Genomic DNA, 57,671 nt, shown 5'->3' with positions numbered 1-57,671 from the left:
GTTTTAATCTTCTTGAAGTTAAAAAAGAAACTTCAAAATCAAATATTTCTAAAAAATTGATTGATTAAGCGATTATTTTTTATCAATAACCCTGAAAATAATTATCATTTTCAAAAAACCAACCTATTTTTTATCAAGTAATAAATTACCCCAATTCTTTATTGTCCAAAAATTGGGTCTAATTTTAAGGTAAGATTAAAAACAGAAATGCCCAAAAGACTTTTAAAAATTCAGGATACCAAATGGGTCCAACGCGTAACAGTTTGGAGACAGGTCAAAGATGTGATCTTTATTGGAATCGGAGTAGTCATGGCCGCCATCGGTTTAAAAGGATTTTTGCTGCCTAATGGTTTTTTTGACGGTGGAGCCATGGGAGTTGCCTTGCTTCTTCAAATTTTAACTCCATTAAACCTATCAATTTTGATCCTATTGGTCAATCTCCCATTTATTTACCTCGGGTATCGTCAGGTTTCTTTAAGGTTTGCCTTAAAAAGCACTTTGGCAATTTTCGCCCTTGCACTTTTGGTTCATTATATCGAACTGCCGACCATCACTGCAGATAAATTATTGATTGCCGTTTTTGGAGGTTTTTTCTTGGGAAGTGGAATAGGTTTCGCGATCCGCGGCGGAGCGGTGATCGATGGCACAGAAGTTTTGGCGATCCAAGTTTCCAGAAAGTCAAGTTTGACCGTCGGCGATTTTATCACAGTATTCAATGTCTGCCTCTTTTTAGTAGCCGCATTGATGGTGGATCTAGAAACCGCCATGTATTCTATGCTGACTTATTTCTCAGCATCCCGAACAGTTGATTTCTTAATCAATGGAGTGGAAGAATATCTTGGCGTAATGATCATTTCTGAGTACAACGAAGAGATCAAATCAAAAATCACTTACGACTTGGGCCGTGGAGTGACCGCATTTAAGGCAGATGGAGGCTTTGGGGAAAAAGCCAAAAACCCAGACAGAAATGTGCTCTTCTGCGTGGTGACCCGCCTGGAAGTGACAAGAGTTTTAACTGAAATCGAAAAAATCGACCCCAAAGCTTTTGTGATTCAATATCCGATCAAGGACACCAAGGGAGGGATGATCAAGAAGAGGCCGTTGCATTGATTGGAAGACGCAAGAGACAAGACATAAGACTCAAGACAATAGCCAAAAAAGTAATGCAAGGTCTTTTGTCTCTAGCATTTTGAAATTTTGAATTAGTATCGAAAGGTATTTGGTAACCTACTCCATCAGCCTAAACGTGGATGATACCTTTTTGAATAAATCCAAATTCGATTGGAAATGCGAATTAGCATTGCCGATCAACATGTAATACTTTTCATCATCAAAAAGCATCACCACGAAAACCAATTCCTCTGGTTTATTGGAACCCTTTGAACCGATAAAGTCAAATTCAAATCCTGATAATCCAGCTATTTGAACTTCTCGCAATTGATCTTCCTCCACTTGAATTCCTGAATACGGCAATTGCTTGATCCGATTCACGGCGTATTCACGAGTATTTTCCACCTCCACAGGATAAATAGAAGAACCTATAAGAAATGATGTTTTATCCGGAGATTCAGTTGGAAGCTTCCCATCAACGGAAAAAAACAACATCCCTGAGCGCTCCCCTGCTTCCTTCAATTTGGTGGTTTCGATTTGAATGGAAAATGGTTTTTGAGTTTGCTCAACCGCTTCAGGATCATAAACAATGGAGAAAATAGACTCTTTCATTGACTCAATAATTCCAGGATGATCTGAAGGGCAAACACCCATAACCATGTATACAAAGTCCTCATTCCCAAAAAACATAGTTTGATTAGTATAGGGATCCCCATTCCTAATTTCTTCTGTGGTAAAAAACTTACCTTGAATTTCATTTATCTGCACCTCTTGGACTTGACCAATCAATCTATTTTGCCCAATAATCCCCTCAAGCTCCGACTCTAAACTTGAAAATTTCCCCTCTGGAATCTTAGATACAAAAATTGCCGCATGAGCAGTGGGAAAAAGAAACCCTGGCATTCCCATAGCCAAAAAACTAGGGGGAGGCACCATAAAAACTTCAGTACCAGGAATTAATTGATGATTTTCTGACTTTTGGTTTTTTAGCTCAATTTGACTGTATGAGGGAAAACTTAGAAAAATGGCCAATAGGGCGACAAGGACTCTTCTTTTGAACATGGTGGATAATTATAAACTTCAAGAATTAATTAGGTGAATCGCAAAATAAATAGAAGTACGAACCAACCAAACTCCTAGGGAGTATTTGTTTTACCTAACAAAAAACCTGTCAAGAAACACTCCTGACAGGTCTTTTCGAATCCAACTTCGACTCCTAGATACTTGGTACTTGATACTTGCTACTTAAGAAATCGTCGATCCACTCGCAGTCCCCTCATGAGGCACGAGCAACTTCAGCTTTCCATCTTTGTCTTCTGCCATCAAAATCATCCCTTCAGAATCGATTCCCATCATTTTTCTTGGAGCTAAATTGATCAGCATAGTCACTTGCTTACCTACCAAAAACTCAGGCTCAAAATGCTCTGCCACTCCACTCAAAACGGTGCGATGTCCCAATCCGATATCCACTTTTAACTTCAGCAACTTCTTAGACTTAGGCATTCGCTCTGCTTCAAGAACAGTCACCACGCGCATATCCAGCTTGGCAAAGTCATCATAGGTAATAATCTCCTTCATCGGAGTCACAGGTGTATTTGCAGCTTCATTCATTTTCTTAGAATCTAGAAGTTTTTGTACTTGTTTTTCTACGGTTTCATCTTCGATTTTTTCAAAAAGAAGACCCATTGGACCCAGAGCCCGGTTGGCTCGGATCAATTCTCCATTACCTGAATCGGCCCAATTTGGATTTTCCATTCCAAAAAGATCAAACAACTTTTTAGCGGTATGAGGAAGGAACGGCTCAGAAACGATTGCCAAATTTGCAGCGATATTCAGCGCAATGTTTAGGATAGTTTTGGTACGAGCTTCGTCTGTTTTAATTTCTTTCCAAGGCTCAGTATCGGCTAGATATTTATTGCCCATTCGAGCTAAATCCATCACCAATCCCAAGGCTTCTCTGAATCGATATCGCTCAATGGAAGCAGATATTTTTTCCGGGAAACCAGCTAATTCTTCCAAAACTTCCTTGTCAATACCTCTCAATTCTCCTCGATCAGGAACAATCCCATTAAAGAATTTATGAGTCAAAACAACCGCTCTATTGACAAAATTGCCATAAATGGCTACCAACTCTGAGTTATTTCTGCCCTGAAAATCTTTCCAGGTAAAGTCATTATCCTTGGTTTCTGGGGCATTCGCAGTCAGTACATAGCGCAAGACATCCTCTTTTCCCGGAAACTCCTGCAAGTACTCGTGCAACCAAACCGCCCAGTTTCGGGAAGTAGAAATCTTATCCCCTTCCAAGTTCAAAAACTCGTTCGCAGGAACATTTTCAGGAAGAACGTAGCCTCCATGAGTTTTTAGAATTGCCGGGAAAATGATGCAATGGAAAACGATATTATCCTTACCAATGAAATGAACCAGCTTGGTGTCCTCATCTTTCCAATAAGGCTTCCAGTCAATTCCTTTTTCAGCTGCCCATTCTTTGGTGGAAGAGATATAGCCAATCGGCGCATCAAACCAGACATAAAGAACTTTGCCTTCTGCATCCTGCAAAGGAACCTTGATTCCCCAGTCCAAATCTCGGGTCATGGATCTTGCCTGCAGTCCATCCCCTGCTTCTAACCAAGAGCGGCATTGCCCCAAAACGTTATTTTTCCAGTCATCTGCATGATCCACCAAGATCCACTGCTTCAAAAACTCTTGGTATCTCGCCAAATCCAAAAACCAATGCTTGGTTTCTTTCAAAACTGGAGTTCTTCCACTCAATTTTGACTTTGGATTGATCAGTTCGGTAGGACTCAAAGAAGTCCCGCAACGCTCGCACTGATCCCCATAAGCATGTTCATTTCCGCATTTCGGGCAAGTTCCTTCAATGTATCGGTCAGCCAAAAACTGAACAGCCTCCTCATCGAAATATTGCTCAGTGGTTTGCTCTAAAAACTCTCCTTTTTCATACAAGTCCTTGAAAAATCCCTGAGCCGTTTCGTGGTGGATTTGGGCAGAAGTCCTAGAATAATGATCAAAGCTAATTCCGAATTCTTGGAAGCTTTTTTTCATCATTTCATGGTAATGATCTACCACTTGCTGAGGAGTTTTTCCTTCTTTCTGGGCTTTGATGGTAATCGCAACTCCATGCTCATCCGACCCGCAAATAAAGGCTACATCTCTGCCTTGGGATCGTAGGTAACGAACATAAATATCCGCTGGAACATAACATCCGGCTAGGTGACCGATATGCAGAGGACCATTCGCATAGGGCAATGCGGAAGTAACGGTATATCGCTTAAAATTCTTTTTGCTCATAAATAAACTAGATGGAAGACAGGAGACGGAAGACCGAAGTAGCCTTTGCTCAGCCTTCTAAAATCGATGCCAAAGATAGGAAAATCGTCCGAAGGTAGCCTTAGGCGTTTTGAAATTCATTTCGGGCCTCTTCGGTCAAAATCCCATGATAGATAATACTTATTGCCTGGTCAAATGCATCCGAAGGAGCCATTTTCAGGCCTTTTTGAATACTCTCTGGAAATTGGGCGATAAACTTCGGATCCCAAAGTGACTGAACAGCAGCAGCATACAGCATCACCACCAGATTGACGTTGATTCGAGGATTGACCAATCCCTTGGAAGCTCCCTCCTCGACCAGTTTTGCAAATCTCAAGTGCGCCGACTCATTGATATAGGCTTTGAGATCCAGCCAGATTTCTGGAGCATGCTCTCTCAAATCCTCAAAAATCTCGGGATTTATCGGAGCCAAATAAGTGGCTACTACGGATAAAAATGACCTCAACTTCAGAGGAAATGGTAAATATCTATTGTCTAAAATTGCCTCCACCTTAGCTGTCATTCGGGTTCGAAGGAGGTCAAAGCAGGCTACTGCCAAGTCCAACTTTCCCGGATAATGCTTGTAAAGCGTTTTCTTACTCATTTGCAACTCTTGGGCAATATCATCCATGGTCGTATGTCTGTAACCTTTTTCCAAAAAAAGGGCATAGGACACATCCAGGATTTTTGCTTCAGGGCTATTTCGTTTGGCCATTTGTCTTAAATCGAACCCAAAGATAAGTAAGGAAGCCAGAACCTCCCTCCTAAAAATCCTCTTACCAATTACCTTGGTTGCATTGCGGGCAAACCCTATTTTTACCTTCCAGAATTTTTCACCCCATGACTCACGCAGAAGCCGCTCATCGCATAGCCCAACTTTCCAAGGAAATCAATTACCATAACCAATTGTATTACCAGGAAAGCAGAACTGAGATTTCGGATTATGAATTCGATCAGCTTTTAGAAGAATTAGTCAAGCTGGAAAAGCAATTCCCTGATCTGCTTAAATCTGACAGTCCAAGTCAGCGAGTGGGTGGGACCATTACCAAGGAATTTCAAACCGTAGAGCATGAATACCGCATGCTTTCCCTAGGGAATACTTACACCATAGAAGATCTGAAGGCATTTGATGAGCGAGTGATCAAAGGCCTTGGGCATACCAATTACGAGTATTTCTGCGAAATGAAATTTGACGGAGTGGCGATTTCATTGGTGTATGAAAATGGGCATTTAGTTCGTGCGGTCACCCGGGGAGACGGAACCAAAGGCGATGACGTGACGGCCAATGTAAAAACCATCCGAAACATCCCTCTCACGATCAAAGCAGCCAATGTCCCAGCCAAATTTGAAGTCCGCGGTGAGATTTTTTTACCGCTCAAGGAATTTGAAAAAATCAATGCAGAACGTGAGCTAAATGGAGAAGCGCTTCTCGCCAATCCGAGAAATGCAGCCTCAGGAACTTTGAAAATGCAGGACAGTTCGGTTGTGGCCAAGCGAAGACTGAATTGTTATTTCTACCAACTTTTGGGTGATACTATCGGAGTAACTAAACATGATGAAGCCATCCACCTGATTGAGAGTTGGGGATTCAATGTCTCCCCTACTTACCAAAAAGCCAAGAACATCGATGAGGTTCTAGACTACATCGAAAAATGGAGAGAAATGCGTTTCTCGCTTCCACTTGATACAGATGGGGTTGTCTTAAAAATCAACGATTACGATCAGCGTGAGGAACTAGGTTTCACTGCCAAAATCCCGCGTTGGGCGATTGCCTACAAATACAAAGCTGAAAGTGCAGAGACCGAACTTTTGTCCATCACCTACCAAGTGGGAAGAACAGGGGCAATTACCCCGGTGGCAAATTTGGCACCCGTACACTTGGCCGGAACTACAGTAAAAAGAGCTTCCCTCCACAATGCCAACGAAATAGAACGTCTGGATATTCATGAGCGGGATTTTGTTTTTGTGGAAAAGGGAGGAGAAATCATTCCAAAAATCACAGCCGTCAATCCTTCGCGCAGAAAACCTGGAGCAAAGCCAATTCAATACATTGATACCTGTCCGGAATGCGGTTCCAAACTGATCCGAAAAGAAGGAGAAGCCAAGCATTATTGCCCTAATGCTTCAGGCTGTCCTCCACAGGTTTTAGGACGGATAGAACATTTCGTGAGCAAAAGAGCTATGGATATTGATTCCTTGGGAACTGAGCGAATCCGGGCTTTAATTGATCAGGGATTTATCCGAAACTACGCCGATATCTACGATCTGGAAACCAAGCAAACAGAGCTTCTTGGTCTGGAAATGAGCCAAGACCAGTACGAAAGGGAGGCAACTGGTTTGTTATACATCTCGCTTGAAAAGGCACTTTTTTCATTAACAGAAAGCATTTCTTTCAAGCAGATTCAGGACTTTTTGAGCGAAACAGCCCACCTGACTCTGAAGGAACAGCTAAGAGCATTTCAGGCTCAGGTGAGAGCTTGGAAAAAGAAAGTCCCTGCCAATGTAGGCATGATCGATTACCTGCTTCAAAACCTCAGCCAGCATGAGGAATTGATGAAGGTAGAAGACTATGTACCCGTGGCCGTGGTTTTGGAAATTTTCCTTGGAAGAAGAGTGTCTTTTGAAAAAATACTGGAGGCTAGTAAAAAACATGGAACCGTCCACATGATTCTTCTGGAGTTGGATTTGGATTTACCTTCGGAAATCACCGAGCGAATCAAAAAACTCAAAGCCAACACCTTCCAAGAAGGGGTAATTTCCAACATGATGGAAGGGATTTTCAAATCAAAAGAACAGCCTTTCGAGAAAGTGCTTTTTGCCTTGGGAATTCGAAACATCGGAGAAAATACCGCTCAACTTTTGGCCAGACATTTTGGGTCCATAGAAAATCTTCAAGCGGCCTCCCCAGAGCAATTGCTCGAAATCAATGGCGTGGGAGAAACTTTGGTTCACAGCATTCATGAGTTTTTCGCACAGCCAGAAAATCTGGATCATATAGCCAGACTCAAAGCTCATGGTTTGAAATTCGAAATCGAACAAAGAGAATCAACCCAATTGGGAAATGCCTTGGCTGGTAAAAAGATTTTGGCATCCGGTAAGCTCCAAAACTTCAAGCGAGATGAGATTGTGGACTTTGTTCAAGCCCATGGAGGGCAGTATCTTTCTTCAGTTTCCAAGAACTTGGACTTCATCATCGAAGGAGAAGAAATGGGGCCAAGCAAAAAAGAAAAAGCCCAGAAACTTGGAGTTCCTTTGATTTCCGAGGAGGAATTTATGAAGATGGTGAATGGTTGAATTAAAGAAAATAGATAAAAGACATTAGACTATAGAAAACCAAAAGTTTGATAATTAGAATTTGATTTATGGATGTTGGGATTAGTCATCCTCGTTATTTATAGAGGTGGCGGAATTTCAAAAAACGAGCAAGACTTACTTTTTCTTCCCTCACACTAAAAGTCTATTTTATAGTTTGTAAAATTTCCATTACTTGTAGATAACAATGATATTCAAGTAATTTTTGAAAATCAAAACAAGTAAGAAAGCATCTAAGTAGTAATTCTTTTTTATGACCTTTTCAAACTTTTCCTTTCTAGAAACTGAATTCCCCATACTTTTTAATATTGGGCAAGCTGCAGAATTTAACTTTCACCAAGATCCTGTTACCTGTCTTTTTAAACTCAGACAGTTTGGTGAGCGACTGACGGAATACCTTTTTGAGGAGCATCATTTGGACTTTCCGTATGACAATACGTTCCATAATCGGATTAAAAATCTAGAGTTGGAAGGGGTAATTCCATCTCAAGTCAAAGACCTTTTGAACTCCATCAAGCACAAGGGCAACATTGCGGTGCATCAAAATAAGGCAAGTCAGAAGGATGCTGAAGAATTGCTTTTTACCAGCTTTAAAATTGCCCGATGGTTTTACCAATCCTATTCTGAAGAAAATCAAAGCTTATCCACTGTCCAATTTCAGCTCCCAGCTAAACTCGATGCACGACATGCCCTAAATGAACTGGAAAAGGAGCATGCTGAATTGCAAAAACAATTTGAAAAGCTGCTTCAAGAGCGTGATAAATCAGCTCTGCCTGCTGAAAAGCAAGAAGAAATCAGGGTGCGTTCTGAAAAGGCTGCCAGTAAAATCGAAATGTCTGAGGCTGAGACTCGAACGCTGATTGACGAACAACTCAAACTAGCTGGATGGGAAGTAGATACCAATACGCTCAATTTCAAAAAATGTAAAACCCTACCCCAAAGAGGCAGAAATTTAGCGATTGCCGAGTGGCCTTGTGGAGAGAAGTGGGCAGATTATGCCTTATTTATTGGGTTTGAATTGTACGGGATAGTGGAGGCAAAACGCTATGCTTCTGATATCTCAACAGACCTTCATCAATCCAAAATCTATGCTGAAAAGGTAGAGGTCAAGCATGAGGCTGCTTTGTTGGGGAAGTGGGAAAAGTATCAGGTCCCCTTTCTTTTTTCTACCAATGGGAGACCTTTTCTCGAGCAAATCAAGACCAAGTCAGGTGTCTGGTTTTTGGATGTACGAAATCCCTTCAATCGATCAAGAGTCCTGCAAGGTTGGTATAGTCCCGAAGGTTTGGTCAAATTATTCGAAAAAGACCGAAAGGAGTCTGAACTCAAGCTTCAAAGCGAACCCATTGATTTTTTAGAAGCAGAAACAGGCCTAGGCCTTAGGAAATATCAGATTGAAGCGATTAGAGCTGTAGAAAGGAAGTTGATAGCTAAACCGGAAGATCGGAGAACGCTGATCACGATGGCAACGGGGACAGGGAAAACCCGAACGATCATCGGACTTGCTTATCGCCTGATTCAATCCAATCGATTTCAGCGAATACTCTTTTTGGTCGATAGGAGATTATTGGCTCGGCAGGCCATCAATGCATTCAAGGATAACAAGATTATCGGACTCAATACTTTCGCTGAAATCTATGATGTCAAGGAATTAAAGCATTTGACACCTGAATTGGATACGCGTCTCCATTTTGCCACGGTGCAGGGCATGGTCAAAAGACTTTTTTACAATGAAGGAGAGGATATACCCGCGATCGATCAGTACGATTGCATTATCGTAGACGAAGCCCACCGAGGATACCTTCTAGACAGAGAACTGGATGAGGATGATTTGGAGTTCAGGGATCAGCGGGACTATGTGAGCAAGTACAGGATGGTTCTGGATTATTTTGATACTCATGCCATCGGACTGACTGCTACTCCTGCCTTGCATACTACAGAGATCTTTGGAAATGCCGTGTACACTTATTCCTATAGGGAGGCAGTGATTGATGGGTATTTGATCGATCATGAACCGCCCATTTTAATCAAAACCCAACTTGGGGAAGAAGGAATCAAGTGGGAAAAGGGTGAAAAGCCCAAGATTTACGATAAAGAAAGCAACTCCATTGTGGAACTGGAGCAATTGGAGGATGAATTAAAGATTGACATTTCCGGATTCAATAAGCAGGTCATTACAGAAAGTTTTAACCGGACAGTTATTAAGGAATTGGTCAAAAGCTTAGACCCAGACGGAGATGATAAGACACTGATTTTTGCTGCAACAGACGAGCATGCAGATCGGGTGGTGCAATACCTAAAAGAGGAATTTGAATCAATTGGAGTGGACGTCCCTGATAATGCCATTCAGAAAATCACTGGAAAATCCTACGATCCCGAAGAGCAAGTGGCCCGATTTAAAAATGAAAAATACCCCAATATTGTCGTCACGGTAGATCTTTTGACCACCGGAGTAGACGTGCCGGCAATTTGTAACCTGGTCTTCTTGAGAAGAATCAAATCCAGAATTCTCTACGAACAGATGCTAGGTAGAGCTACCCGTAGATGCGATGAAATCGGCAAGGAGGTCTTTCAGATCTATGATGCGGTGAAGATCTATGAAACTTTGGAGGATTTTACTCAAATGAAACCTGTGGTCTCCAATCCCAAGGCCAGTTTTCAGCAATTGGTAGAGGAGCTGGATCAGATCGAAAAGGAGGAGCGAACTAAGCGTCAGATTGAAGCCTTAATTGCCAAACTCCAGCGAAAAAGAAAATACCTGGAAAATGATCAAGAGGATGCCTTTCTCTACAATTCCAAAGGAGAAAGTGCCGATAGTTTTCTGGAAGATTTAAAATCCAGAAAACCTGCAGACGCGGTAGCAAAGGTGAAATCCGTCCCAACTTTATGGAAATATTTGGATGAGCTAAAACCTTCGCCTGTAGGAACTTTGGTTTCAGAACATGAAGACAGGCTTCTGGGAGTAGAGCGTGGCTATGGGAAAGGTCAAAAACCAGCCGATTATTTGGATAACTTCGCAAAGTTCATTCAGGAAAATCAAAACCGTATCGAGGCGCTGAAGATTGTGACCAGTCGTCCTGCCGAATTGGATAGGAAATCACTAAAGGAATTGCTTTTGGCTTTGGATCATGAGGGTTATAGCCTTTCCAAGTTGAAATCTGCATGGAAGGAAGCCAAAAATGAGGATATCGCAGCAGACATCATTTCCTTTATCCGAACGCTATCCTTGGGAAGTTCTTTGGTCAGTCATGAAGACAGGATAAAACGGGCAGTGGACTCTATCCGTGCTATGAAACCTTGGAATAAAATCCAATTGAAATGGATAGACCGTTTTGAACTGCAATTGCTGAAAGAGACTATCCTGAGAAAAGAAGATTTGGATCAACCACCTTTTAGCGAGAATGGTGGGTTTGATCGATTAAATAAATTATTTGAGGAGCAGTTGGAGCAGGTGATTGCCCAACTGAATCAAAATCTATATGCCTAACCTACTATGAGTGCGGAACAGATTGCGAAGAAGCTATGGGAACTGTGTAATGTCCTAAGAGATGATGGGGTAACCTATCACCAGTATCTGAATGAGTTGACTTATATCTTATTTTTAAGATTGTCGGAAGTCAAAAAGTTTGATCAGGATATTCCCGAGCAGTACCGATGGACCAAGCTAAAAGAAATCAAAGACAACAAAGAACTCTTTGATACCTACCGGGATTTGCTGGCCAATCTGGGTACGATGTCTACCAATGAATCCATCACGGAGATCTACACAAATGCCTCCACTACCCTACGCAAGCCTGTAAACCTGCGAACGCTGATCACCAATATCGATCAGATCGACTGGTTTGAAGACGAGGAACAGGACAAGATCGCGAGCATCTACGAGGAACTTCTGGAGAAAAACGCCGGAGAGAAAAAGAGTGGTGCCGGGCAATATTTCACGCCCCGACCGCTGATTAATGTAATGGTAGAACTTCTAGCACCCAAAGTAGGGGAGAGATGGAATGATCCTGCGGCAGGAACTTTTGGTTTTATGATCGCCGCAGATGAATACCTCAAGCGGAAAACCGATGACTATTATACCTTAAGTCAAAAGGAGCGAGATTTTCAGGTGAATGAAGCCTTTTCCGGTTGCGAGCTGGTCCAGGATGCCCATCGGTTGGCCTTGATGAATGCCAAACTGCATGGCTTGGAAAGTAGAATCGCAATGGGAGATACCCTGACCGACTTGGGAAAGAGTTTTAAAAATTTCGATGGAGTATTGGCCAATCCACCTTTTGGAACCAAACAGGGAGGGGAGCGACCCACTCGGGATGATTTTACCATCAAGACTTCCAATAAGCAGCTGAACTTCCTGATGCATATCTATCGATCGCTGAGAAAAGATACCGGTACGGCCAGGGCGGCTGTAGTACTTCCAGATAATGTGCTCTTTGAAGATGGAGATGGACAAAAGATCCGTCGGGACTTGATGGATAAATGCGATCTGCATACCATTCTTAGACTTCCTACGGGGATCTTTTATGCTGCGGGAGTGAAGACCAATGTGCTCTTCTTTACCCGAGGGAAAAAGGAAACCGAGAATACCAAGCGTGTATGGTTTTACGACATGCGGACCAATGCCCCAAGCTATGGGAAGCGAACACCTTTTATACGGGAAGCCTTTGCCGACTTTGTCAAAGCCTATACCGGAGGCATAGCACTCGATCAGGTAAAGGATGCCTATGAAGGAGAAATCAATGAGGAAAAGCGGAAAGCCGTCCAAGATCCAAGATGGCAGGTTTTCACTAGAGAGCAGATCGCAGCCAAAAACGATTCCTTGGATATTGGACTCATCGAGGATGAGAGTATTTCCAAAAATGCAGACTTGGGAGATCCCATCGATATTGCCAAAGCCGCAGCTCAGGAATTGGAAGAGATTAAAAAGGAATTGGATCAGATAATTGGGCTTTTGGGATGAAAGAGGAAAGATTACCGAAGGGGTGGAAAGAATTACCTTTAATTGATCTTCTTGAGGTTCTTGAAACAGGCTCTCGTCCTAAAGGTGGCGTTCAAGGGATTTTAAATGGGATACCTAGTTTAGGAGGAGAACACCTTGATTATAATGGAAACTTCAAGTTTGATAAGTTAAAATATATTCCTGATGAATTCGCGCAAAAAATGAAGCGAGGAAAGATTCAAGAGGATGATGTTTTGATTGTGAAGGACGGAGCCACTACGGGTAAGACATCCTATGTAAGTAATGATTTTCCTTTTGAAAATGCTTACGTAAATGAGCATGTGTTTATTTGCCGACCAACGAAGCTGAATTCAGGAAAATTCATTTCTTATTTTTTGAGAAGTAGGGAAGGGCAAATAAGGATTTTGGAAAACTTTACAGGTTCGGCACAAGGAGGAATTAACCAAAAGTTTGCAAAAAATACAATCATCCCAATTCCTCCCCTCCCCGAACAAAAGCGCATTGTATCCCGATTGGATGCGATTTTTGGGCATTTGGATGTGTTGAGGGAGAAGCTGGATCGGATTCCGGAATTACTCAAAAACTTCCGTCAGCAGGTGCTTACCCAAGCAGTGACGGGGGACTTGACGAGGGAGTGGAGAATAGACCAAAGCATTAACCAAGATTTATCATTAGAAGAGGGGCAGAAAATTATTAACCTTAAAAAAGAAATCTATAAAAATGAATCGGCTAATTTCTTAGATAAATTAGACGATTCTACAAAAATAGATACTTCGGGTGATCTGTTTTCGGAAGATTGGATTAGTGTAAATCCAAGTTTCATATCTGCACCCGAACGATATTCGATTGGCATAGGTCCGTTCGGCAGCAATTTAAAAGTAAGTGACTACACAACAGAAGGGCATCCATTAATCTTTGTAAGGAATGTTATTGCCAATAACTTTAAGGACTTAGATCCTAAATTTGTAAGTAAGGCAAAGTTTGTTGAATTAATCCCTCACTCTGTTAAGTCTGGAGACTTATTGATTACAAAAATGGGTACCCCTCCGGGAGACTGCGAAATTTATCCGGAAAACTCAAAAGACGGAATAATCACAAGTGATGTCCTAAAGGTACGTGTCTGGAAAGAATACTTTGTTCCAAAGTTTTACAAGTTTGCAATATCCTCTAAGCTAGTTAAAGAACAAATTGAAGGAATTACTAAGGGAGTTGCGCATCAAAAAATAAGTCTCAAAAGATTCAAAGAAATACAACTCCCATTTCCAACAAAAAACGAGCAGCAAGAAATCGTGAAAAGAGTCGATGCCCTTTTTGGTATCGCTGAAAAAATCGAATTCCAATATCAAAGCCTAAAAGCAAAGATTGATCAAATGCCACAGGCAGTATTGGCAAAGGCATTTCGTGGGGAGTTGGTTGGGCAGGAAGGGAAGGAGTATGTGAGGGAGGTTGGCGAGGTGCTGATGGCGGCTGAATCTAACTCTATCAATAATGAAAACTCATAATTATTTAAATATGAATGAATTAAAAGAAAAATGGGATAAGTTTTTGTCTCCCGACCGTATAAAGAAATCTAAAAGAACAGTTGGACTTGATCCAAGAAATGAGTTTGAAAGTGATACAGGAAGAATCACATTTAGTCCTGCTATCAGAAGAATGCATGATAAGACTCAAGTTTTTCCATTAACTACAGACGACAACATACATTCAAGACTTACGCATTCTTTGGAGGTTTCGGAAATCGGCTTTTCGCTAGGACTTAGGCTATGCACAAATACAGACTTTCTTGAAAAGATTGGAAAAACCGAATATGAAGCATTCCGCTCAATCCCTGTTATTTTAAGGAATTCTTGTCTTGTACACGATATTGGGAATCCACCTTTTGGACATTTTGGAGAAAGAGTTATCGCAACATTCTTCAAAAATTTATTTAAAGACAAAAAATGGGAAAGTGAATTAAATGAAGAGGAAAGGAAAGATTTCATCCATTTTGACGGAAATTCTCAAGGGTTAAGAGTTTTGACCAAATTGCAAACTCTTAATGAAAAAGCAGGATTAAATCTGACCTTTGGAACTTTAGGGGCGTTTTTAAAATATCCCAATTTTGGGGATCCAGATGAAAGTAAAATATCAACGAGTAAGAGAGGTGTATTCCAATCTGAAATCGATTATTTTAAGAGAATAGCAGAAAATTGTGGGCTAGAAAAAGATGGTATTTATTTCAGACACCCCTTATCCTTCATAATGGAGGCCGCTGATACAATTTGCTACAGAATTATGGATGTAGAGGATGGATTCAATAAAGATTGGTTCAGTTACCCGAAAATTAAAGAATATCTGGAGGATGTTCCGGGCTTAGAAATGTTATTAGAGTCAATTGATGAAATTGATGGTGAAGGAGCAGAAATAACTAAAATGGTCCGTCTTAGAATTGGGGTTATAGCAAATCTCGTTGAAGCTTCTTTGAAGGAATTTTTAGATAACTTGGATAGTATTAGCAATGGTGATTATCACAAAGAATTACTCTCAGATAATTTGTTATCTATTAAACTTAAAGCAATTTGTGATGAATTAATATTTCCTAAGAGGGAAATTTTACAATTAGAAGTTACAGGCCATTCAGCAATTTCAGGACTCCTCAATCATTACATTGATTTTGTTTTTAATAAAGATAAGCATTATAGAAAAAGAGCTAAAGGAATGATTTCTGGCGGAGTAATAAGGTCCATGAAGATTGACACTTCAATTGATGACTTTGATAAATTTTCGACTTATTCCAAAATGCAGATAATAGTTGATTTTATTTCAGGAATGACCGATCAGTTTGCCTTGGATCAATATCAAAGAATCAGTGGTCAGAAAATATAGGAAAATATCCGAAGAGGTAGACTCTAAGGCTTTTAAGTTCTATCGTTATCTTGAGGATGCTTTAGAGGGTGAAGCTTTTGATTTTATCAAAAGCCTCACTCTTGAAACTAATGTTTATTTGTTTAGCGGCATAATAAGAAACTATTTTCTTCATAATTATCTCATTAGGGATGTCGATTTAGTTGTAGGAAACTCTGTGGATCTTTCTAAGATTCTAAAGGAAAATACATATAGTGTTAATTCTTTTGGGGGATATAAATTTAACCTTGGTGCTAAAAAGTTTGATTTATGGCTTGTTGAAAATACTTGGGCTTTAAATATAGAGAAGAGAATTGAATGGAAACTATTTTCATACTTACCTAAAAGTGTTTTTTTTAATTTTTCATCAATTATCTATTCAATAAACGATAAAAAGTTTTATTACACAGAAGATTTTCTTAAATTCTTGAAAACCAGAGAGATTGATTATGTTTTTAGAGAGAATTTGAAAAAGGATTTGTGTATTGTAAATTCAATTTACTATTCCGAAAAATATAATTTAAAAATATCACCAAGGCTTTATAGACTAATCAACACATGGCAAAAAAAATATAAATTTGATTTAGAAGAAACCCAAATTAAACATTTTGAAAAAGTTCTTTACAGTAAAAAATACATAGAAACCAAACTTGAAATGGGGAATAATTGACCATCTGTCAAGCATAATAAAATAGAAATACAGAATTAAATTCTAATCTTTTAAAGCGCACATAAAAATTAAGAAAGAAATTTCAGAAAATGAATATATTTCCCTGTAACCCTCCAAGACACTAACACCTCCATCTAACCCTAAATCTCTGGCACTTTTTTTAAATTCCTTCATCTCTCGTTCCATTAAACCAATAGATAAAAAGCTGTTAATGGTTCTTTTCTTTAAATTTTGTAAACCGTCTGAATTATAGTAATGTAATCCAATATATTGGAATACATATGTTTCTAGCCAATCGGTATTTCTTTCTGTGACTAATTCATTTTTTCTTTCATTGATTGCTTGGTAAAATACATTTTTGAGTAAAATCAAGTCACCAGGCATAGAATTTTGAATAGCAAAAACGGATAATTCAAATTGATGCATTGAAATTTTATTTCTTGCTAATCCAATAGCCATTTTTCCAATCCAAATAGCTTTTTGTTTGTCTTGAAGAGATTCTAGGTAAAAGAGTATTTTTTCTGTAAAATCCTCATACTCTTCCTCTGTTTGAAGACGATATGAAAATTCCATTCTCTCTTCCCAATTAAGAGAATCAAAGTTTTCAAAAAAGTGGGCAATCATTTTTAGTATCCTATATTCCCTAATGGCAATTATACCATCTGAGATGGAAGAAACCATATCAAATATTGGAACTGAGGTAATAGAATCCATCGCTTTCCCAAGCAAGGTCCAACCCTCGGAAATTATTTTCCTTGAATCTGTGGTCAATTCTTTTGATTTAAGGCTTTCGGATAGATACCAATTATTCATGTTAAAAAACTAATTATATGCAATATTGTACAAATACTTTATCGAATCCTCCACCCTAGTCTTCAATTTCAGAAGCTGATCATAGGAATATCTTCCGGCGGAGCCATGGGTCCCATTATTGAAGTCTCGGAACAGAATCATGATATCCTCAATGTTGGATTCAGTGAAATCTGCTAAGGCTTCTCGCTGATTTTGGTGAAGGAGGTATTCAATTTTAGATCTTCTAGAAGGTTTTCCATTCTCAGTAAATTTTACCGACGGATAATTAACCCTAACCTCTTCATCCGGTGCTCTCATTTCAATTAGCTGAATGATCACTTCCCTAGAACTAGTGCAAAAATGTCGTGCAGCATCCGGATTATGAGGATTAAGTGAGAATATGGCTCCCTTCCATCGATTATCAAGATCCTCAGATATTCCCTTTAACTCATAGGAGATAGTTGAGGTGATCACAGGTCCAATAAATTGACTTGACTCTGCTGGGGCTTGAAGGGAATTTGAAAGCTCAGCACTATTGGCGGCTTCTCTTTCTGCCAAGTCAATCCAATCCCCATAACTGTCATTCAAATACCCTGACTCATAGCGATTATCCAATTGCTGGTAACTTTGATAGAGTCTGATCGAAGAGGAGCTGGTAACTGAGTACCGCATTGATGCCTGTGAATTCAACCTTGCTATGGCTGAATTCAATCTTTGCCGATTTGCTTTCACTCTGGCATTGTGTTGCCTTACAGCTTGGTTGTATTTATTGATGGCTTGATCAACTTTCCTATTGTACTCTCGGACTTGCTGGTTATATCGATTGATTGACTGGTTTAGCTGACTCCTGAACTGAGCAGCGTTGAATTTTTTGGCCATTTTAATTTCAGTTAGTGGTTGTTTAAAAAGAATTAAAGAAGGGGCTTTTACCCCTTCGGTGGAAATGGATCATTTCCAAATGAATCCCGTTCCCGAATCTGTCCATTCCTTCCATGGATCAATAATTCGGATTGTTGATTCTGAGCGATTTCTCGGGCTATCTGAATAGCCTCCCGTTGGGTCTCGGTAACTCTGGTTACTTTTCCATTACCTTCACCTCTTACCCCCCAACCGCCCGGGTGAGGTACTACATGTTGATTTTTGCCTTTTGACATGATATAATTGTTTTATGGTAGTTGACAATAATTAAATAAACATCAAAGTTTGTCAATTGAGTTCCAAACTTGATAAATTTCGTGAAAGCAGATATTTCAAGGCCATTTTGTCAGAATTACAGGTATTTACTGACAATACCATCTATCATACTTAAGTGACAGTTAACATATTTTTACTTTAATATGTAAATTATGGCAGTACATTTGTCAACGTAAACTGACACACAAAAACCCAAATCATGAACTACTTTGCCGAACGCCTCAAATCAGCCCGTCTGATGAATGGACTTTCCCTTCAGGGCTTGGCTGACAAAATCAACAATCGGATCACCAAGCAGTCCCTAAGTAAGTACGAGTTGGGACAGGTCGTTCCCGACAGTGAAATGATAGGAATCTTATCCGAGGCTTTGGGAGTACGACCAGATTATTTTTTCTCCGATCAAGTCTTGGAGTTTGGAACTATCGAATTCCGCAAGCTGGAAAGCTATCCTGCTAAGGAACGAACCCGAATCGTGGAAATCGCCAAAGACGAATTGGGGAGGTATCTGGAATTGGAACAGATTCTGGGTATTGAGACTCGGTTTGAGAATCCGGTAAGCAATATTTCTATTCATTCTTTTTTGGACATTGAGAAAGCAGCCCTCAAGCTACGAGAACATTGGGGTTTGGGCACTGGTGCGCTTTCCAATGTCATCGAACTTTTGGAGGACCATCATGTAAAGGTTTTGGAAATAGAATCCACTGAGGAATTTGATGGCTTTTGTACTTGGGTAAATGGAAAAAATATTCCTCTGATCGTCCTCAACAAGGCAAAGCTGAATGATGCCCCTGACCGAAAGCGATTTACCGCCTTGCACGAGTTGGCGCATTTGATCTTGGAGGTGAATCACCTTCCTGAAAACCAAAAGGAGAAATTCTGCCATGCTTTTGCCACTGCGATGCTGATTCCCGAAGAACGACTTCGGATCGAGTTGGGAGGCAAGCGCACCAAGCTTTCTTTCCATGAATTGGCCGCAATTAAGCAGCAGTATGGAATTTCCATGCAGGCCTTGGTTTATCGTGCAAAGAATCTCGGCTTGATCTCAGACAACTACTTTAGACAGTTTTATGCGATGTTTAATCAATTGGGCTATCGGAAAAATGAACCTGTAGCCTATGAAGGGTCAGAGCATTCCAACCGCTTTTCACAATTGCTTTTCAGGGCATTGGCAGAGGACTTCATCTCTATGAGTAAAGCAGCGTCGCTTAAGAATCAGAAACTGGCGGAATTTAGAAAGGAAAATATGGTGATCTGATGCGAGTAGCGGTTACGGATGCTTGTATTTTTATAGACCTGATCGAGCTGGAAATGATCACTTCGTTTTTCCAGTTAGATCTTGAACTCCATACATCCGTAGCCGTAATCAATGAACTCTATCCAGAACAAAAGCAAATTCTGGAAGCCTACAAATCCGTTGGCAAACTGCATATACATAATCTCCAGGAGGATGATTTTCTGGAAATGAAACAGATTGCTTTTCCCCGAGGACTTTCACAGGAAGACCGTTCTGTAATCTATTTGGCAAAGAAACTTGGCGGCGCGATCGTCATCAGCAGTGATAAGCTGGTGCGTGACTTTGCAGGGAAACTGAACCTCCCCTATCATGGGATTTTCTGGATATTGGATCAACTGGTCTCGGAGGGATTGATTGAAAAATCTAAAGCCATTCAAATCCTATCCGAGATGCCTAAAATCAATTCCATGTATCAAGCAGCAGGATTGAAAAGAGAGATTGAGAAAAGGTTGGCACTTTGGAATTGATTTCTTCTAAAAGAATCTACAAATTAGAACCAAGAAACCATTCTTGTTTTTTTAATAATACTTCCTAAACCCCAAATCGATTCACTTTTTCATAGGGTCGAATTCCTTCCTGCTAATTAAATTGTTTCTGATTGATCCTCTGGACGGAAAAATTAATTCCAAAAGCTCTAAAAGTTCATAATTATATGAGGGGAAATTCGTCCACGTTCATAGCGTTTCCTCGTCAATTCTCCGAAATTTCTGAAAACTTTAATTTGGTGGTCTTTTTATCAAAAACACCTTCCTGGCAGATTTTGTAAACAATATCCCCCTTTTAAAAAAATTAACACACCAAACTTGACTTCTTCCTCGTTTTTCTTCGTAAATACGTGGTAATGAAACGACAAGTAACATCGGTTTTACTTTTGACCAACTGGATACTTGGCCTGTTTTTGATTTTCCTTGCGCCTTCTCAGGCCAATGCAGAACAGGAAAATCTTCAAAAAACCTCTATTTCATCGAGCATTCCTCATTTCGAGGAGTCTATCCAACTCCCTGAAGTTCCAGATTTTGAACTTGACCTTAAAATCCTTGTTGGAGCCAATACCAATTGGATCGAATTAAATCCAACAGCAGAAATACTTCCAGACTTCCATCAATCGGAGTATGGATCCACTCCACTTTTTGATGTAAAAACTACCTTTTTCTACTTTTTCCACACTTGGTAATTGAGTCGATTTAATCCCGCTATTAAATCATTTAACAACTCAATTCATCTTAAAAATCATGGAAACAATCACTTCCGAGGTGCTTATTGCATCATTGGGATTGCTACTTATAAGCTTTCCCTACCTATTACATATTTACCAGTCCACTAAAAAAGAACAAGCTGTCTGTCCAAGTTTTCAGGAATTTGTGGAAACCCAAAACCTTCACCTGGACAAAATTCAGAGCTGGAGAAATCACTATACCTTGGGAATTGACCAGGAGAAAAATATTCTGGTGTATTGCCGTCATGGACATTTCCCTGCCCAAACTCTAGTTCGTCTTGATGAAGTAGATCATATCAGTTTGGATACCCATTTTAGGGAAATAAAACATCACAGAGAACGCCAGCAAAAATTGGAATACCTGGATTTGGTGCTTCATTTCAAGGATAGTTCAAAAGCTTCCAAAAGCCTTCCAATCTACGATGAGACCGAAGTCAACCATTTGGCTGATGAATACTCTATCGCGAGAAAATGGGCCAGCTACATCAAGCAGAGGATTCAACCTAATCAGGTTCCAAGCTTAAAATGGGCCTAAGAAAATCCTTTTAGGCAGCTTTTATTTCCTTAAAAAAGCATTTGGGGTTTGTTCTTTGGGCAAACCCCATTTTTTTGAAAAAGAAATCCTATCATTCTTTATTTTAGGATTATCCGCTTTGCTACCAGGTACTAAATGAGAATAGATATGAAGTCTGATTTGAGGTGCTGTGGACTGTCGTCTGTGGTCAGTCGACGAATATCCGCAATCTATAGAACCAATGACCTGCCTAGTTTTAAGATTGCGGATATTCATATTTTATTTTAGCTAAAAACAGAGTTTAAATCGATTAAACCCCATTTTTTACGTAAACGGGACTCAAAAACCATCCAAGGATGTATCTTTGCAGCCCTAAGCTAATTTTCCCATGAACGCATTCAAAGGCACCGGAGTAGCACTGGTTACTCCCTTTCATGACGATCAATCCATAGACTTTCAAAGTCTGAAAAACTTGATCGATCATGTGATTTCTGGAGGGGTAGACTATTTGGTGGTTTTAGGAACTACCGGAGAGGCTGCCACATTGACTTCGGAAGAAAAGAAACAGGTGCTAAAAGCATGTTTAGAATACAATGCAGGTAGAGTTCCTTTGGTTTTAGGAATCGGTGGAAACAATACCCAAGCGGTCATTCAGGAAATTCAGAACACCGACTTTTACGGAGTCGCAGCCATCCTTTCTGTAAGTCCATATTACAACAAGCCAAGTCAGGATGGAATCGTAGCACATTACACTGCAATTGCTGACGTTTCGCCCGCTCCGGTGATTCTCTATAATATTCCGGGCAGAACAATGTCCAACATGACAGCTGCAACTACCTTGAAACTTTCCCATCATCCCAATATTGTGGGAATGAAAGAAGCGAGTGGAAACATGGAACAATGCATGCAAATCGCTGCTGGAATGCCGAAAGATTTTCTTTTGATCTCGGGAGACGACTTACTGACCAAGGCCATGATGAGCATTGGTGGAGCAGGAATTATTTCTGTTTTGGCAAATGCACTTCCAGAGACCTTCAAAGAAATCACTCAAGGAGATCAGGCCACTTCCCTGGGAGCCACTTTCTCACTTCTTCCCCTTAATTCACTGATGTATCAGGAAGGAAATCCTGTTGGAATCAAAAACCTTCTTTTCCACATGGGTATCATCAAAAGTGATCAGGTGAGACTTCCCATGCTACGGGCTAGCCTTGAGCTTAGCAACCAAATCAAAGCAGCTTACCAAAAGTAAATTGAATGAATCCCATTTCCGTTTCCCAACTGACCGAGCAAATCCGAGTGGTACTCGAGACCGAATTGGAGCCGGTTTATTGGGTGGTGGGCGAATTGGCAGATTTTAGACAAGTGCCTCAAGGGCATGTTTATTTTGAGTTGGTTGAAAAAGAGGGGAATCAGGTTTTGGCAAAAATTCGGGCCAATCTCTGGCAATTCACATATAGATCAGTTTCTTCAAAATTTGAGTCCGTTACCGGAACTAGCCTGAAAAACGGGATGAAGGTTTTGGCCCAGGTGGCAGTAAATTACCATCCTGTCTATGGGCTGAGCATTAATGTAAAAGATATTGACCCCTCCTATTCTTTGGGTGAGCGGGCCAGGATTAGACAGGAAACCATCGACCGATTGACCCAGGAGGGTTTAATCCGGTTGAATGGACGATTTGAACTCCCAAAAGTCATTCAAAAAATCGCAGTGATTTCCAGCGCAACTGCTGCTGGTTATGGGGATTTTGTGAATCAATTGGAAAACAATTCCTACGGCTATAAAATTTACCACAAGCTTTTTCCCTCCCTGATGCAAGGCAATGAGGCGGTGAACAGCCTCATCTCAGCTTTAGAAAAAGTAGAAAAGGAGCAAGAGCTTCTAAATCTTGATGCGGTGATTCTGATCCGGGGCGGAGGAGCACAATTGGATTTGGATTGCTTTGATGATTACCGCTTGGCAGCCAAGATGGCTAATTTCCCGCTTCCGATTTTTACTGGAATCGGTCATGAACGGGATGAAACTGTAGCTGATTTGGTCGCACATACCCGATTAAAAACTCCTACAGCGGTGGCGGAATTCTTACTTTCTGGATTTAGGGAATTTGAGGAAACCATTGGACTTACTTTACAGAGACTCGATCGGGCTACCCGCTCCAAATTGAAGGAAGAAGGGAATAAAATTCATCAATATGCGCTGAAAGCAAGGTTTCTTGGGGGAAATAGAATTTCCATGGAAAAGGAAAAAGCCAAAACCCTGGCCAATCGAATTATTTCTTCCTCCAGGAATTTGATCAAAATGGAGGATATAGCTTTGGATAATTTCGAAAAGGGATTGAAAAAAGCAGCCCATACTTTTTTAAAGAAACAAGAGGAAAAGATATCCAATCAAGAATCTCTTATACGACAACTCAATCCACAGACTATTTTGGAAAGAGGCTATACTCGAACAGAACTTGAAGGAAAGCCAATCCATCTTGCAAAGGTGAAGGTTGGGGATGCGATCCAAACTATTTCCAAATACCAAAAGCTGACTAGTACCGTTACAGAAATAAAAGAAAATGAGTGAAATGAGCTATACCCAAGCCATGCAAAGGCTGGAATTGATATTATCCCAACTCGAAGAGGGCAATAAATCTGTTGATGAACTTTCTGACCTTGTGAAGGAAGCTTCTGAGTTGGTTAAATTCTGTAGAACCAAATTAAGAAGCACTGAGGAGGAAATCCAAAAGGCTTTCGACGGGGAATAAATTCGAAAAACAAAAAGAGTTAAAACCCAAAGGAGAACTTCTTGGCATGTTTGTTGGGAATGCGGTAAATACTCTTGCTGCACGTTATCAGTAGATTACCATATGAAAACTAGTAAACCACTTTTATTATCCATTCTTTTCTCTGCGCTTTTGGGAAATGCCTTTTCTCAGAGTTTTTACAGGGAAAGAATATCCAGAGACAATATCTTAACCGTTGGTGTAGGACCTTCTTTTGCCTATCTGGATAATGGTGGACAATACAGAGCCATGAATTTTGCAATCAAACCTGCCTTTTCATTGGCGCTTACTAAAAAGATGAGCCCTATGGTCGAGTTAAGAGCAACTACCGGAGTTCAATGGATCAGCAGCGGAGGAAATCCGAGTACTACTATCCGTGATAGATGGTTTTTTGAAAATGCATCCTTTACAGCCAAAGGACCTGCTTATTATTTCGATTTGATTCCGAGCTTTTATCTAGTTCCATTTTCTAACCACATGCACCGCTCCAAAGTGAATCTTTACGGAGGCGCTGGATTGGGTGTAATGCATGTGGTCACTCAACAAACGAAATCTTTCAACCCTGAGGAAAATCCTACCAAGCAGAACATTACTACTGGATATGTTCCAGTCAGAGCTGGACTTAGCCTGAGAGTTGGACCGTATTCAGATATCGCGGGGGAAGGCACGATGCTTTGGACCTTTACTGATAATCTAGATGGAAATGTAGGTTTCAATCGATTTGGAGATCATTTATTCCAGGCACAGATCGTATTTAGGAGATATTTTATTCCTAAGTCATATGGAGAATAAAAAAGCAAAATCCCGCAAGAGCGGGATTTTTTTATGCCTTATGTGTTTCTATTACTTGAAGGAATTTCCTTTCAATGGTTATCAGCATGTTTTGGTAAATTCCAGGAATTCGGATTAAAAAATAGTCCTTATTTCCTCGCTCGATTACTTCTCCGGTCATATTCTGAAGTGGACCACCCATGACTTGGACTTTTTCTCCGGGCTCAATATCAGATCCATCTGTTTCCACAGCTACACCGGTGGTAATGACCCTCTTGATAATTTCCAATTCTTCCTCCCGAATTGTGGCATGCTGCCCAGAAAAATGAACAAATTTTACAGCTCCGGGTACCTGAAGACATTCCCAAAGTTGGTTTCGATTGGTCTTGACGAAAACATACCCATTGAATAAGGCCCGCTGTACTTTTTTCTTTCGGTCCGACCACTGTCTAAGCTCCTCTACTATAGGCAAGTACACTTCCCAACCTCTTTCTCTCAGTCTGTCAGCTACTTTTTTCTCAGCCCTGGAGGTGGTGTACATGACGTACCATTTCATTTCCTGCATCTCTTCAAGTTCTTTTTTGGGAGCACGAATTTACAAAATGCAGGCTGGAATATCTCCTTAAAAAATTAAAAACCCCCGGGACAGTGTCCCGGAGGTTTTGTCAAAAAAAACCACCAACCTTAAATCAATCATGCTTTGATCTTTCGAATTCTCATTGCGAGCTTATCTGCCAACAAATACATGACTGGTACGATCACTAACGTAATGAGTGTAGCAAAGGTTAACCCAAAAATCACGGTCCAAGCCATAGGTCCCCAGAATGCTGCATTATCTCCTCCAACATAGAATTGAGGATCAAATTCACTCAAAAGCGTACTGAAATTTATGTTCATCCCGATAGCCAAAGGAATCAATCCAAGTACCGTAGTAATGGCTGTCAGCAACACTGGACGAAGACGGGTTTTTCCTGACTCGATAATACTTCCAAGAAGTTCTTCATACTCCAAGTATTGACCTTTCACCAAGCCTTTTTCTTCCCGCTTTCTTGCCCTAACCAAATCGGTGTAGTCAATTAATACGATGGCATTGTTTACTACTACCCCGGCAAGGGAAATGATCCCAATACCTGTCATGATCACTACGAAATCCATATTGAAAATCACCAGACCCAGGAATACTCCAATGGTACTGAAGAGTACGGAAGTCATGATGATAAATGGACTGATTACTGAGTTAAACTGAGCTACGATGATCAAGAAGATCAAGGAAACAGCAATTGCTAAGGCTCTTAAGAGAAAGGCCATTGACTTTGCCTGTTCTTCTTGTTCACCGGTAAACTTTACCGTAATTCCGTCAGGAACTTCATAGCTAGCCATCAAGCTTTGAATTTGTGAATTGACTTCAGTTGGATTATATCCTTCCAAAACATTGGAGTAAACGGTGATCGCTTTCTCCAAATCTTTTCTTTTCACCGATCCATAAGTAGAGCTGTACTGAATATTGGCAACTGCCGAAATTGGAACTTCCCGCTTGGTACCGAATTTATCTCTGAAACCGATTTTCTTATTCACCAAGGTATTGATGTCATATCGGTAGTTTTCATCCAATCTCAATTGGATAGGATAATCCTCTTCTCCCTCTTTGAATTTGGAAACTTCCAATCCAAAAAGTGAGGTTCTCAATTCGCTGGCAATTGTAGATGTGGACAGTCCAAATCTTCTGGCAGTTTCTCTATCAACCTGAACAATCAATTCTGGGTTACCGGTAGAAAGGTCAGTTTTCAATTCCTCCAATCCAGGAATATTATTGGATTCCAAGTATTCTTTTGCATCATTGACATAAGCAATCAATTCCTCATAATTCTCCCCTACGAATTCAATATTAACCGCTTTGCCTACTGGAGGACCATTTCTTTGCTTATCTACAGTAATCAACACCCCAGGATATTTTTGCACCAAATCTCGGATAGCATCCATCGCCTCGTTGGTATTGATTCCCTGACGGTCAATGTAGTCCACGAACCCAATGGTGATTTTCGCTTTATGCGGAGTGGCTTGCTGACTTGGACCTTCGGTTGGATCTCCGGTTCCTTCTCCCACCTGTGTGATTACAGATTCCAAAATTCCACCGAATGGCTCCAAAACACCCATCATTTCATCCTCCATGGTATCCACAAATGCATTGGTCGCTTCGATATCGGTTCCAATAGGGAATTCTACAAACACATTAATGAGTTGGGGTTGGTTGTCCGGAAAGAACAAAACCTTAGGTGAACGTATTCCCAATAAAACCAAAGAAAGGATCAACAAACCAAAGGTTCCTGACAACACAATCACTGGCATTTTTCCATGCAAAACTTTGTATAAAGTAGCCTCATAAAAATTTTCCAACTTGACCAAGAAAACAGTCTGGAACCAACGAATGGCGTCCCTAAGCAAAAACACATTAAACAAAGTCAAGACACTAGCTACCAAGGAAAGGGAGCCCATTGCTGTAAAGCCTACTAGGTAAAATATGGTAGCCAAAATCAAGAAAATTCCCGATACGATTATTGGCTTTTGCTTCGGCTTATTTTTGGTAGCATCATCCACCTTCATAAATAAGGAAGTCATTACCGGGTTGATTACCAAGGCAACAAACAATGAAGAGGACAATACGATAATCAGCGTGATCGGCAAATACTTCATAAACTCACCCACTAAATCATCCCAAAATGCCAATGGCAAAAAGGCCGCAAGTGTGGTAGCCGTAGAAGTAATAATTGGCCAAGCCACTTCCCCGACCCCTTCTTTTGCAGCAGCTTGAATAGGCTTGCCTTCCTGCATGAGTCGGTAAATATTCTCCACGACAACAATCCCGTTATCCACCAACATCCCCAAGGCAAGGATGAGGGAGAAAAGCACCATCAAATTGAGGGTAATCCCAAAGGAATTTAGGATCAGGAAAGAAATAAACATGGATAATGGAATCGCAGAACCTACGAAGAGTGCATTTCTGAAACCCATGAAAAACATCAATACCAATACCACCAGGATAATCCCGAAGATGATGGAGTTTTCCAAGTCGCTTACTTGAAGACGAGTCTGCTTGCTCTGATCATTGGAGATCGTGATTTCCAAATCTTTTGGAAATCTATTCTTCTGGGTGGCTTCAATAATATCCTTGATTTTATCCGCTGCATCCAGAAGGTTTTCTCCACTTCGCTTGGTAACATTGATGGTTACCACCGGAAGGTTTTTACTTCTGGCGTAGGAAGTTCTGTCTTTAAACGTATCCTTAATTTCTGCTACATCCCTTAGATAAACGATTTTCTGCTGATCTGTCTTGACGATAATGTCCAAAAGCTGGCTTGGCTCAGTGAATTCCCCATCCACTCGGACAGTTCTTTCAAAATCACCCGCTTTGATTGCACCACCGGACATGGTCATATTTTCAGCCTGAATAGCTCCAGAAATATCTCCAAAGCTCACTCCAGTAGCCTCCATTTTATAAGGATCCACATTGATCTGGATTTCTCTTTCTACAGTTCCAGCCAAATCAGCCTTCGAAATCTCAGGAAGTTTTTCAATGGCATCCTCTAGGTATTCCCCATATTTCTTCAGCTCCTGCTCAGAATACGGACCTGAGATATTGACATTCATGATCGGAAAGTCAGAAGTATTGACTTCCACTACATTGGGATCCTGATCCAAATCAGAGGGTAATTCACCTTTTGACTTGTCTACTGCATCTTTTACATCCTGAATAGCTTTCGAGATTTCAATTCCTGGATTAAACTCTACCACAATAGATGAAAAATCCTGTACTGAAGTAGATCGGATATCCTTAACGTTATTCAAGGATTTCAGCTCTTTCTCGATAGGACGTGTGATCAGATTTTCCATATCCACTGGCGAGTTGCCTGGGTATGGAGTACCGATGTAAACTGTAGGAATTACGATTTCCGGAAAACTCTCCTTAGGCATGGTACGGTAAGCACCCAAGCCAAGGACGGTAATGATCAAGGTCAAAATTACCACCGAGGTAGCATTGTCCACACTGAAGCTGGACAAGCCAAATTCCCTGATAATACTTTGTTTTTTTATTTCTGACATGACTTAAAGCTGAGCAATGTTTACACTGAAATTGTCACCTACTTCACGGAAACCTTTGTCTACCAAGGTTTCATTTCCTTGAAGACCTTCTTTGACTTCGGTTTCGTCACCAAAGCTCATTCCTCGCTTAATGTATTTTTTCTTGGACAATCCCTCTTCTACAATAAAGACATAGTCACCTCTGTTATCGGAAAGAATTAAGTGGGAAGGAATGATCACCGAATCAGGGCTTTTGTAATCCTGAATTTTCAAAACCGAAATCATGTTAGGCTTTAATGATTCCATGTTTGGCAGGAATACCTCCACCTTGAACGTCCTGTTGTTTGGATTGATGATAGCGCCAACAGCTGAAACTTTGGTTTGAATGGATTTGCCAACTGATGGGAAAGAAACTTCCACTGAATCACCTTTGGACAATACTCCGACATAGCTTTCAGAAATATCTGCTTCGATAAACAAGTCGCTTTCTCCTACAAATTGGAACATCGGAGATCCAGGCTGAACCAATTCTCCGATTCTAACTTGTACAGTTTCTACAGTTCCATTGAAAGGTGCACGAACAAAAGCCCTATCCAATTGAGTCTTTAGCGAAGCTAAATTTTTCTCCAAACCCTCTTTTCTATTTTTAGCCTCCAGATACTGAATTTCAGTTCCGATTTTTTGGCTCCAAAGTCTCTCCTGCTTTTCGAAGATGGTCTTTGCCAAGGCAAGAGAATTTTCTAATTCCTCAATATTTCTTTGAATCACTTCGGAATCAATTCTGGCTAAAATCTGACCCTTAGCTACTCTCATTCCTTCGACTGCAGGAACTTCAAGAATACGACCAGCTGTCTCAGCACTGATGCTGACATTCTTCTTCGAAAGCACAGAACCAGTCACCTCGACGAAGTGCGTGAACTCTCCTTTTCTGGCAGCAGCGGTAGTAATAAGGATGGACTTTTTATTTTGTTGAGCAAACTCCGGATCAAGCTCCATAAGCTCTTTTTCCAAGTCTCTGATTTCGGTGCTTACTTTAGCCAACTCGCTTTTCAAAGATTCCAGCTTGGCTTTTTTAGCAGTTACATCATCCTCTTTTGCACAGGAAAATGTCAAGATTGACAAGGCAAGTAGAGGTAAAAATTTAATAGCAGCTTTCATATAAATTCTTTTTTGAATGGGGGTTGTTGGTTTAGTTATTCAAATCAGCCTTCAAAAGGCCAAGGGCTTTTTCGAGATTTACTTTGGATACCAAGCCGTCATAAAGTGCTCCGAGATAATTGATCTCAGCCTCTATAAGAGCAGCATCGGCATCCACTACTTCAAGGTTTGATCCCACTCCTTCTTTGTATTTGATGGTAGCGATATCAAAAACTTCCTGAGCGAGCTTTAGATTTTCCTGCTGTACTTGAAGAATATTCAGATCGTTCTGAAGATTGGCTTTGGCTGTGAAGATTTCATTTTTGAAACTCTGAGTAAGAAAGTTTCTTTGGTTTTCCAACTGTACAATCTCCACACGGTTTCTTTGGATTCTTGCACTCTTGCTAAACCCGTCGAAAATTGGAATCTGCATACTTACACCCAATAAGGAACTGCTGAACCAATTGGACGAATTGAACAACGTATTGATTTCTTGTCCTGCCCCAGATCTTCTGTAGTTTGCATTGAAATCAATGGAAGGCATGTATTGAACTGTGTTATTCTTCAGGTCAAGGGTGGTGAGCTCAATCTGGGTATTGATTTGATTAAGTTCGACTCTTTCCATTCCTTCCTGACTCAACAAACTTAAAAGCTCTTCTCTTGGATTCAACTCAGCCAGAGTTTCATAGATCACAATATCATATTCCAATGGCATCCCCATTTGGAGCTTGAGTAGTTCTTTGCTGATTTCAAAGGCGGTTCTACTTCGTTGATACTGCGTGTAGGTATTGTTCCGTTGAACTTGTATCCGTGAAACTTCAATTCGCTCAGCAAATCCAGCATCATTTAATGCTTGGGTTTCTTTTAAAAGTGTGTCGATTCGAGAAAGATTAGATTCAGCCAAGCGGATTCTTTCCTGGTTTACCAAAACTCCAAAATAGGCCTTCTTGACACTTTCGACCACGTCGTTTTCAGCCTTATTCAGATCATAATTGGTCAGTTCCATCAAGGTCTTTGCTGCTCGCAAACCCACAAAGAAAGAACCATCAAAAATCATCTGGGATAGATTCACTCCCAATCCAGAAGAGTAACTCACACCAAATCTTGCCGGAATTACGTCACTTGGATTATTCGGGTCACCAAAAGGTGGCTGGTTAGGAAGGAATACTACCGGGATTTTTGGATTGTAATCCAAGTTATAAGATCCTGTAACCTGCGGTAAACCAGGAGCAGTATATTCCTTCTGGGTTGCTTCGGATACCATCAACTCCAGTCGGGCATTTTTAGCCTCTGGGTTATTTTCCAATGCGTATTCCAAGGCTCCAAGTAGGGTTAATTCCACTTGTTGCTGAGCTATGGTTGGAGCTATGGATCCAATCAAAAATAAGAATAGGGTTAGGGTAAATTTATTCATAGCGGGTTAGTTTCAGATAATACTGGCTTTCTTTGAGTTAAATGATTCTCTACCTTTTTCGGTAAAAATTCCATGAAGAAAATGGTCCATCAGGACCATTTGTTCTTCCACGAAATTGAATTCTGGGTTAATAAAATTGCTAGGATCAAACATGGAAGTGATCTGGTTGACTCGGACTTTAGCCATAATTCTGGAATCAATTTCTGAACGGAAATAGCCCAGTTCTTTCCCTCGGTCTAAAACTCTGATCAGGTCCTCCTGAATGAAATTGGTTTTGAATTCTTCGAAAATTCTCCAGGCCTCCGGGAAATACTTCTGCACCTCCACGATTACCATGGGATTGATGGAAGACAATCTCTCCCGCATCATTTGGGACATTTTCACCAAATGCTCAATCACCATATCCTCGCCCTCCAAAAGGGCAACCATCTTCTGACGGTCTTCATCAAGAATCTTGGAAAATACCTCTTTCACCAAATCCTTCTTGTCTTCAAACTCCTGGTAAATCGTCTTCTTGGAAATCCCAACTGCCCGGGCCAATTCTTCCATTGTCACTGATCGAACCCCAAAACGGGAGAACTGATCCTTAGCGACTTCTAAAATTTTCTCTCTGGTCTCCAAATCTTATTTTTTTGAACTCGGGGACAAAACTATAGAAACTTTGAGTTGGTTCAAAGTTTCCAAAGTTTTTTACAGATATTTTATTTTACATCAGAAACAAAAAATGACTGTAAATGAAATTTTATTTTGATTATTTTCATTTATAATATTAAAAATGATTTACTGATAATTTTTTCCAAATAGAAAATGGAAGATTTATACTTGGATAAAATATACTTCTTCACCAAGCATCTCTTCGAAAAGTTTAATTTTTTATGGAATTGACAATAAAAGCTCACCTTACTATACCTCCAAAATCAGTGATTTTGAAAAGCAGGCTTTTGAAAAATAAAGTTTCTAGCTATTCTGAAAGGTCTAACCACATTCATTTCACTGCTTTTCGGGATAAAAATCCAATCTTTCAATTTTCCAGCTTTCCAAACTAGGCTTCAATTCCTTACCTTTGCGACTTACCAGCCCAAGGACATGATTTTCTTCTTTGAATCCCCTCAGAAACTCATCTACGGAGTTCAAGTTCCTCACCCACTAAGCACTGAAGATCTCGAAAAACTCATCTGGCTTTTTGGCGGCGCCAAATTGATCCCGGGAGAAAAGTTGGACGGAAAATACTCCGGACCACGAAAAGAAATGATCACACCATGGTCAACCAACGCAGTGGAAATCACTGTAAACATGGGAATACAAGGCATTCAGAGAATCGAGGAGTTTTTCCCGATGAATGAAGGAGATCACATTGACCCCATGCTGCAAAAAGCATACGCAGGTCTGGATCAGGAAATCTACGATATCCATCTCCAACCAGAGCCAATTAAGGCCATCACGGATATTGGAGCATACAACAAATCAGAGGGCTTGGCGCTGAGCCAAGAGGAAGTCGATTATCTGGAAAATGTGTCCAAACAATTGGGAAGACCTTTGACAGATTCTGAAGTTTTTGGATTTTCTCAAGTAAACTCAGAGCACTGCCGACATAAAATCTTCAACGGCTCCTTTGTAATTGACGGTGAAGAAAAGCCGATGACACTTTTCCAACTGATCAAGGAAACCTCCAAAAAACACCCGAACAGAATTGCTTCAGCTTACAAGGATAATGTGGCCTTTATTCAAGGTCCAAAAATCCAGCAATTCGCGCCTAAAACTCAACATCAGGCGGACTTTTTTGAAACCAGAGACATCGACTCTGTTATTTCCCTAAAAGCAGAAACCCACAACTTCCCAACTACAGTTGAACCATTCAATGGAGCAGCAACAGGTTCGGGAGGAGAAATCCGTGACCGTTTGGCAGGTGGTACTGCTTCAATTCCTTTGGCTGGAACGGCCGTTTACATGACTTCCTATTCCAGATCGGAAAAAGGAAGAAGCTGGGAGAAAAATCTAGCTGAGAGACCTTGGCTTTATCAAACTCCAATGGACATCCTGATCAAAGCTTCCAACGGAGCTTCTGATTTCGGAAATAAATTTGGCCAACCACTTATCGCTGGTTCCTTGCTCACTTTTGAGCATGAGGAAGGCGGAAAGCAATATGGCTTTGATAAAGTGATCATGTTGGCTGGTGGTGTTGGTTTTACCAATGCGAACTACACCAAGAAGGGTGAACCTGGAACTGGTGACCAAATCGTCATCATGGGCGGGGACAACTACCGAATCGGGATGGGCGGCTCTGCTGTCTCTTCTCTGAACACCGGTGAACTTTCCAATGCCATCGAGCTGAATGCGGTGCAGCGCTCCAATCCGGAAATGCAAAAGCGGGTTTCCAACGTGATCCGTGCCATGGCAGAAAGCGAAAACAATCCGATCATTTCCATTCATGACCATGGGGCAGGTGGACATTTGAACTGTCTTTCTGAATTGGTGGAAAGCACTGGTGGAACTATCCACATCGACCAACTTCCTGTGGGTGATCCTACCCTTTCTTCCAAAGAAATCATCGGCAACGAGTCCCAGGAAAGAATGGGCTTAGTAGTCGGTAAAAAAGATATAGCTACGCTTCAGCAGCTCTCAGCTCGTGAACGTGCACCTTTCTATGTGGTGGGTGAGACGACTGGGGACATGCATTTCAAGTTTGAAAACCAGAAGACGGGTGAAAAGCCAGTAGACTGGGATTTGGCCTATATGTTTGGCTCCTCTCCAAAAACAATATTGGAAGACCAAAGCGGTTTGGCTCCGAAGTTTAGCGAGCCTGAATTCGAGACCAGCAAGCTTCAAGAATACATTCAGGAGGTTTTGCAATTGGAGGCAGTGGCTTGTAAGGACTGGTTGACCAATAAGGTGGACCGTTCCGTAACAGGACGCGTGGCAACTCAACAGACCGTAGGAGAAATCCAACTTCCTTTGAATGATGTAGGCGTAATGGCCTTGGACTTTACGGGAGAAAAAGGAATCGCCACTTCCATCGGACATGCTCCAGTTGCAGCTTTGGCCAATCCTGAGGCGGGTTCCAGATTGGCTATTGCTGAGGCCTTGACCAATTTGGTTTTTGCTCCAATTACAGATGGCTTGAAGGGGGTTTCTCTTTCTGCAAACTGGATGTGGCCAGCCAAAAACACAGGAGAAAATGACCGCTTGTATCGTGCAGTAAAAGCCTGTTCAGACTTTGCCATTGAATTGGGAGTAAATATCCCAACCGGAAAGGATTCTCTTTCCATGACCCAAAAGTATCCTGACGGAAAAGTGGTTTACTCACCAGGAACGGTGATTATTTCCACCGTTGGGGAATGCTCCGATGTCAAAAAGACTGTCAAGGCAGCTCTTCTTCCTCAGGCTGGGACTAAAATTTTGTACATCGATTTATCCAAAGACGAAGCTAAACTTGCCGGCTCTTCTTTGTATCAGCTTTTGAATAAAGTTGGCGAGGAAACTCCAACTGTTTCCGATTCAGAATACTTCGTCAAGGCCTTTGAAACCATCCAGGAACTGATCCGAGGTGGCTGGATTCTTTCCGGACACGACATTTCTTCAGGCGGGATGATTACTGCCCTTTTGGAAATGTGCTTCCCTAATCAATCCGTGGGATTGAAAGTAAAGGAAAGCAGACTGGCTGAAGGCAATGTGGTCAAAGCTCTTTTCGCAGAAAATCCGGGAATTCTGATTCAGGTTGCAGATGATCACTCTACAGAGGAGTTGCTAACCGAATCTGAGATCGACTTCGTGGAAATCGCCGAAGTGACTTTGGATGGAAAGATCGTTCTGGAAAGTCTGACTTTGGACATTGCTCCATTAAGAGACCTGTGGTTTAAGTCTTCCTATTTATTAGACCGAAAGCAAAGCGGGGAAAAACTAGCCAAAGACCGCTTTGAAAATTATAAAAACCAGGTTCTTCGCTACGAGTTTGCTCCAAATTGGACCGGTAGCTTTGAAAAACTGGGAATTGATCCTTTTAGAAAAACCAAAGGCAAAGCAAAGGCTGCCATCATCCGAGAAAAAGGAGTGAATGGAGACCGTGAAATGGCCTATTCGCTTTGGTTGGCTGGATTTGAAGTGAAGGACGTTCACATGACTGACCTAATCTCCGGTAGAGAAGACCTCAGCGATGTGCAAATGATTGTATTCGTGGGTGGATTCTCCAACTCAGACGTTTTGGGTTCTGCCAAAGGCTGGGCAGGCGCTTTCTTGTACAACCCGAAAGCCAAGCAGGCTTTGGACAACTTCTACGCTAGACCTGATACCCTTTCTTTGGGTGTATGTAACGGTTGCCAGCTGATGATCGAGTTAGGTTTGGTGACTCCAGATCACGATCAAAAACCAAAAATGCTGCATAACGCCAGTCATAAATTTGAGTCTTGCTTTGTAAACGTGACCGTTCCTCAAAACAACTCCGTCATGCTGGGCAGCCTAAGTGGTCAACGTTTGGGCGTATGGGTAGCACACGGAGAAGGTAAATTCCAACTTCCAAAAGGAGATACGGCTTACCACTTCGCCATGAAGTATACCTATGCCGCTTATCCTGGTAATCCAAATGGATCTGATTTCTCCACTGCGGGAATCGCTTCAGCTGATGGAAGACATCTGGCCATCATGCCGCATATCGAGCGAAGCTTGAAACCTTGGAACTGGGCTCATTACCCTAGCGAAAGAAACGACGACTTCACTCCTTGGATGGAGGCTTTTGTCAATGCTAGAGTTTGGGTTGAGGGCCATCACTAAACTTCGACATTCATGATTCAGTGTTCAATATTCAGTCTTGGTCGATTGAAAGATTGAAAGATTTGAAAATTAGCGATTAAGCTTTGGTGTCAAATTTCAAATCAATGTCTCCTCAGGGATTACTCGAAACAATACTAAAACTAAGCGGAGCCGCAAACTCCGCTTTTTTATTTTTTGGAATTTCTAATCCCCATATCCCTTAGGCATAAAGCCACCTTCTTAAGCAAACGATTCCGCAGTATTTGGAACAACTTAGGAATCTCTTTTGCCTGCATTTGCTAACTTGTTTGAAAGAATCCTTTACTAACCCATATGAAATCGAGCCGGACCCAGTCCTCAAACACTGGGATAGTCATTCCCTCTGCGAGATTCCATGTGGTCATAGAAAAAAGAAACAGAAACATATGAAATCAACCCTTTTGACCCTTTTGCTTGCCTTATCGCTGCTAGTTTGTAAAGCTCAGGACAGCAGACCTGGACCCCAACTTCCACCTGAAACAGGGGAGAGTTTTAAGGTAGGAATTGCAGGGTACACCTTTGTGAAATTCGATCTGGACAGGACCCTGGAAACTTTGAAAGCTTTGGACGTGCATTATTTATGCATCAAGGATTTTCATTTGCCCATGACCAGCACCGATGCTGAAATCGCTGCTTTTCATGAAAAGCTGAAAGCCCATGATGTCACTGGATATGCAGTTGGACCGATCTACATGAGATCCGAAGAGGAAGTTGACAAAGCATTTGCCTATGCAAAAAGAGTTGGAGTCAAGTTGATCGTGGGTGTTCCGAATGTGGAATTGCTTCCTTATGTGGAGAAAAAGGTAAAGGAATATGATTTCAAATACGCCATTCACTTGCACGGGCCGGATATCAAAATCTATCAAGATGCCGACGAAGTTTGGAACCACACCAAAGATCTGGATCCCAGAATGGGAATGTGTCTGGACATAGGACATGACACGCGGAATGGAAAGGACCCGGTTGCTGACATGGAAAAGTACAACACCCGAGTTTTTGATATGCACATCAAAGACGTGACAGGACCAACCAAATTGGGGTATTCACTTGAAGTGGGTCGCGGGATTATTGACTTTCCTGCAATGGTCAAAATGATCCGAAAAGTAGGGTACACCGGAGTGTGTAGTCTCGAGCACGAGCGGAATATGGATAATCCATTTATGGGAATTGCGGAGTCCCTTGGCTATTTCCGTGGGGTTATTGAAACAACCAAGGAATAGGACTATTTCCTAAGAATAGGTTTGAGGTTAACCCTTGGAAAAAGGCTTTTCCAAACGCTGGGAAACGGGAGGAAATGCAGCTCTAATTGTTAAAAAAAATTAAACAGACTTAAAATCCTTTTCGGCAAACGTCGAAAAGGATTTTTTATTTGGGAGAGCTCCAAACCTGGCGGATTTTTCAGTGAATTTGGTACCAAATTCGCAGCATAGGCTCAAAAATTATTTCCCATGAAAATCCAGGCTTTCATCTCTTTAACTCTGCTCTTCTGCTTTTTCGGCCTTGTCGCCTTTGGGCAGGAAGAAATCTCCGAACAAATCAAAATCGATCGGGATAATCAACTCAAGGAATTGCAGGAAAAGCTAAAAGTAAATGAGGTCTTGGTCACCCAACTCACTGATAAAATCGCCGCTTCGGAAGGGAAAAATGCCAGTGAAAAAGAGAAAATGGAAAACCTCGAAAAACTTCAGTTGGCACTGGACAACCGCCTGAAGATTTTGGAAGAGGCTCCAAAAACCAAAATCAATCTGAACGGGCAATTGGCTTTTACCGAGTTGCTCAGTATCCAGCGGGATATTCAACCCGTGGAGCTTTTTTTGACTTCCCAGAGCTTTTTTGACCAGCTGAGCAATGCCAGCAAGATCCAGCAATACAAATCCTTCACTTCCTGGAAAACCGATTTCGACAAGTGGTACTCCAAGGAAGGCCAAAGCGATGCCCTCGTCGGAGTGATCAACCAATCCTTGAGCCTGATTTCCAATGTTTCCCAGGCGGTTCCACTATACGGCACCATGGTCAATACCGCGATTTCCGGGGTGACCAACTTGGTACAAACTTTAGGCAAAAAGGAAAAAGAGCTGTACGAGAAGACTCCTGAAATGCTTCGAATCCTGACGGTGACTAGCCAGTTTGAACAGCAAAAATCCATCATCGATCACGAATGGACCCTGATCAACAAGGAGCTTGAGCAATTGCAGAAGGAAAATACCGCCCTGATGGAAGATCAGATGAGTTATTTTGGAATTGCCAAGGATCGATACCAGCGCAATTACCTTCAGGCTACTTTGGATGCGGATCGGGAAGCTTTTAAGAACGAATGCAGAAAAGCCATTTCGGATAAAATTGCCAAGCTCGAGCGGGATGCCGAAACCCGTGGCAAGTGGATGGGGCAGGTTGAAACCTATATGTATAAGGTGCAGTCTTTGAGGCTAAGATTTGGTCAGTTGACTACCCGTATGCAGTCCAATATCGCCCAGTACGAGCAGTTGATTCAGGCCTATGGTGATCCGAGTAAATTCCCTGCGGAGTTCACTTCCAAAATCACCGCCCTCAATACCCCACTGAATAATCTGAAGAATAAGTTTTACAGTTCCTTTAATCCGGCTAAGTACATTGAAGATTCAGCGGTGATGTATATTGAGAGGAATTGAATCTAAATCTTCCTAAGCCCCTTAGTCCAGATAACTATCGGGAGGGGAGCCGCGTTTATTGAAACTTCAATTCTAACGGAGACCAACTCCCCCTTGAAAAGGGGGCCGGGGGGGATTTAAAAAGCCCAACTCAAGTTTATTTCTAAACTCAAAATGGAATACCTGCGGGTGGGCTGACGCAGCAGCGGGGTGTGTGTTGGGATTGAGGGGGGAAGCTTCCCTCCCACAATTCTGGCTCAAAAACTCTCGTTTTTGACCTGTCTTGACCTTTTGGTTCTTTTGCTTCAAGGCAAAAGAACAGATAATAATGCAATAACTTCTCTATCTACTTAAATTGAGAGAATAAGTCCTGCTTTTATTTACCCATCTCAAGAACCTCCACCACTTCTATCCTTGTCACTTTTTGAAGTCCAAAAAGTAACCAAAAAGACTTGGCCCAAGCCTAGACTTCAAATCGGTTAATTTTCAAACCTATTCAACGATCTGATTCGATTTGATTTTTGAGGTTCAATTCTTTCTAAAAATGGCCGGATCTCCCTCGCCCACTCGGGAGCTAGGCCATTTTCTTCACGAAAGAATTTTCTCCTCAAAAACCGTCTATGCTTCAGGGCCGGCAGCTATCCAAAGGTAATCTCCAATTCAAATCCAAACATAGCACCTGAATACCTGTGCGGTGGGAGGAATTGGCCGCGAGGGTGCGGCTGGTAGGAGCGTAAGGAGCATAGCCAATTCTTGACCTTTTGGTTCTTTTGGGTCAAGCCAAAAGAACAGAAAGAAAAACCTTAAAAAAATCCTTCAAGGTAAATAGGTAAGGAAAGTTAAAAATCCCCCTTACCCCCTTTAAAAAAGGGGGAGTAGCGTGAAAAAGAACTTCAACTCATAACAAGTAACAGTTAGCCTTATTTAAAGAATAAACCACAAATCCCAAAAAGCTTGGAATCCAAATCAAACATTCTTTTAAACTAAACCATACTCTTGATGGGTGCGGTGGGGAGATTTGGCAGCGGGGTGTGCGTTGGCAATGCGCGGGGAAGCATTGCCAAATCTTGACCTTTTGGTTCTTTTGGGTCAAGCCAAAAGAACAGTAAGAAAAACCTTAAAAAATCCATCAAGGTAAATAGGTAAGGAAAGTTAAAAATCCCCCTTACCCCCTTTAATCCCGATAGCTATCGGGAGGGGGAGTCTCGTATAATGGAACCTCAATTCCTAAAGAATAAAACAAACCTTTCTAAAAGAAAAAACCTCAAATCTATCCGAGGCTAACTCCCCCTTGAAAAGGGGGTCGGGGGGATTTAAAATTACTTTTTCCAACTCCCAATCAAAACCACTTTCTTCCTACCTCCTAAATCTCTATTTTAATCCAATGAACCGCCGACCTTTTCTTCAAAAAATAAGCCTTATAGGCTCCTCCCTGATGACCATGCCATTTATGTTATATGGGAAAATGGACTTCCCAAAAGCTACCCGACTCAAATTCATAACTGCCTCGGATGGGCACTGGGGCCAACCCAATACGGATTTTGAAACTTCACACCGCAACCTGATCGAGGCAATCCACCGGGAAAAGGATGTGGACTTGGTAGTCTTCAATGGGGATCTGATCCATGACGAGCCGACGCTGCTACCGGAAGTAAAAAAGGTCTATTCCCAACTGCAGGTTCCTCACTACGTCACTCGGGGCAATCACGATCGGGTCAGTCCGGCGGACTTCGAGCGGATCATGGGACAGGCGACCAACTTCTCCTTCCAGACCAAGGACTCGGGCTTTATCCTGCTGGACTGCTCCAATGAAAAGGGAGAATACCTCTGTGCGGACATGGACATCGCCAAAAGCAAACTGGACGAGTACGCTTCCCTGCCCCACGTCTTTGTCTTTGTCCATATTTCCCAAAACGACTGGACTCGACATGGAGTGCCTTGTACCGACTTTCTGAACCTACTCACCTCCTATCCAAACGTACGGGCAACTTTCCACGGACACGATCACGATGTAGATGGGCAGATGATCTACAAGAAAAAAACCTTCCTCTGGTCCGGACACTTCGGAGGCAACTGGGGCAACCCCTTCCCTTCCTACCGAGTCTGTGAAGTGGGAGAAGATGGAAAGGCGGTCACTTACCTCAAAACCGTTAAAGACGGGACAATCTTAAATGGGCATAATCTTTAAAAATAGACTACTGCTGATGGAAATACCTAGAGATGTTTTTTGATGGAGCAAAAGAAATAATAAACCGATACAAGAAAAACTAATTCAAAAATACCCGAAACCAGTTTCGCAATGCATCCCAATAAGCATGCTATGCGAAACTAGTTTCGCATATACAAACGTTGTGCAACATTTTACAAAAAAACGAAATAAATGAAATCAATAATTTTCCAGTTTATAACTGTAATAGTATTTTTAAGTTGTAATAAAAACTTAAAGGTTGATAATTCAAATGAAAATTTTCGGTCAGAAAGCAACGATATTGAAATACTTGACTCTACAAATATTGCTTTACATTATAAAACCAAGAAATTTGAAGTTGCAATTTTTCCAAAAGAATATAAAGACTTTTTACCTGAAAAACGTTTTACGCCAACGAAAAGTGAAATTGAAAAAGCCGAACTAGCACTTGAAACTAAGCTTAAAAATATTAATAAGGAGCAAATAAATCAATCTTCAAGCCCAATAATTGATAAAAATCTACATAAATACAGAAGACAATATTTCGGATGTATAGATGATAATGGAAAAAAATACCTTTTAATAAACTGCTTTTGGTCAGATAGAGAAAATTCTAAAGGCTGGCTAAATGGAATGATTATGGTTTTAGATGGTGGGAGTTATTATTGGGAAATTGAATACTATATTGAAAATGACGAATTAAAAAATTTGAGTATTAATGGATATGCCTAAAAAACGTTGCACAACATAGTATTTGCAAAAAAGCGGGTTCAGTGCTTGCTCAAAGTTTAAGAATTTTTATTGACTTTGGTGCTTAACCGAAAGGAAGTGCATTTAAAACCGCTTCTTCGCAAATACTCGACCGTTAACCACCCACCAGAATTAACATATTACCCTAAGCGGAGTCCTCAATAACTATCGGGAGCCACTCCGCTTTTTTATTTTCAGGAATTTGTAATTCCCCCTCCCTACCCCACCTCAGAGGTACCCCCCTCCACCTTGGAAATCCGATACCGCATGTTTTTACTGCGGCATCGCATGTTTTTAGTCCGAGTGAGGAATTCGAAAATCCGTCATCGGATGTTTTACCTGCGGTGCCTAGTCTTTTAGCACCGAGATCGGAGATTTTACTTGCGAGATCGGATTTTTGACTTGCGATGGCACAGGTTCGAAATAGGAGTTACCAAGCTAGAAGTCCCCAGCTTTTTTTATTCAGCCATAAAAAAGCCGAGTCTTTCGACTCGGCTTGGGTTAATCAAACAACTTTTCTCTTTACTTAATCCTCCGTGCCGGAATTGGATTTTGGAGAAACCTCAAATCGCTTTTTCAGCTCTTCGTAAATGGCTTTGGCTCCCGGGATTTTCATCTTGACAGCCAGTTTGATGGAATTGTAAAAGGCCAAGGCCTGCACATAGGCCTCTGATCCCGCCTCCATGGCTGTATCGCTGAATTCATCCCAGCTTTGCTTGGCCATCGTCAGAAAAGGCTTGATCTCGAAGTAGGCATCCAGGTCCTTTTTCATCTCCACCAAATCCATAAAGGGAGGATTGAATTGTGGGTTTTTAGTTGCCAGTTCCAACGCCTTAATGACGAAGGCTTCTGTACCATCTGCCATCTTAGGCAGGTCTTGACGGTCTTTCGGGCTTAGGGTAAAGGCATACTTCCTAAAAGTGTCCCGAATGGTTTGGAAGGCATCGTTCAAAATTTTTTGATCCGCCTCCGAGATTTTAATGGAAACTTTGTTTTCCATGGCTTTAAAAATTAATAGTGAAACAATAAATTAAACCAGTAAAAAAGCACTGTAACTAAAAGATAATGAACGGATTAATATTCTCCAATTTTTTAAACGACATTAAACGTTTAAAATCGGCTTTACCCCTAAAAATACCCACTAGTGGGTAGGTGGGAAACCTCACTACTAGATTCTTTTTCTATCAGGAAAACACGGATTTCGACTCCAAACTTTCATTGGATTACCTGCGGGTGGGAGGAATTGGCCGCGAGGGTGCGGTGGGGATGTGTGTGAGGACCCCGATAGCTATCGGGGCAATTCTTGATTTTTTGGGTACTTTTTTATCAAGAAAAAAGTACCGAGAAATTGACCTTAATAAATCCATCAAGGCCAATAGATAAAGAAAGTTTGAAATCCTACCAATGATTTAAACTTCAACGCCACTACCCTTTCAACACACTCCTCAAAACCCTCTCGGTATTACCCAACATGATCTTCGAAACCTCCTCTTTGGAAAGCCCCTTTGAACTGAGTGCTGATGCCAGTGCAGGAATCTGCTGGTAGCTATCCAAAACGGGTTTAAAATTGCTATCCATGTCGGTACCAATCCCTACATGATCAATTCCTACCACATCCACCAAGCGAAGGATATTTTCCACATACTCTTCAAAGCTCTTGTTGAAGCCGGATGGCCAAGCACCAATCAGCCCACCCGTTTCTGCGATAAGTTTGGCATGCTCAGGGGAAATGGCCCGTGCGCCAATGGGACGGTCAGCTTCCATTTTTAATATGCTGTGCGATAAAATTATCGGAGCTTGGGTAAGGGAAGCCACATCTTGAACGGTCTTATAGGAGGCATGGGCTACATCAATCACCATTCCCAGAGAATTCATCTTTCGGACGACTTCTTTCCCCAGTGGAGAAAGTCCATCGTGTTGAGTCTCGTGAGTTTGTAAATCTCCTAATGGATTTGGCGCATAATGGACCAATTGAATCGAGCGAATTCCATCCGCATATACCTCATCGAGTTGATCAGCAGATTCCAGGAAATCTCCCCCTTCGCAACTCAAGAAACCTGCTGTCCGATTTTTTTCTACGGCTCGGGTTAAATCCTTGACCTGCCTGGCAGGGCTTAAGGAATTAATCGAAAAGAGATGACTCAGCGTAGCCAATTGCCGCTTGTACTCTTTCCAGCCTTCCCCTTTTGAAAACATTCCGGTGGGAACAATGCCAGTATCGGTTCGCTTGAGCAAGGGCCTGTCCATGACCATACTCAGGAACACGCCAGATACATGACCGGATTGCATGTCAGAGATAGTTTTAGAAACCCCTTCATCACCCGGATAGGTATCCGTTCCTTTCATAAAGAAATTTCCGGGATGTGCATGAAGGTCGAAGGCAGGGAATACCTGCATTTCCTGCTCCTCACGAGACAAAAAACTCATTCCAGTAAATGATAGGCCCGCTAAAGCAATCGCCTGTCTAAGAAATTCTTTTCGAGTGGTCATAGAAACAAGATACAAAAAGGGTCTAGTATTTCATGGGAAATCCCCCTACCCCCCCTTTAATCTAAAAGGGTTGAAAGTTTTCCAACTACAGTCATTAATTCAAATCCAAACATGGCAACTGACTACAAGTGCGGTGGGGAGATTTGGCAGCGGGGTGTGCGTTGGCAATGCGCGGGGAAGCATTGCCAAATCTTGATCTTTTGCTTCTTTTGGATCAAGCCAAAAGAAGAGGGAGCATAACCATTAACTCTTCAATAAGGGTCAATTCTTGAGGTCATCATTTACCCATCTCAAGAACCTCCATCACTCCTATACTTGTCACTTTTTGAAGTCCAAAAAGTAACCAAAAAGACTTGGCCCCGGTCTTTGTTTCCATCCAGCTTAGATCCAATAAAAGGAAAGAAAGTTTTTGGATGGATTTTTTCTTGCTCGAAAGGCTGAAAATGATCCCACCCTACACCCGGCCCAAGTCTAAAAATGCCCACTGGGCATTTTATTAACGACTTGTCCTCTCCTAACTCGAGAGCTAAGTCATTTTCTTAACGCCCTTCCTCACTTCGAAAAAACCACAAATCCCGAAGGGCCAGCTTCCTAAGAAGAATTGGATAACGGAAAAAGCCCCTTGCCTTTGACTACAAAATCTAATCTCAATTCCGAACAAACTCCCCCTTGAAAAGGGGGTCGGGGGGATTTTAAAAGAATGATTGTAGGAAAAATCCCCACTAGGAATAGAAAAAAATAGCTGTAACCAGGCGCAAATCGCCCTCAAAAAAAAGCCTAATGAGTTGATGAGCAATCAAAAATCAAAATTTATCTTTCTGATAAATAATCCAGCTATGAAAACAAATTCTCTCATTATCTTTTCTATACTCCTTCTGCTTTTTGGGAGTTGTGGAACCTCAGAAAACAGCCTAACCCCAGAAGAGGCTCGTGCCATCGCCAAGGAGGCCTACATCTATGGTTTCCCTTTGGTAGACAACTACAGAATCTCTCATGCCTATTTTGTGGATCAGGCAAATCCTGAATACAAAGGACCTTGGAACCAGATTCGAAATTTTTCCAGAGTTTTCACTCCTGAAGACAAAGCCGTTCAAACTCCTAATTCAGACACTTATTATTCTTTCCTTGGATTGGATTTGAGGACAGAACCGATGGTGCTAACGGTTCCCCCAATTGAAGAGAACCGCTATTTCAGTCTGCAGCTCGTGGACGCTTATACGCATAACTTTGATTACATCGGTACCCGGACAACGGGAAATGGTGGTGGCAGCTTCCTGATTGCCGGGCCAAATTGGAAAGGCGAGAAACCCGAAGGAATCGAGAAGATCATTCATACAGAAACCGAATTGGTACTGGTTCCTTACAGAACCCAATTATTCAATCCAAGTGACAGTGAAAATGTGGTAAAAATACAGGAAGGATACAAAGCCCAGCCTCTCTCTGAGTTCCTTGGTCAACCAAGTCCAGAAGTTGCAAAACCTATCGATTTCATCCAACCACTTACCCCAGAGCAGCAAAAGTCATCACTTGAGTTCTTTAAAGTCCTCAATTTCACCTTACAGTTTTGCCCCACACACTCTTCTGAAGTGGAATTGATGGAGCGTTTTTCAAAAATCGGCGTAGGAGCAGGAAAGGATTTTGATATTGAAAAGCTCTCACCGGAAATAAAAGCTGCCATTGAGCAAGGTATGGCTGACGCCTGGACAGAATTTGCAGAATTGAAGAAAGAAATGGATGCGGGAAAAGTGGTTTCCGGAGATTGCTTTGGAACGAGGGAGTTTCTTAAAAACAATTACCTCTACCGAATGGCCGCAGCAATAATTGGAATTTATGGCAATTCTAAAGAAGAGGCGATGTATCCTTTATACCTCGTTGATTCCAACGGAAAGGGGTTGGATGGAACGAACAAATACACCGTGAAGTTTATGGCTGACCAACTCCCTCCGGCCAAGGCTTTCTGGTCCATGACTTTGTATGAACTACCCTCCAGCCTACTCTATGCCAATCCGATCAACCGATACCTACTCAATTCCCCGATGATCCCTGATTTCAAACGGGATGCCGATGGTGGAATTACCCTTTATATCCAAAATGAGTCTCCGGGAAAGGATCTGGAAAGCAACTGGCTACCTGCACCAAAAGGACCTTTCTTTATGGTTTTGCGAATCTACTGGCCTAAGGAAGAAGCTTTGAATGGCACTTGGAAACAGCCTGCTTTACTAATGGTTGAATAATTTGACCCATTTGGGCAAAATGATTTACTAGAAAAAGGTGTAGTCCTCGATGAGATTCGGCGGCTACACCTTTTTCTTTTTCAGGAATTTGAGGTTTTCTCTCCAAAGAATCCCATTGAGCTAATAAATCTATCCTTATTAACCCATCTCAAGAACCTCTATTTTTTTTTCTCTGGTACTTTTGAAGGCCAAAAGTACCCAAAAGCCTCGGCCCCGTTATTTGTTTCCATCCAGCCTAATTTTATATAAAGGGAAGTTCGGATTTGGATGGATTTTTTCTCGCTCGAAAGGCTAAAAATGACTGGATCTCCCTCCTAAAGTCGGGAGCTAAGTCATTTTCTTAACGCCTTCCTTCTCTTCGAAAAAACCACAAATCCCGAAGGGCCAGTGGCATCCAAATAGAATTTAGCTTTTAAAAGCAAAACTACATTTGGAATACCTGCGGGTGGGCCGACGCAGCAGCGGGGTGTGGGTCGGCCTTGTGGGCGGAACCCCGATAGCTATCGGGGCAAATCTTGACCTTTCCCCTCCCCTACATCTGGCCCCTCGCTAAAAATATCCACTGGACATTTTATTACGCTCGTCCTAAGTCAAGCCAAAAGAACAGAGAGAAAAGCCTAAAAAAATCTCTCAAGGTCTATAGGGAGAGAAAGTTAAAACCCTTCTTGTTGTAGAAAGCTACACTAAGCTGAGTCCTAGAAAACTATATAGAGATACGTTTCTTTTCTATTTCTCGAATTTGAAATTCCTCAGCAAACCAATCCAAAATCACCCTACCCAAGCTCGACCTAGAGAAAGTAGAAACAAAACAGTCCACAAAAGTGACCTCCACAGATTGACACGAAGAAGCTTTGGAAGCGCACTTTCTAAACTTTCGCCTTGATCAATAGTATTGTGAATGGGAATGGCAAAGAAAAAGGTGTTAATCCAAATAATGCCTAGAAGCAATCCGTCTAGCATGAAAATGAGGGGATCCCAAAGGATTTGTAAGGCGATCACACCGGTCTGAACAAACAATAAAGGCCCCACGAAATAGAGGATCTTTTGGGTATACAACTGGTGCCAGAAATCAAGCTTTCTGCTGTCTATATATCGAAAGGAAGGATAAATGATGACTTGCACCAGCCAAACCAAGATGAAAAACCCTGAGTCAACCGACAGACGAATCGCATCCATAGCTTTTTATTTTATGAGGTATAAAAAAGAGACCCAAGTCCAAAAACTAAAACTTGGATTATCGAAGCTGCCATCTCGTTTCGGTATGTACTCTTTGGAGAATCAGGAAAAAAGGAACCCACCAAATCAAATCGTTGGTGTAAAGGGTATAGCTGAACTGAAAAGGGATTTCTTTTAATACCAGGTAATTGAACAGAAATCCTAGGGGGCCAAAGATTTTCCCCAGAAAACCGACCGCAACGATGGGCCAGTGCTTGAGGGGATTGTAGCTGGCCCACCAATAGCCCAAGCCGTAGACGCCTACGATCATTCCGGTACCTTGCCAAATGGTGGGATGCTGCAAGGGAGGCATTCCCGTCCATTCGAAAAAGATATGGGGCCAAATCACCACCCAGGCTCCCCAGAGTATATTATACACTGCTGCCAATTTCAGGCAGGTAGACATCCAATTGGGATAAGTATTTTCCATGTCTTAAGGACAATTTCAAGGTCAAAAAGTTTGAAATTGTCATCAATCTTTTTTCATCTGATTAATAAGATTTGCAATTAGCTTTTCTCTCCTCAGAGTATAGACGTGGCCTAGGCAGTTTCATATCCTAAGAATAGGATCCAAACCAAAAGAACAGTAAAAAGCCTAAAACCTTCAATTACGGCCAATGGTGAAAAAAATATAAATCCCCCTCACCCCCTTTAAGAAAGGGGGAATTGCGTTGTACTGAACTTCCATTCTTCTGAATAGCAATTCACACCTTTCTCAATTGACATCAATCTTCAACAGGAAGAAAACCCACACTTATTTCTCATACTCAATCTTCTTCACCTTCCAAGTCATCTGCATGGCTGGAGTTTGGACGATGACCTCATCCCCTACTTCTTTTTTCAGCAGGGCCTGAGCCATGGGTGAATCTATCGAGATATAATCCCTTCGCTCAAAAATCTCCTCTCCTCCTACGATTCGGATACGAATCTTATGTCCTTTGGAATTCTCGATCTCGACCCATGCTCCAAACAATACTTTTCCCTCTTGAAAGGGCGAGTAAGGAATCACCTTGAGGTCATCGATGCACTTGCGCAGGTAGTGTACCCGTCGATCTATTTCACGAAGTCTTTTTTTATTGTAATGGTAATCCGCATTTTCAGAGCGATCCCCCAAGCTGGCCGCCCAAGCCACTTTTTGGGTGATTTCGGGACGCTCTACTTTCCATAAGTGATCCAGTTCGGCCTTGACTTTTTCCAATCCTTCTGGAGTGATCCACATCGTCTTCATGTCGGCAAAATTGAAAAATTAAAAGATTGGAGGATTGAAAAATTTGAAGAAATCAACATATCCATCCGATAAATCCCCCCGAGGCATTGTTTATTGAATATTGGAAAATGATTCTTGGCTCATTTATTTTCCGCCAAACGCTCCCTGAGGTTTGTATAGGTCTCAAAGGGACCCTCTGCCAGGGAAAGGTTCAACAACCAAGTAGGAATAACCCCTCCCGGATCGACTGAGAGGCTGTGCTGGATTTCCAGCTGATCTTTACCTACCACTTTGATTTTCCAATGCCCCTCACTTACGGGCACTCTGATAAATCCTTCCTTTGGAGGGATAAAATCGGGTATGCCGATCGTAGAAAAGAGATATTCCCCAGGCTTGGAACTAGGAGCCATTTTCACATGCAAAATCATATCCCGGTCAGCGACCGGCCATGGGGCATCGAGTTCGGCCCGATAAATAAATTCGTCCTTGGAAATGGACTTAAGCATTTCCGTTTTCCGGATTTTGTATTGCCATTGATGAAAATTCTTCCAATCCAACAAGGCTTCCGCTAGCGTCGAAAGAGGAGCATCAAGGATAAATGAAGATTGGATGGAATTGATTTTGGAATCTGCTGTTTTACAGGTATAAACTTCTATACCCTCAGCGGATTTTCGGAGTTCGCAATCCTTTTGAGGCGTCCTCTGAGTCCAGGTGAACAAGGTCAAAAACGTAAGAATAGCAAGGGATTTCAAGGCTGGTTATTTTGGCTGTTTCATTCCGAAAATAAGAAGAAAAAAACTCTAGGTTAGCAAAAATTACTCAGTCAAGTTGATAAAGCTGCTCTTTAGAATAATGGAATCAATTTGGTCCCCGATATAAACCTATAGCTATAAACTTTGGACAAAAGCCATTTCAATCTTTTCCCTAAGCTTCTGTGCGCTTTTGCGAGAAAATTTCTTTCTCTGTTTCTATGTGGTTCAAAAAACAAATATCCCCCCTTCTCCAATTCGTCTTTTCGAGAAAATACCCTCAAAAAATACCCAATATTGGGTATTTGGATTCCGAGAACCCTGGAGTTAATTGGGGTTTAATTCAACCCTTACACTTATCTGATTTTATTCTTATGGAAGAAAACTTTACCAACCAATCCGAGACTCCACAAACACTTACCTTGGAAAGACCTGCTTTGGGCTTCCTGATGGAAACCGCCCGCTGGGGCAAATTCATGGCCATTGTCAGTTTTGTAGGCTTAGGCCTTTTGGTCTTATTGGGCATTTTTTACAGCGCCTTTATCAGTTCATTGGCTGGTGGAGAATTGGACGAGCTTCCTGCTAGTATTTCCGGAGCTGTCGGTTTAGTCTATGTGCTGATGGCAGTGCTATTTTTCTTTCCTGTGCTTTATCTCTATCGCTTTTCTGTAAAAATCCAGAGCTCCATCCGCTCCAAAACCACAGAAGAATTTACCCATGCTCTTTCCAATCTGAAGTCCCTGTTTAAGTTTATGGGAATCTATACCGTAGTGATCCTTGCGATCTATGCCTTGGTCCTTTTTGGAGTAATGCTAGGAGCTGCATTTATTTAAGTTGGTTTTATAGGAAAGAAAAATCCCAACCTAATTATCCCAATTTTTAGGTTGGGTAGGCTTTAACCCTGAAAAAGTATTTTTCGTTAGTTTTTAAAAATTGGCAAAATGAAACGAATACTGACACTTTTTATACTTGGACTTTTATTCTCTTGTACAGAAAAAGAGGAAATTCCCCGAAGTGATGAATTTCTCATTAATACCCTGACCACTGAGCAATGGAGGCTTGAGTTTTATGAGGAAAATGGGGTGGAAAGAGTGGGGCTTTTTGAGGGAATCAATTTTATTTTTTTATCCATTGGCAAGGTAGAAGTTTACCGAGGCACCCAATTGTTGGGTGAGGGAGCATGGAAAACCAGAACGGCCAATCGGCGGGTAGAATTTGAGCTTTCGTTCGGGGAAAATTCAAACTTCAAGGAACTCAATGGAGCGTATTACCAGACCTTTCTAGCTAATGAAAGACTGATGTTCCGGGAAATCGGGGGAAATTCCGGAAAACAAATAAGTTTAAAACAATTGTAAGAAATAGCTAAAGCAGGTTCCATAGAAATTTGGTTCTGGTTTAAACCCAGTATTCCTAATTTAAGCTCCGCCCTTCTATTTTATATCTAGAATCTAAACCAGTTTAAAATCCCGTGCCACCTTCAGCAATTGAGGAGTAGTGTTGGCGTTAAGCTTCTGCATCAGGTTTTTGCGATGGGTTTCTACCGTATGAAGGCTCAAAAATAACTTTTCGGCAATTCCCGGACCTGAGTAGCCATTGTGCAGAAGGGCAAGAATCTCTTTCTCCCTTCGGGTCAGCACGGGAGTATTTTGCATCGCCTCACGGAGAGAATGGTATTGTTCCAGAATCTTCTGATTGGCTGCTTTGCTTAGAAAAATCCGGTCATTTCTCACTTCCTCGATAGCCTGAAGCAATTCTTCCCGCTCCATATTTTTCAACAAATACCCATTGGCTCCATTAGCCAAAAACTGGGTAACAATCCCCGCCTCATTGGTGGAAGTAAGACCAATTATTTTTGCCTGTTTATTTTTTTTACGGATGAGTGAGCAAAGCTCCAGTCCATCCATATCCGGAAGACTGATATCCAAAAGAATGATATCGGGATGATGGGTTTCCAAAAAATCCAAGGCCTCTTGGGCTGTTTTAGACATTCCCTCGATCCGCAGATATTCGACTTCCCGGATCATCATGGCAATTCCGTCTCCCACTAAAGGATGATCATCAATAATCAGAATGGATAGCATAGCAGAGGTTCATTCAGTCTGAAAATACAAAATCCTTTCCTTTTATTCATTTATCAAAAAGTCCATCATCACGGTTGTACCCACTTCTTTTTGGGAATCTATGGAGATTTTTCCATTTAGGTAATTCACCCGGCTCTCCACAGAACTAAGTCCGGCATGGGGCTTGGTATCTGATTCGGCCAGACTGAATCCCCGCCCATTGTCCTCCACAGTCACAGAAAGCCTGTTTCCCTCTCGGTTAAACTGAATAATCGCCTCAGTAGCCTCAGAATGCTTGATTATATTGTTCAATAGTTCCTGAAGGATCCGGAACAGCATAACTTCAGTGGATGGGCTGAGCCGCTGCTCCATTCCATAAGGCTGCAAGGAAACCTGAAGTAATTTTCCCGCACTGATGCTATTGCACAATTCCCGAGTGGCCTGTACCAAACCCATTTTGATCAGTACCTCCGGCATCATGTTATGGGCAATTCGCCTGACTTCTTCCGAAGCAGTATTCACCATGTCGTAACTTTTGGAGAAAAGAGGCTCAGTTTTCAAATTGGGTTGCTCATGCTGAAGGGTGCTGAAGTGCATTTTGATCGTAGAAAAAAGTCCGCCCAACCCATCGTGCAAGTCCTTGGCAATCCGAGTTCGTTCGGTTTCCTGCCCATTGATCATGGATTGTAGGGAAATAACCTGCTGCTGTCGCTCCAAAAACTTGATTTGATCCTCTTGAATCTTCTGGTCTTTTTCAGCAATGATCTGTTTCTGCTTTGCGTTTCGGTAGAACAATCCCAATAAAATCAAACCTAACGAACCTCCAATGCTTATTGCCAGAATCATCCGATTTCGCTTGACTACTTCCAATTCCTTCTCTGCATTTAAAAGGTTAAGCTTGGCGATCTGCTCTTCCTTCATTTTTGCCTGATATTTTGCTTCCAAAAAGTTTAGCTCCTTTAGTTTTTCAGAAGAAATAATGCTGTCATTAAGATGGATAGCTCGAGTGGCGAACTTCAATCCCTCGCTATCCTGATTGACTCTGGAATAGATTTTTGCCAATAATTTGGCTGATTTTAGGGCAAATTCGGCAAGCTCAAATTCTATAGCTTGGTTGTAGGCCTGCCGAAGTACGGGGATAGCGCGCTCATACTGATGAAGAGAATCCAAAGCAGTTCCTAAATTGAAAGAAGATTCTACAATGGAATAGTCCGCATTGGCCTCTTGGGAAGCTTTATTCCAAAGTTCGAATTGTCTCAGGGCTTCCTGGTAATTTTTGGTAATCACCATCTCGTAGATCCCGGACTGCTCATGAAACTGAATTCTAAGATCCTGCATTTGCCCTTCATTGAGGTCAAAAGTGTCGAATCCATTTTTGATCACCTGGAGAGTTTGAAAAGCTTCCTCTCCTCTTCCGGTATTGATTTGGCTTTGGAACAATTCATAAAAATAGGGCACCTTCAATACGTCGCTCATTTCTGAAAGCATAGGGGTGATCTTGCTGACGTATTCATAGGATTTCCCATACAAATTAAGTAGACGATAATCGCTGGCGATATTGACATAAAGGGTCGCCTTGCTGTCTGCGTTATGTGGAAGCTGCTCAACTTGCTCCAAAGCTTTGAGATGGTATTCCAAAGCACCAATAAAATCCCCGTTGAAATAGTGAATACCCGCCAGGTTATTGGTGGATTTCATAATGGCATCCTCCCTCTGTGCTGCATCAGGAATCTCCTTGGCCACTTCCTGCATCTTTTTCAGGTTTTCAATACTCCCTGCCCAGTCATTCTGCATGTAGAGGTAATTGCTGTAAATCAGGTAATACCTAGCTAAATGGTTAGGAAGCTTGGCATTGGAAGCAAGGGAAAAGGCTTCATTGAGTAGAGGAAGACCAGCCTTTTCATCTTGTTTATGTCTGAGAAGGTAATTGGCCAAGGTGAGCATAGCATCTACCCGAACAGTATCCAGGACAGATGAATCTATTACCTTGCGAAGACTATCTTCATTGATTTTTTGTGCATTAACAGGAAGGATAAAGAGTAAAGCAAAAACGAGAGAAAGAAAATTGATCCTACCTGACATAGTTCTTATCTGAATTAAAAACCTTAGTAATTCCCAAAAGTATTTTGCCTTTTAAATCCCATTCTAAATCTGGATTTTAACCTGTTTATCTTTTTTCAAGATTAACAAGTTTAGCACTTTTCAGCCAACCTTTTCTACCTACTTTCAGGTATTTTTTAGCCACTAACAATCACAGGATTAAGGGATTGTACCCTGTCTAATAGCCATCTAGTTTTAGGGGTGATTTTAACTCCTCTAAACTCTATGGTCATGGGAAATCTTTTACGCTACGGACTAGCACTTTCTTTTTTGATCTTGCTGATCCCCACTCTTTCAGCCCAGCAAGTGGATGACTACCGATCCGCTGCCACTGGCAATTGGGCCTCTGCTTCCACCTGGGAGCGATTTGACGGCACCAATTGGGTGGCTGCCGGTTTAGCCCCCTCCAGTAGCAATGGTGCGATCACAATCCGGTCTCCTCATACGGTAACAGTTGCAGCAACGGCAACGGCTGACCAAATCACTGTAGAATCTGTTGGAACACTTGCATTAAGCAGCACGCTAAATCTGGCCGATGGAACAGGGACAGATTTGCTAATCCAAGGAACTTTTACATGGAATTCAGGTAGTCTATTGGGACCAGGGACTACCGAAGTGGCTAATGGAGGGGTCTTTTCAATATTTACTACTTCCACCAAAACCATCGGTTCTCCTTTCACTAATAATGGGACTGTTAACTGGGAAGCCGGAAATTTATTAACCAGCACTGCACTGCTAGTCAATAATAGCCAGTTCAACATTAATGGGAATAACACCATTTCAGCTTCTGCCAATCATCCAAGCTTTACCAATACCGGCACCATCACCAAGACCAGTTCTGGAATTACTGAATTTTCCACAAGCTCCCTTCCATTTAATAACAGTGGAACCATCAACCTGAATGCAGGGACATTTATCAGTAGAAATGCAATTTTCACCAATACCGGAACCCTGAATTTTGGCGGAGGCACTTTCGAACAAATCAATCAATTTTTCAAACATAATACAGGGTCTGTAATCAGTGGTTCTGGAAATTTCAAAATAACGAATAGTACTCTTGAGTTAAACTCCGATTTGGTTTTTCCATCTACCGTATTTTTCTCCCTAGGGTCTATTGCCCCAACTTTTAATCTCGGAAAGATTACTGGACCAGGAAATTTGACCATCAACCATGACTTTACAATAAATGCGGTGGCAAGTTCCAATACCGAAGGAATTGTGGGTACTGGAAGTCTTACCGTCAATGGAAATACCATCTGGAATACAGGATTAATTGCAAGACCCTTTACAGTTCAAGCTGGAAGAACCCTTACCCTAGCAAATGGAGCTGTTCAAAATGCTAAAAACCTAAGTGCAGCTCTTGTAAACAACGGAACGATTGATTGGCAATCTGGAGATATCAGCACTTTTCCGGCTACTACAATTACAAACAATGGCCAGTTAACCATTAGCGGAAATAATAGCCTTTCCAACTCATTTGGTGGAGTTACCTTGACCAATTCTGGAACGATTACCAAAACCAGCGCAGGATTAACCACGCTTTTCAATGTCGCCGCATCAACATTTACCAATAGCGGAACGATCAAAGGAGTAGGAACCGTATCCATTGGCGCTCCCTTGACGAATACCGGAACAATCGCCCCTGGCCTCTCACCTGGTATTTTAACCTTAAACAACCAACAACCATTCTCCTCATCTAGTACTCTAGCCATAGAAATCGCAGGAAACGGAGGCGCAGGAGCGGCTAATGGGCATGATCAAGTTCTTCGCTCAGGAAGCTTAACATTAGCTGGAACCTTGACTGTTACCGAGACTGGAACGGTACCGGATGGGGATTATGTAATCGTATCCCTGACCAGCGGAACGATTACAGGAACTTTTGCGACAACCAATCTTCCTGCAGATTACACCTTAGTTTACACAAGTAACAGTGTAATTGCTCGTAAAGGACTTGCATTTGCCCAATTCCGCTCATTTACCTCAGGCAACTGGAATTCAATTGGTACCTGGGAGCAGTTTAACGGAACGAATTGGGTGCCAGCCAATAGAGTTCCTACAAGTGCAGAATTAGAAATTACCATTCGAAATACGCATACGGTAACAATTTCTACTACAATCACCACTGACCAGGTAGTGGTAGAAACTGGAGGAACATTGAATTTGGGAGGAGGCACCCTCAACCTAGCTGATGGACCTGGAACAGATCTATTGGTGCAAGGGAGCATGACCTGGGTATCTGGATTTATTGGTGGACCTGGAGCCTTAGAAATTGCTACTGGAGGGATTTTTGCCATTTCAGGAACTGACGGAAAGTTCTTAAATGCAGGTGCTTCCATTACCAACAATGGTACACTAGACTGGGATAACGGAGATATTTTTTTTAGTTCGGCAATTCCTCTGACCAATAACAACATATTGAATATCAATGGAAATAATCAAATCAGAAATAACAGCACGCAACCATCGCTTATCAATACTGGAACAGTTAATAAGAACAGCTCAGGGACATCTGAATTCAGAACAGGAACATTTTCAAATAGTGGAACGATCAACCTCAATGCTGGAACCTATAGGTCCTTTGCTTGCGGTTTTACTAATACAGGCAATCTGATTTTTGCAGGAGGTACATTTGAAATGACCGGAGCAAATACTAATGGGGGATTCTTCAGTCATAATACCGGTTCGGTTATTTCGGGTACTGGTAACTTTATTAATGCTGGCGGGGATTTCCGATTGAATATTGATCAGGTATTTCCTTCAACACTGATCTTTTCTGATGGACCTGCTATCACCACCGCTCCCACCATTAGTGGCTCTGGAAACCTAACCATTAATAATGATTTTTCAATCCAAGGAACAATTACCGGTTCTGGCAGCTTGACTATCAACGGGAATACCACTTGGACTTCTGGAAGTATGGGTAGAGTCTTCACCAATCAGGCTAACAGGACTCTAACGATTAATGGAGGACTCCAAACCATGTTCCTTGGTGTAGGAGGATCTTTAACAAATAATGGAACCCTTAACTGGCAAAACGGGAATATCTCCTTCAACTCTTCTTCTCCGCTGGTAAACAATAGCCTACTGAACATCAGTGGAAATAGCCAGATGAGTTCCAACAGTGGCACCTTCAACCTAACTAATACCGGAACCATCACCAAAACTAGTACTGGCACTACAACTTTATCCTCTGGCGGAAGTTTTCTAAACAGTGGAATAATAAAAGGATTAGGGGTTTTCAATTTGAACATCCCTATAACTAACACAGGAACAATCGCCCCTGGTCTCTCACCAGGAATCATAACCTTAAACACCCAGCAACCCTTCGGAGCCAATAGTACTTTGGCTATCGAAATCGCAGGAAACGGTGGACCAGGTGCTATTGATGGACATGATCAGGTAAAGAGAAATTCCAACTTGACTCTGGCAGGAACCTTAACTGTCACTGAAACTGGCACAGTCCCCAATGGGGATTATGTGATTATTACCTTGACCAGCGGAACGATCACAGGAACTTTTTCGACGACTAATCTTCCTGCAGATTACACAATCATATATAATAGTACAAGCGTAGTTGTTACAAAAGGCGAATCCTCCTGCACAGCAGAAGTTAGTATCACTGCCGATCCTGGCAATGAAGTCTGTGAAGGAACCAGTGTAACCTTTACCGCCACTCCGGTCAATGGCGGAGCAAGTCCTGTTTACCAGTGGAAATTAAATGGAGCCAATGTAGGAACCAACAGTCCGACTTATACAAATGCTGGTTTGGCCAATGGAGATCAGGTGTCCGTGGTGATGACTTCCTCAGCTTCCTGTGCAGTTCCGACCTCGGCAACCTCG

43 protein-coding genes are annotated in these 57,671 nt (G+C 41.7%); 24 read left to right on the top strand and 19 right to left on the bottom strand.

All coding sequences use genetic code 11. The features are described from left to right. Window positions 1-207: 207 nt before the first annotated feature. Window positions 208-1,110 carry a YitT family protein gene (locus DFQ04_RS00245; protein ID WP_133551522.1) on the top strand — a complete coding sequence of 301 codons (903 nt, stop codon included), beginning with the start codon at window positions 208-210 and terminating at the stop codon, window positions 1,108-1,110. A 117-nt stretch (window positions 1,111-1,227) separates the two neighbouring features. Here DFQ04_RS00245 and DFQ04_RS00240 read toward each other — a convergent pair whose 3' ends face one another. The 3 genes from DFQ04_RS00240 to DFQ04_RS00230 all read right to left on the bottom strand — a co-directional run bounded on the left by DFQ04_RS00240 (window position 1,228) and on the right by DFQ04_RS00230 (window position 5,149). Beyond that, complete coding sequence (locus DFQ04_RS00240) at window positions 1,228-2,172, bottom strand: hypothetical protein (RefSeq protein ID WP_133551520.1); 945 nt, start codon at window positions 2,170-2,172, stop codon at window positions 1,228-1,230. A 183-nt stretch (window positions 2,173-2,355) separates the two neighbouring features. Then, entirely contained in the window at window positions 2,356-4,416 is a 2,061-nt protein-coding gene (metG, locus tag DFQ04_RS00235; RefSeq protein WP_133551518.1) for a methionine--tRNA ligase, read from the bottom strand. 100 nt (window positions 4,417-4,516) lie between these two features. Further along, window positions 4,517-5,149 (bottom strand): TetR/AcrR family transcriptional regulator, encoded by a 633-nt coding sequence (locus DFQ04_RS00230; protein ID WP_133551516.1) that lies wholly within the window; start codon window positions 5,147-5,149, stop codon window positions 4,517-4,519. Between the two features lie 125 nt (window positions 5,150-5,274). Here DFQ04_RS00230 and ligA point away from each other — a divergent pair, with 125 nt between their 5' ends. The 6 genes from ligA (at window position 5,275) to DFQ04_RS00200 (ending at window position 16,256) form a co-directional block, all read left to right on the top strand. After that, window positions 5,275-7,728 (top strand): NAD-dependent DNA ligase LigA, encoded by a 2,454-nt coding sequence (ligA, locus tag DFQ04_RS00225; protein WP_133551514.1) that lies wholly within the window; start codon window positions 5,275-5,277, stop codon window positions 7,726-7,728. Window positions 7,729-7,999: 271 nt separating this feature from the next. Further along, complete coding sequence (gene hsdR / locus DFQ04_RS00220; protein ID WP_133551512.1) at window positions 8,000-11,233, top strand: type I restriction-modification system endonuclease; 3,234 nt, start codon at window positions 8,000-8,002, stop codon at window positions 11,231-11,233. Window positions 11,234-11,239: 6 nt separating this feature from the next. Continuing rightward, entirely contained in the window at window positions 11,240-12,703 is a 1,464-nt protein-coding gene (locus tag DFQ04_RS00215; RefSeq protein ID WP_133551510.1) for a class I SAM-dependent DNA methyltransferase, read from the top strand. Beyond that, complete coding sequence (locus DFQ04_RS00210; RefSeq protein WP_133551508.1) at window positions 12,700-14,205, top strand: restriction endonuclease subunit S; 1,506 nt, start codon at window positions 12,700-12,702, stop codon at window positions 14,203-14,205. Before DFQ04_RS00215 ends, DFQ04_RS00210 begins: the two co-directional genes overlap by 4 nt. Then, a complete protein-coding gene (dgt, locus tag DFQ04_RS00205; RefSeq protein WP_133551506.1) occupies window positions 14,192-15,568 on the top strand; it encodes a dGTP triphosphohydrolase in 1,377 nt (458 codons plus the stop codon). The genes DFQ04_RS00210 and dgt overlap by 14 nt, the downstream gene beginning before the upstream one ends. Next, entirely contained in the window at window positions 15,552-16,256 is a 705-nt protein-coding gene (locus DFQ04_RS00200) for a hypothetical protein (RefSeq protein ID WP_208110494.1), read from the top strand. Before dgt ends, DFQ04_RS00200 begins: the two co-directional genes overlap by 17 nt. A 42-nt stretch (window positions 16,257-16,298) precedes the next feature. On the opposite strand, the gene DFQ04_RS00195 is transcribed toward DFQ04_RS00200, so the two are convergent. Genes DFQ04_RS00195 through DFQ04_RS00185 form a run of 3 tightly spaced genes read right to left on the bottom strand, consistent with a single transcriptional unit; the run spans window position 16,299 to window position 18,202 of the window. After that, window positions 16,299-17,069, bottom strand: coding sequence for a hypothetical protein (locus DFQ04_RS00195; RefSeq protein ID WP_133551502.1), 771 nt, complete (start codon window positions 17,067-17,069; stop codon window positions 16,299-16,301). A gap of 9 nt (window positions 17,070-17,078) precedes the next feature. Then, window positions 17,079-17,927, bottom strand: coding sequence for a pPIWI-associating nuclease domain-containing protein (locus DFQ04_RS00190; protein ID WP_133551500.1), 849 nt, complete (start codon window positions 17,925-17,927; stop codon window positions 17,079-17,081). 47 nt (window positions 17,928-17,974) lie between these two features. Beyond that, a complete protein-coding gene (locus DFQ04_RS00185; protein WP_133551499.1) occupies window positions 17,975-18,202 on the bottom strand; it encodes a DUF2188 domain-containing protein in 228 nt (75 codons plus the stop codon). Window positions 18,203-18,441: 239 nt separating this feature from the next. On the opposite strand from DFQ04_RS00185, the gene DFQ04_RS00180 reads away from it, so the two are divergent. From DFQ04_RS00180 to DFQ04_RS00145, 8 genes are all read left to right on the top strand, one after another. After that, window positions 18,442-19,497 carry a helix-turn-helix domain-containing protein gene (locus tag DFQ04_RS00180; RefSeq protein ID WP_133551497.1) on the top strand — a complete coding sequence of 352 codons (1,056 nt, stop codon included), beginning with the start codon at window positions 18,442-18,444 and terminating at the stop codon, window positions 19,495-19,497. Continuing rightward, window positions 19,497-20,003, top strand: a complete 507-nt coding sequence (locus DFQ04_RS00175) for a PIN domain-containing protein (RefSeq protein WP_133551495.1) — start codon at window positions 19,497-19,499, stop codon at window positions 20,001-20,003. Before DFQ04_RS00180 ends, DFQ04_RS00175 begins: the two co-directional genes overlap by 1 nt. A 374-nt stretch (window positions 20,004-20,377) precedes the next feature. Beyond that, complete coding sequence (locus DFQ04_RS00170) at window positions 20,378-20,710, top strand: hypothetical protein (RefSeq protein ID WP_133551493.1); 333 nt, start codon at window positions 20,378-20,380, stop codon at window positions 20,708-20,710. Between the two features lie 58 nt (window positions 20,711-20,768). Next, the gene (locus DFQ04_RS00165; RefSeq protein WP_133551492.1) at window positions 20,769-21,287 is read left to right on the top strand and encodes a hypothetical protein; all 519 of its coding nucleotides are present in this window, start codon (window positions 20,769-20,771) and stop codon (window positions 21,285-21,287) included. Window positions 21,288-21,654: 367 nt separating this feature from the next. Then, complete coding sequence (gene dapA, locus DFQ04_RS00160; RefSeq protein ID WP_133551490.1) at window positions 21,655-22,515, top strand: 4-hydroxy-tetrahydrodipicolinate synthase; 861 nt, start codon at window positions 21,655-21,657, stop codon at window positions 22,513-22,515. Between the two features lie 5 nt (window positions 22,516-22,520). Beyond that, window positions 22,521-23,831: an exodeoxyribonuclease VII large subunit gene (gene xseA / locus DFQ04_RS00155; RefSeq protein WP_133551488.1), complete on the top strand. Its 1,311-nt coding sequence runs from the start codon at window positions 22,521-22,523 to the stop codon at window positions 23,829-23,831. Continuing rightward, on the top strand, window positions 23,824-24,012 hold the full coding sequence (gene xseB / locus DFQ04_RS00150) for an exodeoxyribonuclease VII small subunit (protein WP_133551486.1): 189 nt from the start codon (window positions 23,824-23,826) through the stop codon (window positions 24,010-24,012). The genes xseA and xseB overlap by 8 nt, the downstream gene beginning before the upstream one ends. A 102-nt stretch (window positions 24,013-24,114) precedes the next feature. Further along, window positions 24,115-24,822 carry a hypothetical protein gene (locus DFQ04_RS00145; RefSeq protein ID WP_133551484.1) on the top strand — a complete coding sequence of 236 codons (708 nt, stop codon included), beginning with the start codon at window positions 24,115-24,117 and terminating at the stop codon, window positions 24,820-24,822. A gap of 31 nt (window positions 24,823-24,853) precedes the next feature. On the opposite strand, the gene DFQ04_RS00140 is transcribed toward DFQ04_RS00145, so the two are convergent. The 5 genes from DFQ04_RS00140 to DFQ04_RS00120 all read right to left on the bottom strand — a co-directional run bounded on the left by DFQ04_RS00140 (window position 24,854) and on the right by DFQ04_RS00120 (window position 32,050). Further along, entirely contained in the window at window positions 24,854-25,366 is a 513-nt protein-coding gene (locus tag DFQ04_RS00140; RefSeq protein WP_133551482.1) for a UpxY family transcription antiterminator, read from the bottom strand. 128 nt (window positions 25,367-25,494) lie between these two features. Further along, window positions 25,495-28,899: an efflux RND transporter permease subunit gene (locus DFQ04_RS00135; RefSeq protein WP_133551480.1), complete on the bottom strand. Its 3,405-nt coding sequence runs from the start codon at window positions 28,897-28,899 to the stop codon at window positions 25,495-25,497. 3 nt (window positions 28,900-28,902) lie between these two features. After that, window positions 28,903-30,036, bottom strand: a complete 1,134-nt coding sequence (locus DFQ04_RS00130) for an efflux RND transporter periplasmic adaptor subunit (RefSeq protein ID WP_133551478.1) — start codon at window positions 30,034-30,036, stop codon at window positions 28,903-28,905. Between the two features lie 31 nt (window positions 30,037-30,067). After that, a complete protein-coding gene (locus DFQ04_RS00125; protein ID WP_133551476.1) occupies window positions 30,068-31,429 on the bottom strand; it encodes a TolC family protein in 1,362 nt (453 codons plus the stop codon). A gap of 12 nt (window positions 31,430-31,441) precedes the next feature. Continuing rightward, the gene (locus DFQ04_RS00120; protein ID WP_133551474.1) at window positions 31,442-32,050 is read right to left on the bottom strand and encodes a TetR/AcrR family transcriptional regulator; all 609 of its coding nucleotides are present in this window, start codon (window positions 32,048-32,050) and stop codon (window positions 31,442-31,444) included. Window positions 32,051-32,515: 465 nt separating this feature from the next. Here DFQ04_RS00120 and purL point away from each other — a divergent pair, with 465 nt between their 5' ends. The 5 genes from purL (at window position 32,516) to DFQ04_RS00095 (ending at window position 41,758) form a co-directional block, all read left to right on the top strand. After that, window positions 32,516-36,193 (top strand): phosphoribosylformylglycinamidine synthase, encoded by a 3,678-nt coding sequence (purL, locus tag DFQ04_RS00115; RefSeq protein ID WP_133551472.1) that lies wholly within the window; start codon window positions 32,516-32,518, stop codon window positions 36,191-36,193. Between the two features lie 404 nt (window positions 36,194-36,597). Next, the gene (locus DFQ04_RS00110; RefSeq protein ID WP_133551470.1) at window positions 36,598-37,431 is read left to right on the top strand and encodes a sugar phosphate isomerase/epimerase family protein; all 834 of its coding nucleotides are present in this window, start codon (window positions 36,598-36,600) and stop codon (window positions 37,429-37,431) included. Window positions 37,432-37,659: 228 nt separating this feature from the next. Beyond that, window positions 37,660-38,859 (top strand): hypothetical protein, encoded by a 1,200-nt coding sequence (locus DFQ04_RS00105; RefSeq protein ID WP_133551468.1) that lies wholly within the window; start codon window positions 37,660-37,662, stop codon window positions 38,857-38,859. 1,363 nt (window positions 38,860-40,222) lie between these two features. After that, window positions 40,223-41,026, top strand: a complete 804-nt coding sequence (locus DFQ04_RS00100; RefSeq protein ID WP_243739599.1) for a metallophosphoesterase family protein — start codon at window positions 40,223-40,225, stop codon at window positions 41,024-41,026. A 192-nt stretch (window positions 41,027-41,218) separates the two neighbouring features. Then, the gene (locus DFQ04_RS00095) at window positions 41,219-41,758 is read left to right on the top strand and encodes a hypothetical protein (RefSeq protein ID WP_133551466.1); all 540 of its coding nucleotides are present in this window, start codon (window positions 41,219-41,221) and stop codon (window positions 41,756-41,758) included. Between the two features lie 544 nt (window positions 41,759-42,302). Here DFQ04_RS00095 and DFQ04_RS00090 read toward each other — a convergent pair. Together DFQ04_RS00090 and DFQ04_RS00080 are read right to left on the bottom strand one after the other, a co-directional pair. Beyond that, the gene (locus DFQ04_RS00090) at window positions 42,303-42,776 is read right to left on the bottom strand and encodes a hypothetical protein (RefSeq protein ID WP_133551464.1); all 474 of its coding nucleotides are present in this window, start codon (window positions 42,774-42,776) and stop codon (window positions 42,303-42,305) included. A gap of 425 nt (window positions 42,777-43,201) precedes the next feature. Beyond that, a complete protein-coding gene (locus tag DFQ04_RS00080; RefSeq protein WP_133551460.1) occupies window positions 43,202-44,266 on the bottom strand; it encodes a dipeptidase in 1,065 nt (354 codons plus the stop codon). 836 nt (window positions 44,267-45,102) lie between these two features. Here DFQ04_RS00080 and DFQ04_RS00075 point away from each other — a divergent pair. Beyond that, a complete protein-coding gene (locus tag DFQ04_RS00075; RefSeq protein WP_133551458.1) occupies window positions 45,103-46,500 on the top strand; it encodes a DUF1254 domain-containing protein in 1,398 nt (465 codons plus the stop codon). Window positions 46,501-47,268: 768 nt separating this feature from the next. Here the strand turns inward: DFQ04_RS00075 and DFQ04_RS00070 are convergent. From DFQ04_RS00070 to DFQ04_RS00055, 4 genes are all read right to left on the bottom strand, one after another. Beyond that, a complete protein-coding gene (locus tag DFQ04_RS00070; RefSeq protein ID WP_133551456.1) occupies window positions 47,269-47,676 on the bottom strand; it encodes a hypothetical protein in 408 nt (135 codons plus the stop codon). Between the two features lie 58 nt (window positions 47,677-47,734). Continuing rightward, window positions 47,735-48,145 carry an alkyl hydroperoxide reductase gene (locus tag DFQ04_RS00065; RefSeq protein ID WP_208110493.1) on the bottom strand — a complete coding sequence of 137 codons (411 nt, stop codon included), beginning with the start codon at window positions 48,143-48,145 and terminating at the stop codon, window positions 47,735-47,737. A gap of 324 nt (window positions 48,146-48,469) precedes the next feature. Continuing rightward, complete coding sequence (greB, locus tag DFQ04_RS00060) at window positions 48,470-48,943, bottom strand: transcription elongation factor GreB (RefSeq protein WP_133551454.1); 474 nt, start codon at window positions 48,941-48,943, stop codon at window positions 48,470-48,472. Between the two features lie 119 nt (window positions 48,944-49,062). Beyond that, window positions 49,063-49,674: an START domain-containing protein gene (locus DFQ04_RS00055; protein WP_133551452.1), complete on the bottom strand. Its 612-nt coding sequence runs from the start codon at window positions 49,672-49,674 to the stop codon at window positions 49,063-49,065. Window positions 49,675-50,045: 371 nt separating this feature from the next. On the opposite strand from DFQ04_RS00055, the gene DFQ04_RS00050 reads away from it, so the two are divergent. After that, on the top strand, window positions 50,046-50,504 hold the full coding sequence (locus DFQ04_RS00050; protein ID WP_133551450.1) for a DUF5362 family protein: 459 nt from the start codon (window positions 50,046-50,048) through the stop codon (window positions 50,502-50,504). Window positions 50,505-50,612: 108 nt separating this feature from the next. After that, a complete protein-coding gene (locus DFQ04_RS00045; RefSeq protein ID WP_133551448.1) occupies window positions 50,613-51,026 on the top strand; it encodes a hypothetical protein in 414 nt (137 codons plus the stop codon). 93 nt (window positions 51,027-51,119) lie between these two features. Here DFQ04_RS00045 and DFQ04_RS00040 read toward each other — a convergent pair whose 3' ends face one another. Continuing rightward, complete coding sequence (locus tag DFQ04_RS00040) at window positions 51,120-51,752, bottom strand: response regulator (RefSeq protein ID WP_133551446.1); 633 nt, start codon at window positions 51,750-51,752, stop codon at window positions 51,120-51,122. Between the two features lie 42 nt (window positions 51,753-51,794). Continuing rightward, entirely contained in the window at window positions 51,795-53,813 is a 2,019-nt protein-coding gene (locus DFQ04_RS00035) for a tetratricopeptide repeat-containing sensor histidine kinase (RefSeq protein WP_133551444.1), read from the bottom strand. Window positions 53,814-54,062: 249 nt separating this feature from the next. Between DFQ04_RS00035 and DFQ04_RS00030 the strand changes: the two genes are divergently transcribed. After that, window positions 54,063-57,671 (top strand): beta strand repeat-containing protein (locus tag DFQ04_RS00030; protein WP_133551441.1); only part of this gene is annotated, 3,609 nt, incomplete at its 3' end.

Source organism: Algoriphagus boseongensis, from assembly GCF_004362805.1.
GTDB classification, from domain to species: Bacteria; Bacteroidota; Bacteroidia; order Cytophagales; family Cyclobacteriaceae; genus Algoriphagus; species Algoriphagus boseongensis.
The sequence above is the reverse complement of the archived record's forward strand: the minus strand, read 5'-3'. Positions and strand labels throughout refer to the sequence as shown.

Bases quoted from the DNA above. Each gene is read 5' to 3' on its own strand.
- DFQ04_RS00245 (WP_133551522.1), top strand. From the start codon at position 208: ATGCCCAAAAGACTTTTAAAAATTCAGGATACCAAATGGGTCCAACGC.
- DFQ04_RS00240 (WP_133551520.1), bottom strand. From the start codon at position 2,172: ATGTTCAAAAGAAGAGTCCTTGTCGCCCTATTGGCCATTTTTCTAAGT.
- metG (WP_133551518.1), bottom strand. From the start codon at position 4,416: ATGAGCAAAAAGAATTTTAAGCGATATACCGTTACTTCCGCATTGCCC.
- DFQ04_RS00230 (WP_133551516.1), bottom strand. From the start codon at position 5,149: ATGGCCAAACGAAATAGCCCTGAAGCAAAAATCCTGGATGTGTCCTAT.
- ligA (WP_133551514.1), top strand. From the start codon at position 5,275: ATGACTCACGCAGAAGCCGCTCATCGCATAGCCCAACTTTCCAAGGAA.
- hsdR (WP_133551512.1), top strand. From the start codon at position 8,000: ATGACCTTTTCAAACTTTTCCTTTCTAGAAACTGAATTCCCCATACTT.
- DFQ04_RS00215 (WP_133551510.1), top strand. From the start codon at position 11,240: ATGAGTGCGGAACAGATTGCGAAGAAGCTATGGGAACTGTGTAATGTC.
- DFQ04_RS00210 (WP_133551508.1), top strand. From the start codon at position 12,700: ATGAAAGAGGAAAGATTACCGAAGGGGTGGAAAGAATTACCTTTAATT.
- dgt (WP_133551506.1), top strand. From the start codon at position 14,192: ATGAAAACTCATAATTATTTAAATATGAATGAATTAAAAGAAAAATGG.
- DFQ04_RS00195 (WP_133551502.1), bottom strand. From the start codon at position 17,069: ATGAATAATTGGTATCTATCCGAAAGCCTTAAATCAAAAGAATTGACC.
- DFQ04_RS00190 (WP_133551500.1), bottom strand. From the start codon at position 17,927: ATGGCCAAAAAATTCAACGCTGCTCAGTTCAGGAGTCAGCTAAACCAG.
- DFQ04_RS00185 (WP_133551499.1), bottom strand. From the start codon at position 18,202: ATGTCAAAAGGCAAAAATCAACATGTAGTACCTCACCCGGGCGGTTGG.
- DFQ04_RS00180 (WP_133551497.1), top strand. From the start codon at position 18,442: ATGAACTACTTTGCCGAACGCCTCAAATCAGCCCGTCTGATGAATGGA.
- DFQ04_RS00175 (WP_133551495.1), top strand. From the start codon at position 19,497: ATGCGAGTAGCGGTTACGGATGCTTGTATTTTTATAGACCTGATCGAG.
- DFQ04_RS00170 (WP_133551493.1), top strand. From the start codon at position 20,378: ATGAAACGACAAGTAACATCGGTTTTACTTTTGACCAACTGGATACTT.
- DFQ04_RS00165 (WP_133551492.1), top strand. From the start codon at position 20,769: ATGGAAACAATCACTTCCGAGGTGCTTATTGCATCATTGGGATTGCTA.
- dapA (WP_133551490.1), top strand. From the start codon at position 21,655: ATGAACGCATTCAAAGGCACCGGAGTAGCACTGGTTACTCCCTTTCAT.
- xseA (WP_133551488.1), top strand. From the start codon at position 22,521: ATGAATCCCATTTCCGTTTCCCAACTGACCGAGCAAATCCGAGTGGTA.
- xseB (WP_133551486.1), top strand. From the start codon at position 23,824: ATGAGTGAAATGAGCTATACCCAAGCCATGCAAAGGCTGGAATTGATA.
- DFQ04_RS00145 (WP_133551484.1), top strand. From the start codon at position 24,115: ATGAAAACTAGTAAACCACTTTTATTATCCATTCTTTTCTCTGCGCTT.
- DFQ04_RS00140 (WP_133551482.1), bottom strand. From the start codon at position 25,366: ATGCAGGAAATGAAATGGTACGTCATGTACACCACCTCCAGGGCTGAG.
- DFQ04_RS00135 (WP_133551480.1), bottom strand. From the start codon at position 28,899: ATGTCAGAAATAAAAAAACAAAGTATTATCAGGGAATTTGGCTTGTCC.
- DFQ04_RS00130 (WP_133551478.1), bottom strand. From the start codon at position 30,036: ATGAAAGCTGCTATTAAATTTTTACCTCTACTTGCCTTGTCAATCTTG.
- DFQ04_RS00125 (WP_133551476.1), bottom strand. From the start codon at position 31,429: ATGAATAAATTTACCCTAACCCTATTCTTATTTTTGATTGGATCCATA.
- purL (WP_133551472.1), top strand. From the start codon at position 32,516: ATGATTTTCTTCTTTGAATCCCCTCAGAAACTCATCTACGGAGTTCAA.
- DFQ04_RS00110 (WP_133551470.1), top strand. From the start codon at position 36,598: ATGAAATCAACCCTTTTGACCCTTTTGCTTGCCTTATCGCTGCTAGTT.
- DFQ04_RS00105 (WP_133551468.1), top strand. From the start codon at position 37,660: ATGAAAATCCAGGCTTTCATCTCTTTAACTCTGCTCTTCTGCTTTTTC.
- DFQ04_RS00100 (WP_243739599.1), top strand. From the start codon at position 40,223: ATGAACCGCCGACCTTTTCTTCAAAAAATAAGCCTTATAGGCTCCTCC.
- DFQ04_RS00095 (WP_133551466.1), top strand. From the start codon at position 41,219: ATGAAATCAATAATTTTCCAGTTTATAACTGTAATAGTATTTTTAAGT.
- DFQ04_RS00090 (WP_133551464.1), bottom strand. From the start codon at position 42,776: ATGGAAAACAAAGTTTCCATTAAAATCTCGGAGGCGGATCAAAAAATT.
- DFQ04_RS00080 (WP_133551460.1), bottom strand. From the start codon at position 44,266: ATGACCACTCGAAAAGAATTTCTTAGACAGGCGATTGCTTTAGCGGGC.
- DFQ04_RS00075 (WP_133551458.1), top strand. From the start codon at position 45,103: ATGAAAACAAATTCTCTCATTATCTTTTCTATACTCCTTCTGCTTTTT.
- DFQ04_RS00070 (WP_133551456.1), bottom strand. From the start codon at position 47,676: ATGGATGCGATTCGTCTGTCGGTTGACTCAGGGTTTTTCATCTTGGTT.
- DFQ04_RS00065 (WP_208110493.1), bottom strand. From the start codon at position 48,145: ATGGAAAATACTTATCCCAATTGGATGTCTACCTGCCTGAAATTGGCA.
- greB (WP_133551454.1), bottom strand. From the start codon at position 48,943: ATGAAGACGATGTGGATCACTCCAGAAGGATTGGAAAAAGTCAAGGCC.
- DFQ04_RS00050 (WP_133551450.1), top strand. From the start codon at position 50,046: ATGGAAGAAAACTTTACCAACCAATCCGAGACTCCACAAACACTTACC.
- DFQ04_RS00045 (WP_133551448.1), top strand. From the start codon at position 50,613: ATGAAACGAATACTGACACTTTTTATACTTGGACTTTTATTCTCTTGT.
- DFQ04_RS00040 (WP_133551446.1), bottom strand. From the start codon at position 51,752: ATGCTATCCATTCTGATTATTGATGATCATCCTTTAGTGGGAGACGGA.
- DFQ04_RS00035 (WP_133551444.1), bottom strand. From the start codon at position 53,813: ATGTCAGGTAGGATCAATTTTCTTTCTCTCGTTTTTGCTTTACTCTTT.